This window comes from Mycobacterium sp. 663a-19 (assembly GCF_035616495.1).
In the GTDB taxonomy this organism is placed as follows: Bacteria; Actinomycetota; Actinomycetes; order Mycobacteriales; family Mycobacteriaceae; genus Mycobacterium.
This window is the reverse complement of the sequence record NZ_JAPJAV010000014.1, coordinates 57672-115342: the sequence shown is the minus strand read 5'-3', so window position 1 is coordinate 115342 and position 57671 is coordinate 57672. Positions and strand designations below refer to the sequence as shown.

49 protein-coding genes and 1 pseudogene (1 of these 50 only partly in view) are annotated in these 57671 nt (G+C 63.9%); 20 read left to right on the top strand and 30 right to left on the bottom strand.

Going from position 1 to position 57671, the window contains the following annotated elements:
• On the top strand, nucleotides 1-1472 hold the 3' portion of the coding sequence (locus tag OQ968_RS22005; protein WP_420715981.1) for an MFS transporter. Its footprint begins 43 nt before the window's first position; the window shows 1472 of its 1515 coding nt (coding positions 44-1515); the start codon falls outside the window, past its left edge; it ends in the stop codon at nucleotides 1470-1472.
• Between the two features lie 29 nt (nucleotides 1473-1501).
• Here OQ968_RS22005 and OQ968_RS22000 read toward each other — a convergent pair whose 3' ends face one another.
• Nucleotides 1502-2119, bottom strand: coding sequence for a class I SAM-dependent methyltransferase (locus OQ968_RS22000; RefSeq protein ID WP_324681438.1), 618 nt, complete (start codon nucleotides 2117-2119; stop codon nucleotides 1502-1504).
• Nucleotides 2120-2502: 383 nt separating this feature from the next.
• Between OQ968_RS22000 and OQ968_RS21995 the strand changes: the two genes are divergently transcribed.
• The 4 genes from OQ968_RS21995 to OQ968_RS21980 are packed head-to-tail and all read left to right on the top strand — an operon-like array spanning nucleotide 2503 to nucleotide 5851.
• On the top strand, nucleotides 2503-3537 hold the full coding sequence (locus OQ968_RS21995; protein ID WP_420715980.1) for a glycosyltransferase family 2 protein: 1035 nt from the start codon (nucleotides 2503-2505) through the stop codon (nucleotides 3535-3537).
• Nucleotides 3534-4016, top strand: a complete 483-nt coding sequence (locus tag OQ968_RS21990; RefSeq protein WP_324681436.1) for a hypothetical protein — start codon at nucleotides 3534-3536, stop codon at nucleotides 4014-4016. Before OQ968_RS21995 ends, OQ968_RS21990 begins: the two co-directional genes overlap by 4 nt.
• A gap of 52 nt (nucleotides 4017-4068) precedes the next feature.
• Complete coding sequence (locus tag OQ968_RS21985) at nucleotides 4069-4968, top strand: hypothetical protein (RefSeq protein ID WP_324681435.1); 900 nt, start codon at nucleotides 4069-4071, stop codon at nucleotides 4966-4968.
• A gap of 19 nt (nucleotides 4969-4987) precedes the next feature.
• Nucleotides 4988-5851, top strand: a complete 864-nt coding sequence (locus OQ968_RS21980; RefSeq protein ID WP_324681433.1) for a class I SAM-dependent methyltransferase — start codon at nucleotides 4988-4990, stop codon at nucleotides 5849-5851.
• Nucleotides 5852-5906: 55 nt separating this feature from the next.
• Here OQ968_RS21980 and rffA read toward each other — a convergent pair whose 3' ends face one another.
• The 5 genes from rffA to OQ968_RS21955 all read right to left on the bottom strand — a co-directional run bounded on the left by rffA (nucleotide 5907) and on the right by OQ968_RS21955 (nucleotide 11620).
• Entirely contained in the window at nucleotides 5907-7058 is a 1152-nt protein-coding gene (gene rffA / locus OQ968_RS21975) for a dTDP-4-amino-4,6-dideoxygalactose transaminase (RefSeq protein ID WP_324681431.1), read from the bottom strand.
• A 133-nt stretch (nucleotides 7059-7191) separates the two neighbouring features.
• The gene (locus OQ968_RS21970; RefSeq protein WP_324681430.1) at nucleotides 7192-7857 is read right to left on the bottom strand and encodes an acetyltransferase; all 666 of its coding nucleotides are present in this window, start codon (nucleotides 7855-7857) and stop codon (nucleotides 7192-7194) included.
• A complete protein-coding gene (locus OQ968_RS21965) occupies nucleotides 7854-8468 on the bottom strand; it encodes a class I SAM-dependent methyltransferase (RefSeq protein ID WP_420715982.1) in 615 nt (204 codons plus the stop codon). The genes OQ968_RS21970 and OQ968_RS21965 overlap by 4 nt, the downstream gene beginning before the upstream one ends.
• Nucleotides 8469-8784: 316 nt before the next feature.
• Nucleotides 8785-9480, bottom strand: coding sequence for a WbqC family protein (locus OQ968_RS21960; protein ID WP_324681426.1), 696 nt, complete (start codon nucleotides 9478-9480; stop codon nucleotides 8785-8787).
• A gap of 658 nt (nucleotides 9481-10138) precedes the next feature.
• Complete coding sequence (locus OQ968_RS21955; RefSeq protein WP_324681424.1) at nucleotides 10139-11620, bottom strand: hypothetical protein; 1482 nt, start codon at nucleotides 11618-11620, stop codon at nucleotides 10139-10141.
• Between the two features lie 364 nt (nucleotides 11621-11984).
• On the opposite strand from OQ968_RS21955, the gene OQ968_RS21950 reads away from it, so the two are divergent.
• Nucleotides 11985-12236: a hypothetical protein gene (locus OQ968_RS21950; protein ID WP_324681422.1), complete on the top strand. Its 252-nt coding sequence runs from the start codon at nucleotides 11985-11987 to the stop codon at nucleotides 12234-12236.
• A 112-nt stretch (nucleotides 12237-12348) separates the two neighbouring features.
• Here the strand turns inward: OQ968_RS21950 and OQ968_RS21945 are convergent, their stop codons facing one another.
• Nucleotides 12349-14292, bottom strand: a complete 1944-nt coding sequence (locus OQ968_RS21945) for an acyltransferase family protein (protein ID WP_324681421.1) — start codon at nucleotides 14290-14292, stop codon at nucleotides 12349-12351.
• Nucleotides 14293-14918: 626 nt separating this feature from the next.
• Here OQ968_RS21945 and OQ968_RS21940 point away from each other — a divergent pair.
• The 4 genes from OQ968_RS21940 to OQ968_RS21925 all read left to right on the top strand — a co-directional run bounded on the left by OQ968_RS21940 (nucleotide 14919) and on the right by OQ968_RS21925 (nucleotide 19113).
• The gene (locus OQ968_RS21940; protein ID WP_324681419.1) at nucleotides 14919-15920 is read left to right on the top strand and encodes a glycosyltransferase; all 1002 of its coding nucleotides are present in this window, start codon (nucleotides 14919-14921) and stop codon (nucleotides 15918-15920) included.
• A gap of 4 nt (nucleotides 15921-15924) precedes the next feature.
• Nucleotides 15925-16860, top strand: a complete 936-nt coding sequence (locus OQ968_RS21935) for an NAD-dependent epimerase/dehydratase family protein (protein ID WP_324681417.1) — start codon at nucleotides 15925-15927, stop codon at nucleotides 16858-16860.
• A 296-nt stretch (nucleotides 16861-17156) separates the two neighbouring features.
• Nucleotides 17157-18212 (top strand): SDR family oxidoreductase, encoded by a 1056-nt coding sequence (locus OQ968_RS21930; protein WP_324681416.1) that lies wholly within the window; start codon nucleotides 17157-17159, stop codon nucleotides 18210-18212.
• Nucleotides 18213-18279: 67 nt separating this feature from the next.
• Entirely contained in the window at nucleotides 18280-19113 is an 834-nt protein-coding gene (locus OQ968_RS21925; protein WP_324681414.1) for an NAD(P)-dependent oxidoreductase, read from the top strand.
• Between the two features lie 104 nt (nucleotides 19114-19217).
• Here the strand turns inward: OQ968_RS21925 and OQ968_RS21920 are convergent, their stop codons facing one another.
• The 5 genes from OQ968_RS21920 to OQ968_RS21900 form a co-directional block, all read right to left on the bottom strand.
• Nucleotides 19218-20441: a class I SAM-dependent methyltransferase gene (locus OQ968_RS21920; RefSeq protein ID WP_324681413.1), complete on the bottom strand. Its 1224-nt coding sequence runs from the start codon at nucleotides 20439-20441 to the stop codon at nucleotides 19218-19220.
• On the bottom strand, nucleotides 20438-20989 hold the full coding sequence (locus OQ968_RS21915) for a dTDP-4-dehydrorhamnose 3,5-epimerase family protein (protein ID WP_324681411.1): 552 nt from the start codon (nucleotides 20987-20989) through the stop codon (nucleotides 20438-20440). The genes OQ968_RS21920 and OQ968_RS21915 overlap by 4 nt, the downstream gene beginning before the upstream one ends.
• Nucleotides 20990-21071: 82 nt before the next feature.
• On the bottom strand, nucleotides 21072-21845 hold the full coding sequence (gene rfbF / locus OQ968_RS21910; protein WP_324681410.1) for a glucose-1-phosphate cytidylyltransferase: 774 nt from the start codon (nucleotides 21843-21845) through the stop codon (nucleotides 21072-21074).
• A 231-nt stretch (nucleotides 21846-22076) separates the two neighbouring features.
• The gene (locus OQ968_RS21905; RefSeq protein WP_324681409.1) at nucleotides 22077-22739 is read right to left on the bottom strand and encodes a class I SAM-dependent methyltransferase; all 663 of its coding nucleotides are present in this window, start codon (nucleotides 22737-22739) and stop codon (nucleotides 22077-22079) included.
• 132 nt (nucleotides 22740-22871) lie between these two features.
• A complete protein-coding gene (locus OQ968_RS21900; RefSeq protein WP_324681407.1) occupies nucleotides 22872-23747 on the bottom strand; it encodes a glycosyltransferase family 2 protein in 876 nt (291 codons plus the stop codon).
• Nucleotides 23748-24023: 276 nt separating this feature from the next.
• Between OQ968_RS21900 and OQ968_RS21895 the strand changes: the two genes are divergently transcribed.
• Complete coding sequence (locus tag OQ968_RS21895; protein ID WP_324681405.1) at nucleotides 24024-24932, top strand: class I SAM-dependent methyltransferase; 909 nt, start codon at nucleotides 24024-24026, stop codon at nucleotides 24930-24932.
• Between the two features lie 114 nt (nucleotides 24933-25046).
• Here the strand turns inward: OQ968_RS21895 and OQ968_RS21890 are convergent, their stop codons facing one another.
• Nucleotides 25047-26552, bottom strand: a complete 1506-nt coding sequence (locus OQ968_RS21890; protein ID WP_420715979.1) for a hypothetical protein — start codon at nucleotides 26550-26552, stop codon at nucleotides 25047-25049.
• A 72-nt stretch (nucleotides 26553-26624) separates the two neighbouring features.
• Nucleotides 26625-27875 carry a hypothetical protein gene (locus OQ968_RS21885; protein ID WP_324681404.1) on the bottom strand — a complete coding sequence of 417 codons (1251 nt, stop codon included), beginning with the start codon at nucleotides 27873-27875 and terminating at the stop codon, nucleotides 26625-26627.
• A 448-nt stretch (nucleotides 27876-28323) separates the two neighbouring features.
• Between OQ968_RS21885 and OQ968_RS21880 the strand changes: the two genes are divergently transcribed.
• On the top strand, nucleotides 28324-29757 hold the full coding sequence (locus OQ968_RS21880; protein ID WP_324681403.1) for a hypothetical protein: 1434 nt from the start codon (nucleotides 28324-28326) through the stop codon (nucleotides 29755-29757).
• Nucleotides 29758-29769: 12 nt separating this feature from the next.
• On the opposite strand, the gene OQ968_RS21875 is transcribed toward OQ968_RS21880, so the two are convergent.
• A complete protein-coding gene (locus tag OQ968_RS21875; RefSeq protein ID WP_324681402.1) occupies nucleotides 29770-30000 on the bottom strand; it encodes an MbtH family protein in 231 nt (76 codons plus the stop codon).
• A 671-nt stretch (nucleotides 30001-30671) separates the two neighbouring features.
• Between OQ968_RS21875 and OQ968_RS21870 the strand changes: the two genes are divergently transcribed.
• Genes OQ968_RS21870 through OQ968_RS21860 form a run of 3 tightly spaced genes read left to right on the top strand, consistent with a single transcriptional unit; the run spans nucleotide 30672 to nucleotide 36961 of the window.
• Nucleotides 30672-31109 (top strand): MmpS family protein, encoded by a 438-nt coding sequence (locus OQ968_RS21870; protein WP_324681472.1) that lies wholly within the window; start codon nucleotides 30672-30674, stop codon nucleotides 31107-31109.
• A complete protein-coding gene (locus OQ968_RS21865) occupies nucleotides 31106-34009 on the top strand; it encodes an RND family transporter (RefSeq protein ID WP_324681401.1) in 2904 nt (967 codons plus the stop codon). The genes OQ968_RS21870 and OQ968_RS21865 overlap by 4 nt, the downstream gene beginning before the upstream one ends.
• A gap of 27 nt (nucleotides 34010-34036) precedes the next feature.
• Nucleotides 34037-36961 carry an RND family transporter gene (locus tag OQ968_RS21860; RefSeq protein WP_324681470.1) on the top strand — a complete coding sequence of 975 codons (2925 nt, stop codon included), beginning with the start codon at nucleotides 34037-34039 and terminating at the stop codon, nucleotides 36959-36961.
• Nucleotides 36962-36988: 27 nt separating this feature from the next.
• On the opposite strand, the gene OQ968_RS21855 is transcribed toward OQ968_RS21860, so the two are convergent.
• The 4 genes from OQ968_RS21855 to mutA all read right to left on the bottom strand — a co-directional run bounded on the left by OQ968_RS21855 (nucleotide 36989) and on the right by mutA (nucleotide 43418).
• Nucleotides 36989-38269 carry a serine hydrolase domain-containing protein gene (locus OQ968_RS21855; protein ID WP_420715978.1) on the bottom strand — a complete coding sequence of 427 codons (1281 nt, stop codon included), beginning with the start codon at nucleotides 38267-38269 and terminating at the stop codon, nucleotides 36989-36991.
• Nucleotides 38270-38337: 68 nt separating this feature from the next.
• Nucleotides 38338-39333, bottom strand: a complete 996-nt coding sequence (gene meaB, locus OQ968_RS21850; RefSeq protein WP_324681399.1) for a methylmalonyl Co-A mutase-associated GTPase MeaB — start codon at nucleotides 39331-39333, stop codon at nucleotides 38338-38340.
• On the bottom strand, nucleotides 39334-41556 hold the full coding sequence (gene scpA, locus OQ968_RS21845) for a methylmalonyl-CoA mutase (protein ID WP_324681397.1): 2223 nt from the start codon (nucleotides 41554-41556) through the stop codon (nucleotides 39334-39336).
• Nucleotides 41557-41561: 5 nt separating this feature from the next.
• Nucleotides 41562-43418, bottom strand: coding sequence for a methylmalonyl-CoA mutase small subunit (mutA, locus tag OQ968_RS21840; protein WP_324681395.1), 1857 nt, complete (start codon nucleotides 43416-43418; stop codon nucleotides 41562-41564).
• A gap of 162 nt (nucleotides 43419-43580) precedes the next feature.
• Here mutA and OQ968_RS21835 point away from each other — a divergent pair, with 162 nt between their 5' ends.
• The 4 genes from OQ968_RS21835 (at nucleotide 43581) to OQ968_RS21820 (ending at nucleotide 46523) form a co-directional block, all read left to right on the top strand.
• Entirely contained in the window at nucleotides 43581-44354 is a 774-nt protein-coding gene (locus OQ968_RS21835; protein WP_324681393.1) for a TVP38/TMEM64 family protein, read from the top strand.
• 49 nt (nucleotides 44355-44403) lie between these two features.
• Entirely contained in the window at nucleotides 44404-45225 is an 822-nt protein-coding gene (locus tag OQ968_RS21830; RefSeq protein WP_324681391.1) for an endopeptidase, read from the top strand.
• A 145-nt stretch (nucleotides 45226-45370) separates the two neighbouring features.
• Nucleotides 45371-45976, top strand: coding sequence for a sensor domain-containing protein (locus OQ968_RS21825; RefSeq protein WP_324681389.1), 606 nt, complete (start codon nucleotides 45371-45373; stop codon nucleotides 45974-45976).
• Between the two features lie 61 nt (nucleotides 45977-46037).
• The gene (locus tag OQ968_RS21820) at nucleotides 46038-46523 is read left to right on the top strand and encodes a nitroreductase family deazaflavin-dependent oxidoreductase (protein ID WP_324681388.1); all 486 of its coding nucleotides are present in this window, start codon (nucleotides 46038-46040) and stop codon (nucleotides 46521-46523) included.
• On the opposite strand, the gene OQ968_RS21815 is transcribed toward OQ968_RS21820, so the two are convergent.
• From OQ968_RS21815 to OQ968_RS21805, 3 genes are read right to left on the bottom strand one after another with little or no spacing between them, the layout of a single operon-like run.
• A complete protein-coding gene (locus OQ968_RS21815) occupies nucleotides 46520-46876 on the bottom strand; it encodes a DoxX family protein (RefSeq protein WP_324681386.1) in 357 nt (118 codons plus the stop codon). The genes OQ968_RS21820 and OQ968_RS21815 overlap by 4 nt on opposite strands.
• A gap of 9 nt (nucleotides 46877-46885) precedes the next feature.
• Nucleotides 46886-48031 (bottom strand): SPFH domain-containing protein, encoded by a 1146-nt coding sequence (locus OQ968_RS21810; RefSeq protein WP_324681384.1) that lies wholly within the window; start codon nucleotides 48029-48031, stop codon nucleotides 46886-46888.
• 29 nt (nucleotides 48032-48060) lie between these two features.
• Entirely contained in the window at nucleotides 48061-48495 is a 435-nt protein-coding gene (locus OQ968_RS21805; protein ID WP_324681382.1) for an NfeD family protein, read from the bottom strand.
• Between the two features lie 57 nt (nucleotides 48496-48552).
• Here OQ968_RS21805 and OQ968_RS21800 point away from each other — a divergent pair, with 57 nt between their 5' ends.
• Nucleotides 48553-49428, top strand: coding sequence for a hypothetical protein (locus OQ968_RS21800; protein ID WP_324681381.1), 876 nt, complete (start codon nucleotides 48553-48555; stop codon nucleotides 49426-49428).
• A gap of 95 nt (nucleotides 49429-49523) precedes the next feature.
• Here the strand turns inward: OQ968_RS21800 and OQ968_RS21795 are convergent.
• The 8 genes and pseudogenes from OQ968_RS21795 to ripA form a co-directional block, all read right to left on the bottom strand.
• Nucleotides 49524-50568: pseudogene (locus tag OQ968_RS21795) on the bottom strand (ferrochelatase).
• Nucleotides 50569-50574: 6 nt separating this feature from the next.
• A complete protein-coding gene (gene inhA, locus OQ968_RS21790) occupies nucleotides 50575-51378 on the bottom strand; it encodes an NADH-dependent enoyl-ACP reductase InhA (RefSeq protein WP_324681379.1) in 804 nt (267 codons plus the stop codon).
• Nucleotides 51379-51395: 17 nt separating this feature from the next.
• On the bottom strand, nucleotides 51396-52151 hold the full coding sequence (fabG1, locus tag OQ968_RS21785; RefSeq protein ID WP_324681377.1) for a 3-oxoacyl-ACP reductase FabG1: 756 nt from the start codon (nucleotides 52149-52151) through the stop codon (nucleotides 51396-51398).
• A 113-nt stretch (nucleotides 52152-52264) separates the two neighbouring features.
• Entirely contained in the window at nucleotides 52265-53272 is a 1008-nt protein-coding gene (locus tag OQ968_RS21780) for a VWA domain-containing protein (RefSeq protein WP_324681375.1), read from the bottom strand.
• Nucleotides 53269-54222, bottom strand: a complete 954-nt coding sequence (locus tag OQ968_RS21775) for a DUF58 domain-containing protein (protein ID WP_324681373.1) — start codon at nucleotides 54220-54222, stop codon at nucleotides 53269-53271. The genes OQ968_RS21780 and OQ968_RS21775 overlap by 4 nt, the downstream gene beginning before the upstream one ends.
• A complete protein-coding gene (locus OQ968_RS21770) occupies nucleotides 54219-55349 on the bottom strand; it encodes a MoxR family ATPase (RefSeq protein ID WP_324681371.1) in 1131 nt (376 codons plus the stop codon). Before OQ968_RS21770 ends, OQ968_RS21775 begins: the two co-directional genes overlap by 4 nt.
• A gap of 109 nt (nucleotides 55350-55458) precedes the next feature.
• On the bottom strand, nucleotides 55459-56178 hold the full coding sequence (gene ripB / locus OQ968_RS21765) for an NlpC/P60 family peptidoglycan endopeptidase RipB (RefSeq protein WP_324681469.1): 720 nt from the start codon (nucleotides 56176-56178) through the stop codon (nucleotides 55459-55461).
• Between the two features lie 29 nt (nucleotides 56179-56207).
• Nucleotides 56208-57647, bottom strand: coding sequence for an NlpC/P60 family peptidoglycan endopeptidase RipA (gene ripA / locus OQ968_RS21760; RefSeq protein ID WP_324681369.1), 1440 nt, complete (start codon nucleotides 57645-57647; stop codon nucleotides 56208-56210).
• Nucleotides 57648-57671: the final 24 nt, after the last annotated feature.

Here is a 57671-nt window from a genome sequence, read left to right as displayed (position 1 = left end):
TCCCGATTTCGCCGACGTCCGCCCGGTTTATCGCCTCGGTTCTGGCAATTGGCGGCATGGGGCTGATGGGGGCGATGGACGGTTCCATCGGCGTCGTTGCGCTTCCCAAGATCCAAAACGAGCTGGGCTTTTCCAGTGCCACGCTGAGCTGGGTGGTCACCGGCTACATATTGACCTATGGCGGCTTGATGCTGCTTGGAGGCCGCCTGGGTGACGCCATCGGGCGCAAGCGCGCCTTCGTCATGGGGGTCGCGGTGTTCACCATCGCCTCGGCGATGTGCGGCATCGCCTGGGACGCGGGCAGCCTTGTTGTTGCCCGGCTGCTGCAGGGCGCGGCCGCCGCGGTCACCTTGCCGACCGGTTTCGCGCTGGTGGCGACCACGTTCCCGAAGGGACCGGTGCGCAACACCGCGGTGGCGGCGCTGGGCGTGATGGGCGCCATCAGCGCGGTGACCGGCCTCGCGGTGGGCGGGGCGCTCATCCAGGTGTCGTGGCGGCTGGTGTTCTTGGTGAACGTACCAATCGGGGTGCTGGTGTTCTGCCTGGCCGTCACCGCGCTGCGGGAAACCCAGAAGGAGCGGCTGAAGCTCGATGTCACCGGCGCTGCGCTGGCCACGTTGATGTGTACCGCCGCGGTTTTCGGGTTCTCGATGACACCGGAGAACGGCTGGGCGTCGGTCCCGACGATCGGGTCGATCGTGGTGGCCCTGGGCGCTTTCGTGGCGTTCGTCGTGGTGGAGCGCACGGCGGAGAACCCCATCGTGCCGTTCGATTTGTTCTTCGACCGCAACCGGCTGGCCACGTTCGCGGCCATCTTCCTGGCCGGCGGGGTGCTGTTCACCCTGACGGTGGTGGTCAGCCTATATGTGCAAACCGTCATGGGCTACAGCGGCCTGCGCGTGGGGGTCACCTTCGTCCCGTTCGCCATCGCGGCGGCCGTCGGGGCGGTCGTGTCGGCGCGGTTGGCGACGCGGTTCGCGCCGCGGGCGCTTGTGCTCGCCGGCGGCCTGCCGGTGCTGTGCGCGGTGCTGTACGGCACGACGCTGCACCGCGGCATGCCGTACTTCCCGAATCTGGTGGTGCCGCTCGTCATCGGCGCTGTTGGTATCGGCATGGTCAACGTCCCGCTGTCGCTGTCGGTGATCGCGAGCGTCGGTGTCGACCGGATCGGGCCGACAACCGCGATCGCCATGATGCTGCAGAGCTTGGGCGGGCCGATAATCCTTGGCTTCATTCAGGTAGTCATCATTTCGCGCACGCACGCCTTGGGCGGCACCTATGGGCCGGCGAAGTCCATGAACCCCGCTCAGTTGCATGCGCTGGACCAGGGTTACCACTTCGGGATGCTGTGGCTGGCCGGGGTGGCGGTCGCCTTCGGTGTGGCGGCGCTGTTCATCGGCTACACCGTGCAGCAGGTGGCGCAGGCGCAGGAACGCAAGAAGGCGTTCGACGCCGGGGAAATGGAGCCCTGACCCACGGCTGACGACCTGCTCAGTCCCTCTTATTGCGCCGTCATGAAGAAGAAGGTGTAGGGCGGAAACGCCCGCGCGACCACAGTGCCCTGTACGTGCGCGAACGCGCCCCGCGCCAATGCCTCATAACCGGCGGGCGAACGCACATGCCGGCCCCGGTCGAGGCTGATGAGCAATCGCGCGATCGGGTTCTGGCGCTCTACGAAAACATTGTCGAGCGTGATGACCCGCCCACCGGGTTTGAGAACCTGTCGCAGCAGAATGAACAATTCGCTCGCCTGGGCATCGTCCATGTGGTGGAGCACCGCCGAGACGATCGCGATATCGACGGGGGCAAGCTCGCGTGCTTGCTGCGGTCCGAAGAGGCCAACATTGAAGGTTCCGCTGTCACCGTAGGCCTTGCGCGCCTTCGCCACGTAGGCGGCGTTGGGCTCCCAGCCTATGTACTCCACGTCCGGCAGGTGCGCGAGTAGGTGCGCCGGTCCGCACCCTATGTCGAGGACGCGATCCCCCGGCTGAGGACGAACAAAATGCTGCACAAAGTGGCGCCGGCTACTGTCCGCCGGTCCCATTAGACGCTGCACGGTTTCATACAGCGTTGGACGGCTCAAAGCCGCATATAGGCCGCGTTTTCGTTCCGCCGTCAATGCCTACTCCTCGACACAGACCGCAAGGCAGCTTATGCGAACGGAAGGGCGCCGCCCGACCTCGGTGCGCCGGGCCTCCATGTCGAACATCGCCCAATGATATGCGCTGTTGAGCCGTGGCTCGACGACGTGAGCCACGATGGCAGGTCCGATTATGGGGTCGATCGAGTGATGAGGCGGCGTGTGCAATCAATCGAATGTCGCGCCCTAATCGTCCGAGTCGTACAAGAGTCAAGGTGCCCGGCAGATGTCTAGGCGCGACCAGGGCCGTCCCTACGTCCGTTGTTGGCGACTGGATCGAACGGGCCCAAAACCGATGCGGACGCCATGCAGCCCTCGTATGATCCGCGGAAGGATGCTCTGGACGGGGGATTGGATCTGCGATGCGCCTTTCGATCGTGACGACTCTGTACATGTCGGAGTCATACGTGCTCGATTTCTACCGGCGGGCCCGCGCGGCGGCGGACGAGATTACCCACGACGTCGAGATGATCTTTGTCGATGACGGCTCGCCGGACGGCTCGCTTGATCGGGCGGTCTCGTTGCTCAACGATGATCCCTGCGTGCGGGTAATCCAGCTGTCGCGGAATTTTGGCCATCACAAGGCGATGATGACCGGTCTGGCGCACGTGACGGGGGACCTTGTCTTTTTGATCGACTCAGACCTGGAAGAAGACCCCGCTCTGCTGCAGCCGTTCTATGAAAAGCTGGTCGCGACGGGCGCCGACGTTATATATGGCCGCCAGGCGCGTCGGCCCGGCGGTTGGTGGAAGAATGTGGGGCCGAAAATGCACTACCGCGCGTCTGCACTGCTGTGCAACCCGCCGATGCACGAAAATGTCCTCACGGTCCGGTTGATGAAAGCTGACTATGTGCGGAGCCTGGTTCAGCACCAGGAGCGTGAACTTTCCATCGCCGGTCTGTGGCAAATTACAGGTTTTCACCAGATCCCCGTATTCGTGAACAAGGGGTCGAAGGGGACGACCACATACACCTTCAGGCATAAAGTCACAAACCTAGTCAACGCGGTCACTTCGTTTAGCAACAAACCGCTGGTTTTCATTTTCTATCTGGGCGCAGCTATTTTTGCGATCTCAAGCTTAGCCGCGGTATACCTGATCATCGATCGCATTTTCTTTCGCACCTTGCTGGGCGGCTGGGCGTCGGTGATCGTGTCCATCTGGATGTTGGGGGGCCTGACGATTTTCTGCTTGGGGCTGATCGGAATTTATATATCAAAAATCTTCATCGAAACCAAGCAGCGGCCGTACACCATTATCCGAAAAGTCTACGGTCCGAATTTTACGTCCCAGGAGTCGTTGCGCATCGAAGGCACTGCCCATGTCACCCACTCGGCGAGCAGGACACGCTTCAATGAAGACCTAGGTCGTCTGCCGATAGGAGACCGGAGCATATGACGACCGCTACCAAGACTGAAGCCAATTCTTGGCTCGTCGAGGTGCAATACGTTTTTCATTTCCTCGGGTATCCAATCGAAGAAGATGTCCTCGACGCCGCGCTTCTCGAAGCGACCCGCGATTGCATGTATCGGGTCCAAGAGTGGACTCTAAGCCTGCACGCGTTGTCACCGATGCATATACTGAGTTTAACGTATCCCGTCAGCAACCTTCTGCTCGGAGTGTCGAACGCACTAGTACGCCGCGCGGAGGCGGACAAGAAGACACTTTCGTTGCAGGAGAGGACTGAACAGTCCGGCAATCGCGATGTCGAGTGGAAGACTCAGTTTCCTGGCTGGACTGGGATATTTCTCAACAAGACCGCACTGCGTCCAGCACATTGGCTACAGAAACGAACGCGGTCTCTCAGTTCAGACGATGCTCATGTGATCTACGCCGAGTACCGTCCACCCAGCCAGCATCGTTTACAGAGCGATTAGCCGACGCCGTGTTCGCGGGCTCAAGCGATCTCAGCGAGAGAAAGATGACGTGATGGCTTGGCGAAAGCTTGGCAGAATTTTTCTTCCGTCGGGCGAACTTGAGTGGGCGAGAACCCACGCTGCGCTGCCGGTTCCTGAATGGATCGAGGACGATATTTTCCGGATCTATTTCAGCGGCCGGGACGATCAGAATCGTTCGAGCATTGGCTGCGTGGTCGTGGATCTCTCCGTGGGCGGAAAGGTTCTGGAAATTTCCGGGGACCCGATATTGAGCCCTGGTGCCCGCGGTATGTTTGATGACTGCGGGGTATCGATCGGGTCGATTGTGCACGTGGGCAATACCCGATTTCTGTACTATACCGGCTGGAATCTCGCTGTCACCGTTCCCTGGAAAAATACCATAGGCCTAGCGATTAGCGAAGCAGGTGCACCTTTCGAGCGATGGTCCTCATTCCCAATCGTTGCACTAGATGAGCGGGATCCATTCTCGCTTTCTTATCCTTGGGTGATCCACGATGAGGGCAAATACCGCATGTGGTATGGCTCAAATCTCGGCTGGGAACAGAACTTGGACGAAATTCCCCATGTGATCAGGTACGCGGAGTCCAGCGACGGTATCCATTGGCAAAAACAGGATCGCGTGGCCATCGACACCAGCAGATGCGACAAGGCTGCCGCCTGTAGGCCCTGCGTCGTCCGCGATCCCGAACTGTACAAAATGTGGTTTTGCGCTCGTGGCAGCAAATATCGCATTTATCGCGCCACCTCGCAGGATGGCTTGACGTGGAGACAACTCGGCATGGACGTTGGTATCGACGTTTCGCCCGACAGTTGGGACTCGGATATGATCGAGTATCCATGCGTATTCGACCACGCCGGGCAGCGCTTCATGCTTTATTCGGGCAACGGCTATGGTCGCACAGGGTTCGGGTTGGCAGTCCTAGACAACTGATCGGGAGCATCGCATCACCATGAAAAAATGTCTGGCGTGTGCGCACACATTCGAGTCCGCATCCTGGCATTGCCCGACCTGCTCGTGGCAACCGGATCGGCTTGACGGGCAACTTTCGTTCTCTCCCGAACTGGCCGAAAACAATCCGGGGTTCTCGCCCAATTATTTTGCGGACCTTGCCACGTTCGAAGATGGTCACTTCTGGTTTGAGTCGCGAAACAGATTGTTGATGTGGGCTTTGAACCAGTACTTTCCCGCGGTGCGCTCCGTACTCGAAATTGGCTGTGGCACGGGATTTGTCTTGAAGGCGATGGCGGAAAGATTTACGCAAATGCAGTTCGCGGGCAGTGAAGTCTTCCCCGAAGGATTGGCCTTCGCCGCCCAGCGGGTTCCTTCCGCTGAATTGTTCCAAATGGACGCCAGAAAGATTCCATTTGAAAGTGAGTTCGACCTGATAGGGGCGTTCGACGTAATTGAACATATCAAACAAGACGATGAAGTCTTGCTGGAGATGTATGGTGCGATCAGACCGGGCGGCGGTATCATTCTGACGGTCCCACAGCATCAGTGGCTGTGGAGCGACACAGACGTCTATGCACACCACGAACGACGATACTCGCGCCGCGAGCTCAAATCCAAGGTGGAGAGCGCGGGTTTTCGAGTGGAGCATATGACATCCTTCGTAAGCGTCTTGCTCCCGGTCTTGATAATCTCCCGCCTCAGGTTCAAGCGCGACCAAAGCTTTCAATCCGAAATGGAATCTCATATTCACCCCGTCATCAATCAGGCGTTTATGGCTGCACTAACTGTCGAAAGATTCTTGCTTAAGCGGCGACTCTCGCTTCCTGCCGGGGGATCGCTCCTACTCGTGGCGAAAAAATAGTTGGGGATTCGAGCGTAAAGCGGCACAGAAGTCGTGAAGGACCTGCTTTTCTAGCTCATACCCGCCCAGACGTAAGGATGCGTGCCAACGCGTCGACGACGTGATTTTGATCCGTCTCGGGAAGTCCGACCCACATCGGCAACCGGATCAGCCGGGAAGACAAGTCGTTTGTGACGATCAGATCGCCATTGGCGCGGCCGTAGCGGCGGCCCGCCGGCGAATCGTGAAGGGGAACGTAATGAAAAACAGCGTTTATGCCTTCATGCGCCAGAGCCGCAAGTACTGTCGCGCGATCAACATCAGCTGGCAGCAGCACATAATACATGTGGGCGTTGTGAGCGCAGCCCTCAGGGATGATCGGACGACGTAGGAGCCCGCGGCGTTCCAATGGTGCCAAACTTTCGTGATAGTTATTCCACAAGTCCAATCTGAAATTCGTGATTCGCTCGGCGTCCTCAAACTGAGCCCACAGAAAGGCTGCGGTCAGTTCATTCGGCAGATAAGAAGACCCTTTGTCTTGCCATGTATATTTGTCGACCTCGTTGCGGATGAAGCGGCTGCGGTCAGTCCCTTTATCCCTGAGGATCTCTGCCCTTGACACGAACTTTTCTGAATTTACGAGTAAGGCCCCCCCTTCGCCCGATATCAGGTTCTTGGTCTCGTGGAATGAGAGGGCCCCTAGGTCGCCAATGCTGCCAAGTGCCCGTCCACGATAGGACCCCATCGCGCCCTGCGCTGCGTCTTCGATGACAGCTAGGCCGTGACGACTGGCGATTGCCATGATCGCGTCCATCTCGCAGCCCACACCGGCATAGTGAACGACGGCGATCGCTTTGGTCCGCGAGGTAATGGCGTCTTCGATCCGGGTTTCATCAATGTTGAGTGTGTCGGGCCTAATATCGACGAAGACTGGCACTCCCCCTCGCAGGACAAAGGCGTTGGCCGTGGAGACAAAAGTGAACGACGGCAGAATGACTTCGTCCCCGCCCTCAATATCAAGAAGCAGCGCCATCATCTCCAGCGCGGCGGTACATGAGGGGGTGAGGAGCGCCTTGCGGCAACCGATTTGCCGTTCTAGCCAAGTGTGGCAGCGCTTTGTGAAGGATCCATCGCCGGCGAGGTGGCCGCAAGAGTGGGCTTCGGCGATGTACTTGAGTTCCCATCCGCTCATATAGGGCCAATTGAATGGGATCTTATAATCCGTCACTCGCGCACACCCTCAATTACTATATGAGTAGAAATGATTAGCGAACTATAAGGCCGCGTAGCTGATCGACCAGGAATTCTCCTAGTGGTTAGAAGGATCACATTCCCGATCCTTGCATATCTCAGGCGTTCTTTCATATCTTCCGTAACCCGCTGCTGGGCGTTGGAGAACGCTCCGTCTTGGATCCTATATACAGCCCCTCAGGCTCAGCGTCACCGAGCAGTAGGGCGCCCGCTCCGACCACACAGCGCGAACCGATAGTGATATGGTCACGCAACGTGGCGTTGACGCCGATGAAACACTGCTCCTCAATCGTCACACCACCGGATACGACGATATGAGATGCTAGGAAACAGTGATCGCGAATCGTCGAGTGGTGGCCGATATGGTTCCCGCTCCACAATGTGACGTTGTTTTGGATTGTTACGAACGGTTGAATGGTGTTGTCTTCAAGCAGGAAGACGTTCTCTCCGATCCGCCCGTCGTTCAAGACGGTCGCGTGGGAGCTGACATAGCTGGCGAGTCCATAACCGAGAGCCTTTGCGGCGAGATATTTATCCTTACGCACGCCGTTTAGTTTTGCATAAGCCAGCGCGACGAACATAGCGTGAGATTCCGGCGGGAAGTGCTGTGTGACCTCCTCAAATACCACTAATGGTAGGCCGCAAACCTCAGACTCGTTTGCATAGTCACGGTCTACGGTGAAGGCGACGACCTCGTATTCCGAATCCGTCATGAAATAGTAATGGGCGAGCTGAGCGATATCGCCGCTCCCAAAAATTACCAGTGGTTTTTTCATGACGCCTTCCTCACCAGAATTGTGAATTCATACAGTCCATAGTCGTGGAGGAGCGCAACGCTCTTCGAATACCGGCGCTTGCAGAGATCAAACAGAGCACAGGGATCGGCGTAGTAAAGCTCGTCGCGCATCTTCGCCGTATCAGAATAAGATGTCAAACAGTTGAAGGCGAAGCCACGGCGACTCGCAGCTTGCAGCATGTCGAGCGTTGCCTCGATATGGCTCTGCCATTCGGCGTCCGGACATTCCAGACGAACATTGAATATCCCACTCGCGACGCTATAATCCGCCTCCCGATTTAGGCGCGGCGCGCAAATGAAGTCAACATCCGCCCGACCTTCGAAGCGTCGTGCGCCGGCGCGTACCATTTCGGCGGAGACGTCGACGCCGGTGTAGTCCACGTCAAAGCCGCGCGCATCGAGGTAATCGAGCAGAGCCCCATAGCCACAGCCTAAATCGTTTATCGAGAAGCGGCCGTCAACATCGACAATGCCAAGCAGTTGGTCGAAGCGCAACGTCTGCCCGGCTTCGCCGTTCCAATCGACGCCGCGGGCCGTGGTGCCGTGTTCTTCGAGTTTCGATGTGTAGTAACGAGCCACCTCACCGAGCACCGTCATTTGTCTTCTCTCCCCACGCGCTTGCCTCACGACTATATAGAGCCCCTGCTTGGTCTCGGGATGTTACCGTCTACAGATACACGGTGACCACATCGATGGCCCGAAGTTGCGACAATCTCGACGCTCGTGACGCGGGGATTGTCTTGCATTAACACGACTGCCCGGTCGAGGCTCTGACCCCCCGAGCCGAGGTTTACCAAAGAGGTCTCATAGTCGTTCCCAGGAAAGGTCCCTTCCGCTGTACTCGGGTAGGTGCAGGATTCGCAAATATAGGGCACCGAGCTACGAAAAGCAGAAGTGACGGACAACTTCACGCGTGACAATACCTCAAATAGTCAGGCGCGTCGGTTCCGACGTTAAACAACAGGTCCAGAATCGACACAGCCGGCTCGAACGCTCCCCACAATTGCGTATAATCGCGGTATCCGTCATAGTCGAACCAAGTGAGCTGAATTCCAAGCGCATCGAATACGTGCTCATCGACATAAGATCGGGCTGAGGGGCCAGAAACATATTCTGTCGCCCCTGCCTGCCGACAGAGATGGGCCAACCTCTCGGTCTTTCCGTCGGCTAATTCGTAGTCCCATGAATTTGTCATGTGCGTACGAATGTTGAGATAGCCACAAATAGCCTCCAATAAGCGTCGATTGAGAAGCGATAGATAGGTGTGCGATTCTTCGAGATAAATCGGTGCGAGCCAGTCAGCGACCTCAGCAAAATGAGGAGCCGCACTGTAGTTGAATTCTAGTGAACGCCAGTGCGCCTTCGCCCAATTGGTGCCGCCGATTTGGGTTTCACGAATCTTTTGATAGTAACGCCCTTTTACCAGCACGGGAACGGTCAACCACTGCAGACCCTGGCTAGTTTTGATCCGATTTCTGTTCCTCCAGTCACGCTTAGTATATTGCATGTCATCATAGATGATGAACTCATCAACGGACGCGATCAGGTCAAAATATCCTCGCCACGGAATATAATTTGATTGGACGATGGCGATTTTTTTCAAGGAAGCATCTCCCGATTGGAACAGGAAATAGTATTTATCCGCGGCATCGCCGCCAGAGCCAGTTCAATCGATTGCACGAAACATCGAACATGGTCGTTTGTACGGCGAGGATACGTTGCGGCCCACAAGAGGTGATTCATGATGACGTCAACGTTCGTCAGATCTCCCGGTACCCGATAATTGTGCTCGATCATATATCGCTCATACAGCACCCGCTAGGAGTTGTACCTTCTCCAACCGCGCGGTCTACCGGTCGAACCGATCACGGGGACCCCAACGGGCTCAGGGACGTTGATGCTTGATCGTGCAGCCAACGCAGTAGGGCTGGTGTGTTCCACGCAGAGGACTTCATCGGCCTCCCCATGGGAGGGCTACTGCGCAGGTCGAGTATGTCCAGGTGGAGGCAGTGCTCTCCCCCTCCCTGCAACGTAGACCTCCGCCGCGGGGACACGAGCCAAAGCTTGCGACCGGGGTAGGCAGGTATGACCATTGCGGGGTCCTGCGGCCGAGCGGATCTATGCGTGGAGCTATTGGGTTCATGCGCGAGGATGAGAGTTGCTGACGCTGATGTCCATCGAAGTTCGATGCGCCACATCGATTATGTGCGTGATGCGGGGTTTGAGCCCAAAGTTTTGCTACCTCATGAAGTTTCGGCATCTTACGCCAGTCCTTGCGGTGACGGGTCTGTCATCAGTTCGCATGTACGTGGGGAGGTGCTGACGGCGGGATCTGGGGCGCCTTCACGAACCCGCCCTCCGTCACTGTCAGGCGAGGGACCGGCTCTCCGCGTGTAGGAGACGATGATCACTGCGCACGCGATCAGCCACAAGAACGGCGCCAGAGGCACCGTGGTGACGGCGAGGAGCGTGGTGCCGCTGGCCCCCTTGAGGCCCAACTGCTGTCCTAAGCTTGGTGCCTGATACAGAATCGGAACGGCAATCTGGGCGATGCTGAGCGCGGTGGCCAAGCTTACCCAGATGCCGACCGCGCGACGGCGACCGTCATGGATTGCAAGCCTGTCGAATATCCCCGCGCCCGGCGGCCCGTCGGGGTCTCGGACAACCAGCGCCGCGACCGGCAAAACAAACACCAGATAGTAGTAGTTGGTGACGGAAGGGAAGAGTGTGGCGGCGGCCAGCAGGACAATGCCTGCCATCACAGGCGGGATGCGCCGTCCCAGAGCCAGCACGCAGGCAACGACGAGGGCCAGAACACCATACCCGATCAGCGATCGCGGACCTGCCAGGAAGCTGCTCGACATTTTCCCGCCCGTTTGGGCCGCGTTGAGGCTATCCGGGATCAGCAGCAGCGCTCTGCCGAAGGACACGTTCCGCAGGTCGGTAAGCCCGGTGAACGAAGTAGTGAAATGGAAGAGGTTGTGGATCGATTGCGGGATTGTTGCCGGAAAGTCCCGCGGCCACAGTAGATAAGAGGCGAGATTGGAGATCGCCATGCCACCGAGGGCGAGGCAGCCCCAGCGCCATTGTCGGACCACGAACAACGCCACTGCGAGGACGGCGAATTGTGGTTTGACCAGCGCGGCCAGAATCACCATGAAGGTCACAAGGCCCCACTGCTGTCGGCACAATGCCACCAAGAAAACCAGCGCGATCGGTACCACGAACCCCACCGAGTTGGCCCGATCGATCACCGCCCACACCGGGATGGCTGCGGCGCCCAACGCGACAAAGACCACCACGCGCTCCAGACCACGTACCCCCCGGGACGCCCAGACCGCGGGAGCAAGCACGGCAATCGTCAGTGCGAGCAGATCACAAACCAGCCCCAGTCGCGGCGCGCCCAGCCACTTCGCGGGAAGCCCGAACAACAGATGCGGCAGCATTCCAGCCGGCGGGCCCCCGGCCTGGAACGGATCGTGACCTGGGCCCGGGAACATCGTGTATTTGAACGGGTTAGGCCGCATCCCGGCGTCCACGACGACTCCGTAGTCACCGAAGCAGTGCCGACCAACCTTCATGCCCCAATCGAGCCAACAATCCTCGGGGGGCAGCAGTAGAGAGGAAAGGATGTCAACCGAGTAGCACTGGGTGAGGAAGTAGCCCGTCGTAGCCGAAACGGCCGAGACGAGCAGGATGGTGCCGAGCATGACGGTACGTTCGGATTTGCCGGTGAAAATCAAGAGCCGCTCCTGGATCCCGGGATCGCGCCGTGCAGCACCCCAAGGGGTTGATTCATCGGCATTCTCCTCAGTTCTGCGCCAAACGATAGCGGGAGTTGCGATCGGCTGGCGCGGTTTTGGTGGGCGGATCTCACCATGTTCTTCTCGGCTGTCGACCACTCCGCGGGGGATTTTTTCGCGACAGGAGCCGAGAGGCATTCGCTGGGCGCGTCCCCCAGTGGGGCTTTCGCGATCCTATGCTGCACGCCGCCACCATCCCGACTCGGTCGCCAATCACCAAGAGCTGAAGCTCGCACGCCGACGTGTATCCGAGACGCACGATCGCAGCGCACGCGATGACTTACAAGATCGACGCCTCGTCCGCGTGGTGAAGGCGATCACATTGGCCCACGATTGCACAAAATCCGTGGGTCAGTGGAACTTCGGGCCGGGCCCCGACAGCGTCCTCGAGGTCGGCAAAGTTGCCACATCTGAGCATACCGATGTGATGGCTTCCACATTGAGCTACGCATCGGCCGACCGCTACGAGGAATCGATCGACAGGACCGACCTGGGCATGAAGATTAGGATGATCAGAGCGGTGAGTGCCGGCGGTGGTGACATGCAGGGATTGTGACGGTCTGAGGAAGGCATTTTTGCAGTGGCTATTGGGGAGTCAGTCTGTGTCGGCCACGAGTTCGAGGGCGAGCTTTTAACCGGTAATACTTCGCAGAGGGGCAAGACGAGAACTATTCAGGATTGGTTACTGCGGCTCGGAAATGAGGAAAGTCCGTGAGGATCCGATTGGCGAGAAACCTGCTGCCGATGTTGTTCAGATGATTTGAGTCGCGGTACAAGAGGACGCCATCCTTGTTCATGCTGCATACCTTGTTGTCGCAGAAGTACTCTGCCGTGTTGAGGAGCTGAACTCCCGGCACCTTCTCAACGGCCGCTCGAAGCTCTGAGTCGTACTTCGCACGTTGCGCGTCAAACAGTTGTCGATTATCGCTGCACTCTGGAAAGGGCAAGATCGGAGCCTTACGATACTTGCAGCCCAAAGCATCGAAGGGAAATTGGGGAATATCGTCAGTCACAAAAACGGTTTTGTCCGTCGACGTGAAGACTTTAAGAGTGTCAACCAGCCATTCTCCTGGTAAGTCGTGCAAGGCCCACGCTACGCTGACGATCACTGTCTTGGTCGCTGGATTTGACGCGAGGGTACGTGCTCCCGCTCCGTAATAGGCGACATTCTTGGTGGGTAACGCGTCGGCCAACCCGAGGAAGAGGGTCTCCGCGTGGCTGTCACCAACGAGTGCGACATCTATGTTTGAACCAGGCTGGGACTGGAAACAACGAGGGATGTCTCCCCATTTGGGTGCATTATCGCGAATGGCTTGATCCGAACAAGGGTAATAAGTGTTGTGCACATAAAGGAAGAAGTCGGCCCAATCGGTATCGCCCTGATGAGCGACTGCCCCCGATTTATATCGCGGTATCCAATAGTTGTACGTAGCGAAGAGGACAGTCGTTGCCAGGAAGATCGGTAGACAAACCACAGCACCGACCAGAGCAAAAGTTCGCCTACGCGTCAGCGGTGGAAGCCGTCGCAAAGGTTGTTCTACCCAGCGGTAGGAGGCCGCGGCGGGTAGGACGGACAGTACTACCGCCAGGACGGCCACGAAAGTGGCCTCCGGCCATAGGAGGACGGCGAACACCTTCAGGGGCCAGTGCCACAGATAGATCGAGTAGGACCAGTCGCCCATCTTGACGATCGCCGGAAGCGTAAGGATACGGTTAACCCCGGTGCTGTGATTGGTGCCTCCTGCGATAACCAGAACGGTTCCGCCTACCGGAAGCAGCGTCCACAGACCGGGGAAGACCGTGGTGTGGTCGATCAGCAAGGCCGACGCGGCGATCAGCCCCAGGCCGAGCCATGCGAGAACCTGAGCGAATCTATGGGGGCGAAGGTTGCGACTCGCCATGGCAAGGGCAAGCAGCGCGCCCACGGCGAACTCCCACGCCCGGGCAAACGGTCCGTAGAACCCCACCAGGTACGTCGCCGGAGATGCGCCGAGCGGCCCGAACACGCCAGCTCCGGCCACGGCGAGCCAGAGCGATGTCAGCGAAGCGGCGCCGACGAGGATTGGTACCCATGGGATCCGTCGCGCACGCCGAGAGAGGGCCCAGCCGTGCAGAAGAATCGCAGGGAATATCAGATAAAACTGCTCTTCAACCGACAGCGTCCAAGTGTGCAGGAGAGGATTCGATTCCGCCGGTGGGTCAAAGTAGCCGCCGGTGAGAAGTGGGATTACAAAGTTGGCGATCAGCAGCATCGCGCCAGCTCCGGTTGGCGCTGCTATCTGCTGCGCGCCGAGCGGAGACAACAGGCAGAAGGACAGGACCATCGTCACCGCAACCATCAGTGCCAGAGCTGGGGTCAGCCGCTTGAATCGCCTGAGGTAGAACTGGCCAAGCCTGAAGCGTCCGGTTGACGAGCGCTCACGATGAATCATGCCGGTGATGACGAAACCGGAGATCACGAAGAAGACGTCAACACCGACAAACCCGCCCGGCACCGGCAATCCGGCATGAAATGCCACAACCATGAGGACCGCGACAGCCCGAAGCCCTTGGATGTCTAATCGGCGGCTGTCGCGCACAGCCCGTTCGACTGACTGAGCCTCAGCTTTCACGCCAAGCACAGGACCTTCCTCACCCGAACCCGCGCCGTCAGAACCTGGCTCAATCTGCCGGACTTGCCCCGCCTCCACCACCAACAACTCACCCCGACCCCACCAACTGATCGGGAATGTCCGTCGATGACTGGACATGCTTGCTTTGACCGGGGTCGATTCGGTTGAGAACTTACCTGGGGATTGTGATTCCGGGTCCAAAATTGACTACTTCGGCCGCGGGAATGGCACCCACAGTCACGACGTGTACCTACCGATGTGGGTCCGCCCGCTGGATGGAGGTCGACGAGGCCCTGAGCGGAACTCAGCGCCGAGCGATCTGCTCCCCGCATCAGGCCGCTACAACAATTCCCGGCTCAACGCCTCGGCGTGGATCGGGATACGGCTCCACGAGACTCGGGATATGCTCGGGGCGGTTCAACCTGAATGGAGACAACACAATCCTGTCGTCAGTGCTCAAAATTTCGCGGGCGTGGAAGCGCCCTGACTCAACCCTGAGGCTATGCACAGACAGTGGCCGGCGATGTGGAACCAGGTGTGGTCAACGAAATTACAATTGATGTCACTTACACCGTCATCCGTCGGTACAGTAACTTCACTGAGCGCACAGGTTCGGGAGGCAACCCGTGACTGGTGACCGTCAATCGACCCGCGTGGCCTCGGTTAGCGTCGTGATCCCGGTCTACAGCGGGGCTGTGACATTGCCCGCCGTGTTGAAAGAGCTCGAGCAATTCCGTTCGACCCAGGAAACACCGGACGGCCGTAACTTCCGCGTCGACGAGGTGTTCCTTGTGTGGGACCGCGGCATTGGCGACAGCGACGAAGTCGTGCGTGAGTTGGCGGCACGCGAAGAGTGGGTCCGCCCAGTCTGGCTGTCCCGCAACTTCGGACAGCATCCCGCGACGCTTGCGGGGATGACGTCGTCGGGCGGGGACTGGATCGTCACGATGGACGAGGATGGCCAGCACGATCCGGCATATATCGGCGGGCTGCTCGACACGGCCTACCGGGATCGCACACAACTCGTCTACGCCTCACCGACGAACCGGCCACCGCACGGTGCTTTACGCAATGCGGCGTCTCGGCTGACGAAGTGGTTGTTCGTGCACGTCCTCATGTCATCTCACGGACCCAAAGCCTTCAACAGTTATCGCCTGATCCTCGGCGAGGTCGGACGAAGCGTGGCGGCCTACACCGGCGCAGGGGTGTACCTCGATGTCGCCCTTTCTTGGGTGGTCGCCAACCCCTCGACCTGTCCAGTGTTGATGCGCCAAGAAGGACGGCGCGCGAGCGCCTACGATTTCCGCCGCCTGGTCTCGCATTTCTGGCGGCTCGTCATCTCTTCGGGCACCCGGCCACTGCGTTTCGTCTCCATGATGGGCATTCTGTTCGCACTTCTGGGTCTCGGCGTGGCGATCTACAGCGTGATTCAGAAAGCGGTTGGTGACATCGTCGTGCAAGGGTGGACATCGGTATTCGTTGCGGTGCTTGTCGTCGGCGGTGCTGTGCTGTTCGCGCTGGGCATCATCGCCGAGTACATCGCCTTTTCAGCCAGTATGGCGATGGGCAAGCCGGTATACGTCATCGTGCGCGATCCCGGCGACGTATTCGACTCCCAGGCGGACTGACCGGGTGCTGACCTGGATCGTAGGCCGCGGCGGTCTGCTCGGCAGTGCTGTCTCGCGGGCGATGGGCCAGAAGTTCATGGAACTGCCGGTGCCATGGGGGAATCACGATGCGGCGGCCGGGGTACTCGAATCCGACCTCAACCGATTCATCCAAGAGGCCCGAAACGACGATTGGTCGGTCGTTTGGGCCGCCGGTAGCGCCGTCGTCGGTTCCACCGCCGAAGCACTCGCCGCGGAGACGCGCATCTTGTCTCATCTCGTTACGAGGATGCGAGATTCGCGGCCGGCCGGTCGGGGCGCATTCTTTTTCTCGTCCTCCGCGGGCGGCATCTATGCGGGGTCTGCTCACCCGCCGTTCAGTGAGTCAACGACGCCACGGCCAGTGAGTCGGTACGGGGAGACGAAACTCGCTCAGGAGGAGATCCTGCAGACGACGCTGGGGGGCTGCGTCCCGCTCGTCATCGGTCGGTTCTCGAACCTCGCCGGGCCTGGTCAGAACCTTGTGAAACAGCAGGGTCTCGTCAGTCAGCTATGCCGGGCCGCAGTCACGCGGCAATCGTTGAACGTTTTCGTGCCGATGGAGACACTCCGCGACTACTTGTACGTCGATGACGCCGCCGCGATGGTGCGCACACTGGTCGAGAATGCGTTGTACAGGCAGCCGTCGACGCCGTTGCTGCGAAACATCGCGTCTCAACGTCCCGTGTCCGTATGCACCGTCGTGCGGACAGTGCAACAGATTGCCCACCGCGCGGTCCGCATTGCGCTCGGAACCAGCCCGTCCTCGCAGTACCAGGTGCGGGACCTGCGGCTGTGCACACACTTTTCGTACGATTTTCAGGACGTGGCGATCACGCCGTTTCCCGTGACGGTCAAGCGCGTGTACGACGACGTACTACGGCGCGTGTGCCTTGCCAGTGTTGGTAGCCCTGCTTGCTGAACCTTATTCTTCTGTTGCCACCCGACGGATACCGTTGGGCGGGTGACATTTTCGCGTTGCTTTCGGTCACGCGTCCAAGGAGATTCGATGCGGTTGACTCGAGCCGGATTCCTACCCAGAACGCTAGTCGGGAATGTCTCAGGTTACCGGCACTCCGCTTCCGATTGCGGCCTCGGTCCAATCGTGATTCGCGAATTCGCGGCACTACGGTGGCGTTCGCTCTCCCCATCGCGGCGTCCCCAACCGACACTTGTTGTTAGAGTGCAGCCAGTGATTTGGATTCTGAGGGTTAAAGGGTGCAGGTGAAGCGAATCCTCGTCATTGGCGGATCGGGGTACGTCGGTCCCGAGGTGATCCGCAGACTCAAGTACTCATCACCGGACGTATCTGTTCACGGCATTGATGCTGGATGGTTCGCCGATCAGTGCGATGGGGCGGGACCTCTTCCTGAGCTGCTGTACGACAGCTTCAGCTTCACGGATGTTCGCGACCTAACCGCAGAGGACGTTGAGGGTTACGAATCCGTCGTATACCTCGCGGCGATTTCGAATGATCCGATGGGAGATCGTTTCGCGAGCTTGACGCGTCAGGTCAACCACCGCGAGGCCGTCAGAGTAGCTTCCCTAGCCCGCGCGCAGGGAGCGAAGGGGTTCGTGCTTGCTTCGAGTGCCAGTGTCTACGGTCGTGGAGACGGCGACCGTACGGAGGTAAGCTACCTCGATCCACAAACGGAGTATGCCCGTTCCAAGGTCGCAGCCGAAAGTGACCTTCAAGCTCTGACGACGCAAAACTTCCGAGTAACGAGCCTGCGCTTTGCCACGGCTTGTGGATGGAGTCCTCGTGTACGACTTGACTTGGTGCTCAATGACTTTGTCGCTTCAGCGATGACCGTGGGTCGCATCGTCGTCCTTTCGGATGGCTCGCCGTGGCGGCCCTTGATACACGTCAAAGATATGGCGCTCGCAGTCGAATGGGCCGTAAGTCAAGAACGGCAATCATTTCCGCCCTATCTCGTGGTGAACGTGGGGCGCGCCGACTGGAACTTCCGCATGAAGGATCTGGCTGACGCGGTTGCTTCGATCCTGGGTGGCGTTTCCGTCTCAGTGAATTCGAACGCTGCGCCGGATACTCGTAGTTATCGAGTGGACTTTTCCACGTGGCAACAGGTCGCCCCGAACCATCAGCCCCGTGTGTGTATCGAAGAGGCGATCCAAGAGTTAGCAGCGAATCTTGCCCGAGTATCAGGGCTTAGCCCCGAATTCAGAACGTCAAGCAGAATCCGACTGAGACGGCTTCAGCAGCTGATGACTGCTGGGTTTCTGGACGACGAGCTGCGTTGGAGAAAGCGGTGAACATCGACACAAGTGTCATCCTCTCCCCGCGGAACCAGCTCTCAACTCTGGCGGGGCTTAAGCTCCTATGACCGTTACATTGACCGGAGCGACGGGATTCGTCGGAAGGCAGATCCTGCGTAACCTTCTCGAACGCGGCTGCTCGGTGAAGGTGCTCGTTCGCGATCCGTCCCGTCTAGACAGTATCCAGGCAAGTGGAGCACTAGAGGTCGTGCAGACGCCCGACTTGTTCGCAGAGACAAGCGGCCGTTTGGAAGAGTTACTCGAAGGGTCCGAAACCCTAGTGCATGCGGCTTGGTATGCGGAGCCGGGCGAATACCTCACGTCGCCACTGAACCTTGCGTGTCTCACCGGCACATTCAATCTGGCCTCCGCCTTCACGGCAGTCGGCGGCAAGCGACTCGTTGGTGTCGGAACCTGCGCTGAGTACGACTCTTCCGCAGGCCTGATGACGACCGATACCCCATTGGCGCCGAATACCCTGTATGCCGCCTGCAAGGCTTCGGCCTTTCAGGTGCTCCGCTGTTTTCTTGGTGGGGAGGATGTGAGCTTTGCCTGGTGTCGGATTTTCTACCTGTACGGGGAAGGTGAAGATGAGCGGCGGCTGGTGCCATACATCCGCGGGCAACTGGGGGCTGGGCAAGAAGTGCTCCTCACTCGCGGGGATCAGGTGCGTGATTTCCTCGATGTGGAAGACGCCGCTCGGATGATCGCCGATGTCGCGCTGGGGCGACACCAGGGCGCGGTGAACATCTGCTCAGGTGAAGCCATGACCGTTCGGCAACTCGCCGAACGCATTGCCGACGAGTACGGTCGGCGTGACCTGTTGCGTTTTGGGGCAAGGCCCGAGAACATCTTTGACCCACCGCGCATCCTCGGCGTACGGAACGACATTAGGTGAGTTCTGTCGAGCTCCTCCGGGCGAGATTCGGTTGGTTGAGGAGGGTGCTAGCTAGCGGCCGCGTCGGCAACCGGCCAACGGCTTGCTGTACAGAATCCGGGGCTTCACAGGAAACTCAATTCGGGAACCACCGTCACGAAACATGTGCCGCTGTGGACAAGATCAGCCAGCTGAGTCCGCACCTCACGGGCGATGTTCCAGGGCAAGATGATCACATAGTTGGGGGGGGCCTGCCGCAGTGCCTCAGGCGAATAGATTGGAATGTGACTTCCTGGCATGAATTTCCCTTGCTTGGACTCCGCGGCATCACACACGTACGGCAGCAAGTCCGGCCTGACACCCGCATAGTTCAACAAGGTGTTACCTTTCGCAGCAGCTCCGTAGGCCGCCACGCGCCGGCCGGCGCGCTTCTGCTCGATGAGGAAGGCCAGGAGATCGTCCTTGACCCGGTCGGCACGCTGCTGGAAGGCGGTGTAGGTCCCAAGCCTGGTCAGCCCATACTGCTCCTCACGAGTTAACAGCGAATCGACGCGGTCGGTAGTGGTGATCGCCGCGTCGGCACGGCAGCCATAGACTCGCAGGCTGCCCCCGTGGGTGGACAACTCTTCCACGTCCCACACGCGTAAGCCGGCCTCGGCAAAGATGCGGGCGACCACCGTAAGCGACAGGTACGAGAAGTGCTCGTGATAGATAGTGTCGAACTGGGTCTGTTCGATCAGCGACATCAAGTAGGCAAATTCCAGCGTGACGGTGCCTTCGGGCTTCAGCACGGCGGCTAATCCGCGAGTGAAGTCGTTGATGTCGGGCACGTGGGCATAAACATTGTTGCCCAAAATCAGGTCTGCGCACCGTCCGTTACCAGCCAGTCGGCGCCCCAACGCTTCGCCAAAGAATTCTCGCCTGACCGGGAGTCCCAGCGCCTCGGCGGCTGCGGCGGTGCTCGCGGTCGGCTCGATGCCCAGACAGGGGATGCCCGCCGCCATGAAGTTTTTCAGTAGGTAGCCATCGTTGCAGGCCACCTCGATGACAAAATTCTCCGGCCCGAGTTGCAGCCGCTCGGTAATCATGCGCACATAGCCGGTGGCGTGTTCGAGCCAACTGGTCGAGGTACTGGAGAAGTAGGCGTAGTCGGAGCTGAACAGTTCCTCGGCGCGGGCGTAATCCTCGGTCTGTACCAACCAACACCGGTGACACACCTTCGCACGCAGCGGGTAATGCACCTCCGGCTCACGCAGATTCTCGGCATGGAGGTAGGCGTTGGAAGGGGGCGCAAAGCCCAGGTCGACAAAACTGTGCTGCAAGGGGGCGCTGCAGTGCCGGCATTTCATAACTCGACTCCGGCGAAATCCAAACCCAGCAGCGGATGGGAAAGATCACGAGGTGAAATGTCCTGTGGCGGCAATGGCCATGTGATGGCCAGCCGCGGGTCGTCATACCGCAGCCCGCCCTCGGAAGGCGGATGGTAGAACGCCGTGTGGAGGTATAACAATTCGCTGTCCGGCTCCAAGGCCTGGAAGCCGTGAGCGAAGCCCTCGGGGATCACCAACATCTGCGCGTCGTCTTGCGCCAATTCCTGGGCGTGCCAGCGCAAGAACGTGGAGGATTTCGGCCGCACGTCCACTGCCACGTCCCAGACCCGGCCGCGAAGGCAACGGACCATCTTCATTTCCGCATATGGCGGGCGTTGGAAATGCAAGCCACGCACGGCCCCGGCGTGGCTGGTTCTGGAGTGGTTGATCTGTGCGATCTGGCGGTGGCCCAGCAAAGGCTGGAGTTCGTCGGCACAGAACAGTCGCACGAACACGCCTCGAGCATCACGGTGGGGCGCCGACTGAACGATCTTCAGATCGGGCAGTGGGGTGTCGAGAATGTTCATGCCGTCGTCCAGCCCAGGTCTGAGTCGACCGCATCGGTGCTATAGGCAGCCCGGCAGCCGCGATAGGCAGCCCCGAATACGTTCAACGCCAGCATTTCCACGGTGCTTCGCCACTACTCCACAGCTCTTCGAGCAGGTTCTTGTCTCGAAGCGTGTCCATGGGTTGCCAGAAGCCGGAATGCTCGAAGGCCATTATTTCGCCGTCGGCAGCCAGACGAGCCAAAGGCGGACCTTCCCAGGAAGTCTGGTCGTCCTCGATGTAATCGAGTACCGCGGGCGATAGGACAAAAAAGCCGCCGTTGATTAGGCCGCCATCTCCACGCGGCTTCTCGACAAAGCGGGTGACCCGGTCGCCTGCGCACTCGATGGCACCGTAGCGGCCAGGGGGAAGCACCGCCGTGACAGTGGCGTGACGGCCGTGCTGACGGTGAAATTCGATGCTTGCGCCGATGTTCACGTCGCTGAGCCCATCGCCATAGGTGAAACAGAAAGCCTCATCGCCCCGGATGTAAGCCGACACGCGCTTGAGGCGCCCGCCTGTCTGGGTGGCTTCACCAGTATCCACCAACGTTACCCGCCAAGGTTCTGCGTGGCGCTCATGCACTTCCATCTTGTTGGCGGACATATCGAAAGTCACGTCCGACATGTGCAGGAAATAGTTGGCAAAATACTCTTTAATGACGTAGCCCTTGTAGCCGCAGCAAACGACAAAATCATGAATGCCATGATAGGAGTAGAGCTTCATGATATGCCACAGTATTGGCCGTCCGCCGACCTCCACCATCGGTTTGGGGCGGACCGCGGTTTCCTCGCTGAGTCGAGTACCAAGACCGCCGGCCAATAATACGGCCTTCATCGGGCTCGCTTATGTTTCGAATGGTACGAACTCGGCCAATTCCTCAGCCGACCTACTGGTCCACGGGTGTGACTCAAGTTATCTTCAACTATGACAGTAAAATACCCAGACACTTCGGCGGGGATGTCGTTGGCAAACTGTTTCATGGGGTACCGAATTAGAAAGAAAGATTGCAATGGTTAGATACTTCCCGCATTTACACTCCAATTCGCCTCCGAGCACACGGTGTACTCACTCTGCCCGAATACCGGGACCGTGATCAGGACGGGCGGCGTTGTGGGCCACGATTACCTCGCGGTCGGACACCCCACTCGAGCTCGGATAGTGGCGGACCGCCCCTTGGCCGAATACTCCGCAGGCCATCTCGACGTATTGCTCTGGTGGCCGGATGAAATCTCCTTCGTCGAGCCGGACGATCAGGCGCCCGATCCAGTTCCATCGGCTCCGCGTCGGAACGGGCTCGGTTATCACCAGGACGCCCCTTCCGGGCATTAGGACGCGCCGGCTCTCCTGTAGGAAGCTTTGCGCCGTAGCGTCGTCGAGGTGGTGGATCACCCCGTTGATCAGCACCGCATCGAAGGAGCCGTCCGCGAACGGCAAGGATCGCCCGTCCGCAACCTCGAAACGGTAGCGGCTCTTCGTGGCACGGGCGCGTGCGACATAGTCGGCATTCAGATCCACCCCGACGTAAGTCTCGGGGCGGAAAGAGCCCGCCATCGCGCCAGTCCCGCAGCCTAGGTCGAGAACGGACGCCGCCTCAACGATCCCCTCCCTCCGCAGGACGTTCTTCTCACCCCGGTACCCCGCTTCGAGGATCCAGCGGAGGAGATCGAACGTGCGGGGCTCAGCTGCAAGCGCGTGGACCCCGCGACGAACCACACGAGTGACGGTCACGAGTATGAGACTCTAGCATCGCCCGGCACAGCATCCGCGGGAGTTCGTGCTTTCAAGGTGGGCGCGCTTCCATGCCAGGTCCGCTCTTTGGACGTTGTGCCGGCACTGCGACGACAACTCAGCGATGCAACATCAGCATCCGTCCGGCGGCGCCGCCGTCGCGGCGGGGCTCGGGTCCAACCGCCTGCCAAGCCACCGGTACACCGCCTTCCGTCCGAGGGCGTTCACGCGCGCTCGCGCACTGCCGAAGAAGAGATGGCGCCGGCCAAGCAGTCCTGGCCGCGCGGCGGCCAATTCACGCTGCAAACCGATGACATGGTGATAATCGGGGTGAGTCCGCACTAGCTCCTCACTCCACTGCGACCGGCGCAGCCGGAACGCCGCAAGCGGGCGCGGCTCCGCAACGAGATTGCCACGAAGCAGCACTGCGCAGTAAGTCGCCAGATCAAGGACGAAGGGAGAGCGACCATCCCAACCGCCGGCGTCGACTAGGGCGGTGCGCCTGAACATCACGCACGCTGGCGCGCCGAAAATATTCGTGCCGGCGAGCACGGTGCGGCGGATAGCCCGGCTGCCGGCGACCTCGTCGCGCAATCCTGCGAGCCCGCGGTTCCGAAATACTGTCTTCCCCGCGGCGTCGACAACGTCCATGGTGCATGCGGCCAGCACTGCCGACGAATGCGCTGTCAACGCCGCCACCTGTACCGCCAGGCAATCCGGGTACAGAAGATCATCGGCGCAGACCAGCTTCAGAAGATCGCCGGTCGCGAGATCGGTTACGGACTGGAAGTTTTCGATCGCTGCAACGTTGGACGCGTGTCGGCTCAAGCGGACACGGGGATCGACTGCGTAACGCTGCAGGGCCTCCCAGGTGCCATCGGTAGATGCGTTGTCCGAAACCACCAGTTCAAAATCGTTGAATGTCTGCGCCAAAATCGACTGCATGGTCGCATCGATGAACGCCACGCAGTTGTACACCGGCACGACGACCGATACCACTGGCGTCACAACGCTGCCTCCTGCTGCTCGGCTAGGCGGAGTTCGGCGGGATTACGGTGGAACGGAAAGGCCCGATGAGCGAACCGGCTGTGCGACATGACTAGCTGCGACAGCCGGATGAACTCCGGCAGCATACCCTCCTCGTCGCGACAGACGCGACAACCGAGAGCACCGGGTGAGGGATCGATGTCATGGGCAGGAACCTAGTTCGTGATTTATCGTGGCGCTAGGCTTCTTTCGTATCGCGCCCCTTCCGAGGTAGTGGACCAAACCGGAGACCGAGTCATGATTGCTTTCAACGCCGTCACTGTGGCGGCGGCGATGAAAGTCCGGATGGGCCGGCCTGTGCTACTCAACCTGCGCCCGCCGCGCGACCGCCGCGCCGACGAGGCCGGCCGCTGTGTGGCCTGCGGTGCTGATACCACGTTCGTCTTCAATTCCTGGACCATCCCCGACGACCAGCACGACTTCTGGGCCGATCCCGCCGTGTCGCGCGCCAACACCCGTCGCGAGAGCATGTTCTGCCGATCCTGCTGCAGCAGCCTAAGAGTCAGGCGGATCGCCGAAGTCCTGCTCGCTCTGTACGGCTCCCCTAGGTGCGGGTCGTTGGCTGAACTGATCGAGGATCCCGCGTTCCGTGCCCTCGACGTCGCCGAGGTAAACACGATCGGGTCGCTCGGATCGCTGCACACTCTGTTGCGGCGGCTCCCGCGGCTTGCGTTCTCCGATTACCGCGGGCCGCAGCACTTGGGCGAGGTCATCGACGGCGTGCGGAACGAAGACATCTGTAACCTCACTTACCCCGATGCTGCCTTCGATCTCGTCTTGTCGTCTGACACCCTGGAACACGTTCACGACTTCCGAACCGCGCTGGCCGAGACGCGACGGGTGCTGCGGCCTGGAGGTCGCCATGTCTTCACGGTGCCAGTCGTCTGGACGCGCGCGACGACGGAAACACGGGCCCGGATAGGCGACGACGGCGAGATCGTCCACCTGATGCCACCCCTCTACCACGGCCGAGGCAGCGGGGCTTACCGGTTCATCCCGGTGGGGGCCGATTTGCTGGCGTTTACCGAGTTCGGCCGCGACATCGTCGATTACGTGCGCGACGCGGGCTTCGAGCCCGAGGTTTACGCAGGTTCGGACGACGGCACTGGGGCCGAGACCGTATTCGCTGGGCGCGTCCCGGCGTGACGCTCTCACGATCCGATGCTGCTCGATGCCCGGCGGTCCTGTCGCCTGGTACTCGGGCAACTCTCTACTAGGCGATTGCGGTTCGTGACGCTCGTCCCGATCTCCCCGGGAACGTCAATTTGGCCCCGGCTGGCCGGGCATTCCTTGCGGTGAGGACTCCGCCATCGGCTCGGATGAATGTGAGCCGCTCGCCTCTGTGTCCCGAGCGCCGTCCCGCGTGACCTCTTCACCGTCGTCTGAGGGAGCCGGTCTACGCGCGTAGGAGACGATGATCACCGCGCACGCGACCAGCCACAAGAACGGCGTCAGAGGCACCGTGGTGACGGCGAACAGCGTGGTACCGCTGGCCCCCTTGGGCCCCCGCTGTCCCAAGGTTGGTACTTGGTACAGCATCGGCATGGCGACCTGGGCGATGCTGAGCGCGGTGGCCAAACTTACCCAGATGCCAACCCGACGACGGGGGTCGCCGCGGCGGGCAAGTCCGTCGAATATCCCGGCACCTTGCGGCCCGTCGGGGTCTCGGACAACCAGCGCAGCGATTGGCAAGACGAATACCAGGTAGTAGGAAGCAACCACTGAGATGCAGAGTGTGGCGTTGGCCAGCAGCACAATGCCCACCATGACAGGAGGGATGCGTCGCCCCAGAGCCAGCACGCAGACGATGACGAGAGCCAGGACGGCATATCCAATCAGCGGTCGCGGGCCGGCCAGGAAGCCCTCCGGTATCTTGCCGCCCGTCTGGGCCCCCTTGACGGCATCCGGGACCAGCAGGAGCGTTCTGCTAAAGGAAATGTTCCGCAGGTCGGTAAGCCAGGCGAACGAGTTGCCATAGTGGACGAGGGACTGCATCGATTGTGTGATTGTCTGCGGAAAGTCCCGCGGCCACAGCAGATAGGCGGCGAGGTTGGAGATCACGGCGCCGCCGATGGCGAGGCCGCCCCACCGCCATTGGCGGGCCGCCAACAGCGCCACCGCCAGGACGGCGAACTGGGGTTTCAACAGCGCGGCCAGCACCACCATGATCGTCACCAGGCCCCACCGTTGGCGGCACAACGCCACCAAGAAAACCAGCGCGATCGGCACCACGAATCCCACTGAGTTGCCCCGATCGATCACCGCCCACACTGGGATGGCCGCGGCGCCCAGTGCTACGAAGACCACCGCCCGCTCCACGCCACGTGTCCCCCGGGACGCCCAGAACGCGGGAGAAAGGGCCGCTATCGTCAGCGCCAACTCATAGCCGACCAGCCCCAGACGCGGTGCACCCAGCCACTTCGCCGGAAGCTCGAAAACCAGATGCGGCAGTATTCCAGCCGCCGGGTACACGAGCTGCCACGGCTCGTAATCGGGGGGAATTGATCCGAACGGTTCCCAGGGGTTGGGCCGCATTGCGGCGCCCGCGACCATTGTGTGGTCACTGAAGCAGTGTCGCCCGATCTTCATACCCAAATCGAGCCAGCAGTCCTGGGGGATCCACAAGAAAGAGGAAAGCACGTCGACCGAGAAGTACTGGGTCAGGAAGAAGGCCGTCGCAGCCGAAACCGCCGACATGACCAGAATGGTGCCCAGCAGGATCGTGCGCGCGGATTGGCCGCGCAGCACCCCACGGGGTCGATTCATCAGCATCCTCCTCGGTTTCGCGCGAATAGGTAACAGGAGCATGGTGGTCGTCGACGACGGGTACAACCCCGATCAGCCGAGTGGCCGCGCCAACGCGGCCAAATGGATAGCGATTCCGACCAACGGACCGCACAATAACGCGATCACCGTGCGAATCTCCAACGGTAGCGGCAGCAGCAACAACAACGTCGATGCGGCCGTCGCGCCGACCCAGCCCAGCGAATACGCCTGATGCAGCGCAGCCGCGACCACCGCGGTGCCGGTGAGTGTCAACATGGCGATGCTCACCGCCGCCGCCGTCAGCCAGGCCAGTAACGCCGCGCTGGCGTGGTAGTCGGGACCGAATCCAGCCCGCAGCAACCAGGGCCCGCCAAGTGCGGCGGCCGGCACGCCGATCGCGCCGATCCCCCCGATAATCGCCGCCGGCACGATGAGCGCCCGAAGCCGTTTGGTGCGTTCGTCCACAAAATGAGCGATCAGGTTGCCTTGTATTCCGTACAGCGGCAGCAGCAGCGGCGCGCGGGTCAAGATGACCGCCAGGATGATGACGCCTCCCGCCGCGCCGAGCTCGTTCGACGTCGCCTTGAGCAGCACCGGAAACCCCATCACCAAAATCGCGCTGGCACCGGCGGCGGTGATGGAATGCGTCGCGCCGCGCAGGAATCTCGCGGTGCCGCTTGGCGTCACCAGCCGGGCCGCGGCTCGCGCCGTGGGCGAGGCGATCAGCATGAGCAGCCACGCCGTGGCGCCCCCGACGGTGGCCCACAAGTACCCGGCCAGGCCCCATCCGATCACGAACGTAGCGACCGCGACCGCCACCCGGATGATCGCGTCGCTCACCATCAGCGCCCCGTAGTGAGTCCAGCGATTGCTACCGGCCAGCATGCCCTGCAGGGCGGAGTGCAGGCAAAATCCGGCCAGTCCGACGCTGAGCAGGCCCACCGACAACCAGCGTTCCGCGGCGAATACCTGCCTGCTCCACAGGGGCGAACTACCCGCGATCGCCACGGCCGCGACAACGCCGGTCATCCCGGCCACCCGCAGCGGATGGGTGCCGTGGCCCGCGGTGACGTCGGCGTACGGTATCGAGCGGACTTCGCGGGTGGTTTCTTGCAGCAGGCCGGTCGTGGCGCCGGTGCCCATGCCGAAGGCCCCCCAGAACACCGCGAATACCGAAAAGCCGGCCGGAGCCAGGTCGCCGGCCGCCAGATAGATCACCCCGTAGCCGCAGACGGCGGTCAGCGCGGTCGCAGTTCCGACCCGGGCGAAGCTGCCCCGTGCGATCGGCCCGGTGGAGGCTGCCGCACCACCGACGTCAGTCATTGCCACCGCGCTTCGGTCGCGCCGGGTCGCGCCTTCCGCACCGGCCGCCGTGCCGACCGGGCGCGCGCACAACTCACGGACACGCGCATGACGTCGCCGGCCACGGCGGCGCCGTTTCGATGATAGCTGGCCCAAACACCAAGCGCCGCAACATAACTGATGCAGCCGGGCCACTCATGGTCAAGATCATCACACACCCTGCTTTGGTCGATGTCGACGATCCCGAACGTCGGTTTCGTCGAGACAGTGTAAGCATGGACCAGCCGATGGGACCGGGTTTTGCCCGCGGGTGTCAGTGCGTGGCCGGTGAAATCAATAGTCCCGCTTGGTTCGAGACATCGATGCGACTGGTCCATGCGAACAAACGGATCGGTTAGTCTCGTGTGATGATTTGGTTCGGCCTGCGCGGCATCGTTCGCCGTCGATCCGCGTCGGCGAGGGCTGAGCGGTGCCGGAGCTAACACGCCGGGCACGGCGCCGGGCATCGAAAGGTCGTGGGCGGCCGGACAATCGGCTCGCGATCTTGGATCATGCCTTGTTCGCGCAGCATCGGGCCATCGGCCGACAGGTGGTCGTTCAGGTCGTCTGGATCTATGGGCATGCCATCGACCTCGATGGGCTGCGGGCCTTCAACCACAATCTGCGGTACGGGCTGTTGGGACGGCGCATCGAGCGTTCACGGGTGCCGTTCGCCCGGTTCCGCTGGGTCTCCGACTGCGGGCCGGCGGATATCGAGATCGCCGGATCCGCGCGTCCGCGCGCCGAACTCAGCGACTGGGCCGACGAGCAGGCACAGCAGCCCACCGATCCCGAACGCGGCCCCGGTTGGCACATCGGCGTCCTTCCGCTTACGGACGGCTCGACCGCGATCAGCCTGGTGGTTTCCCATTACCTGGTGGACGGCTTCGGGCTCACGCTTGCGATCGCCGACGCGGTCCTACGCCCGTACACGAACGACCTCGGCTACCCGCCCCCGCGTTCACGCACTCAACTTCGCGCGATGATCCAGGACGCCCGCGAAACGGCGCAAGACGTGCCCGAGGCCGCCCGAGCGCTGGTGGCGGCGGCAAAGCTGGCCCGTCGCCAGCGCCGCGAAAACGCCGAAAAACCCGCATCGCGACCCGTCGCGCCCAGCGGAAGCGACGGCGACGGCGACGAGGTGGTCGTCGTACCGGTCATCACCGTCCACATCGACGTGGATGCGTGGGACGCCTGCGCCAAGGCGCTGGGCGGAACGAGCGAAACGCTGCTCGCCGGTCTGGCCGCGAAGCTCGGGGAGCGCCTGGGGCGCCGGCGCGACAGTGACGGCGCCGTCACCTTGCAGCTACCCATGAGCGACCGCACCGAGGACGATTCGCGCGCGATCGCGGTGACGTACGCAAGCCTCAGTGTCGACCCGACCGAGGTGACGACGGATCTGCGCGAGCTCCGCGCTGCCATCAAGCAGGCGCTGACGACCATGCGCGAGACACCGGACGACGATGAGCGGCAGCTCTTGTGGCTGGCCCCGTTCACGCCCAAGCGGGCGATGAAACGACTGGCCGATAATGCGCTCGACGACCCGGATCGCCCGGTGTTCTGTTCGAATCTCCGCGACCTCGGCGCGCTGGTGTACGTTCTCGCCCGTAACGACGACGACTACGCCACCATCACCGCCAACCTGCATCCCCTGCATCTGATTCGAGTGATCGGGCAAAACGTCACCCGAGGGTGGCTCGAACGAGCGGGCGGCCAACTGACTCTCCAGTCGTGGCGCATAGGCGACACGGTCGGCATCACCGTCGAGGCATACCAACCGGGCACGGAGAACACCAAGGCCGCGTTGCGCGAGCTGGTTGCCCGCACCCTGGCCGAGTTCAAGCTGACCGGCGAGATCGACTGACGCGGCGCGCGGTTACGTATCGGAAGCTTTGTCGGCTGCCAGCCTGTCGCGCAAACTCTTCGGCCGTATGTCGGGCCAGTTCTGTTCGATGTACTCAAGGCACGCAGTGCGGTCCGCTTCGCCGTAAACCACCCGCCAGCCGGCTGGAACATCTGCGAATGTCGGCCACAGGCTGTGTTGCTCCTCGTCGTTGACCAAGACGAAGAAACTGCCATTCTCGTCGTCGAACGGATTGACGCTCACCGATTCTCCATACCCTCCCAGTCGAGATGAGTGAAGCTTCGTCCAAACGGTAGTGCGGACCGGCGGGGCCCGTCCAGGCTTCCGCCAAACTCCTGGCGCCGCCCCCTCGATCCCGGCGGAGCGCGACCGGCGGCCCCGCCGCCATCTTCGTTAGCTGTCAGTCCCCTCCTTCGGCTTTCAACGGTCCTCCTTGCCGGCTTCACGCTTTGCTGACGGGGACGGAAGACGGGTGCCGTGCGGCCACGGCGCCGGTATGCAATACGATCCGGTATCACGTTGGCAACGAGCCGCTACGGACGCCGCCCACATGATTTACTCATCGAGGGCGGCTCGTGTTCCCCGAGGCGCGGCACGGTTGAGGTGACCGCCGCACGAACAGGCTGCGGCGCCCACCACAATCGTTGTAACGTCGACGCGGGTTACCACCGACTGATATGTGGGTGCATGTTCCGGCGGCTAACGTGATGCAGGGTATCGAAACTGGTGGGAAGGTGATTTCGGTGGTCGAACGCGGTGTGCGAGAATTCGCGCAGGCCCGGTCGGACGCCGCCGACACCGGTCCCCTCGACGTCAGCCCGGAACCTGGCCGTCGAACGGATTTTCTGCGGCGTGTTCGCCAGCCTCCACCCGAACCGCGAGCACGCGCCCGAAACACTCATCTAAATGGGGGGTTGGCGATTTTCAGAGTCCTCAAGCGGCTGTGGGTTCCGCTGGTCATCCTCGCCGTAGTTGTTGCCGGAGGCTTCACGGTGTCGCGGCTGCATGGCATCTTCGGCTCTGAGAAACAACTTTCGTATTCGGACACCCGGGGCCAAAACCCCAAGCCCTACAACGCCAAGCATCTCAGGTACGAGGTTTTCGGACCGCCAGGAACCGTGGCGCAGATCGCCTATTTCGACGTCAACGGTGAACCGCAGCGCATCAAGGCGGCGCCCTTGCCGTGGTCGTTGGAGTTCCAGCTCACCGCGGCGTCCGCGGTCGGAAACGTCATCGCGCAAGGCGATAGCGACAGCATTGGCTGCCGCATCTTGGTGGACGGTGTGGTCAAAACCGAGAAGGTATCGAACGAAGTGAGCGCATTCACCTTCTGCCTGCTGAAGGCCGCATGAGCGAACAAGACCTCGACACCGTGCACACCCCGCCGTCGTTCGCGGCGCGGATGATTCACCGGTTTTCGATCCCGATCATTTTGGCGTGGGTGGCCTTCATCGTAATCCTGGGTATCGCCGTCCCCTCGTTGGAGCAGGTCGAGCGAACGCATTCGATAGCGCTGAACCTCAACGATGCGCCGGCGATGAAGGCGTCGATGCGCATGGGGCAGGACTTCAAGGAAGCCGATTCCGGCACCGGTTCGACGACGAGCAGCACGGTGATGATCGTCTTGGAGGGGCAGCAACCCCTCGGCGACGAGGCCCACAAGTACTACGACCGTTTGATTCACCAGTTGCGGAACGATCCGAAACACGTGGGATACATCCAGGACTTCTGGAGCGATCCACTCCTGACCGGCGCCGCGCAAAGCGGCGATGGTAAGGCCGCATATGTGCAAATAAGCACGTACGGTGCCCCTGGCTCGGCCCTGTCGAACGAATCGGTCGAAGCCGTCCGATACATCACGGCGCACACGCCCGCGCCGCCCGGCGTCCGGGCGTATGTCACCGGCCCCGGGGCGTTCGTTTCGGATATGGGCAGCAGTGGCGACCGCACGGTCGTGATGATCACGCTGGTCAGCCTCGCGGTCATTTTCACCATGTTGCTTCTCGTCTACCGTTCGATCGTCACCGTAATTCTGTTGCTGCTGATGGTCGGAATCGAATTGCAGGTGGCCCGAGGACTTGTCGCGTTCCTCGGCGATCAAGGGCTAATCGGTCTCAGCACCTTCGCCGTCAATCTGCTGGTAGCCCTTGTGATCGCGGCCGGAACCGACTACGGAATATTCTTCGTCGGGCGGTATCAAGAGGCACGCCAGGGCGGCGAGAGCCGGGAAGTGGCCTACTACACCACATATCACGGCGTGGCCAAGATTGTCTTGGCCTCCGGTGTGACTATCGCGGGAGCTCTTTTCTGCCTCAAGTTCGCCCGGCTGCCCCAGTTCCAATCCCTGGCCGTTCCGTCCGCGGTAGGCGTGCTCGTTGCGGTGGCGGTTGCCCTCACCCTCGTTCCGGCCGTCCTCCACGTGGGGAGCCGTTTCGGGCTGTTCGATCCCAAACGGAGGATCCGACTGCATGGATGGCGGCGCATAGGCACGGCGATCGTCCGTTGGCCGGCTCCCATTTTGATCGTGACATTAGCAGTCACCCTTATCGGGCTGCTGACGCTGCCGGGATACAAACCCAGCTACAACGACATGAATTACATCCCCAAAAATATCCCCGCTTCGGTGGGTCTCGAGGCGGCAAAACGGCATTTTGCCGTTGCACGAATGTTGTCGCCCGAAGTCCTGTTGATCGAGGCCGATCATGATCTGCGCAATCCGGCAGACGCATTGGTGTTGAACAAACTAGAAAAAAGCATTCTCGCGGTTCCCGGTATTGCCAGGGTGCAGGGCTTGACTCACCCCGAGGGTACCCCGCTCAAGCACACATCGATACCGTTTATGCTCAGCATGCAGCAAGCCGCGTCGCAACAGATCATGCCATTCCAGCGGGCCCGCATGGATGACCTCCTCAGGCAGGCCAACGAGTTGGCGCAAACGATCAACATCATGGAGCACATGTATGACCTGATGCAGCAGCTCGTCGCTGTGACTCATCATACGGTCACCGAGACCCACGACATACAGCAGATCACCAGCGAGCTGCGAGACCACCTTGCGGATTTCGAGGACTTCTTCAGGCCGATCCGGAGTTATTTCTACTGGGAAAAACACTGCTATGATATTCCCCTCTGCTTTTCCTTGAGATCCATATTCGATTCACTCGACGGCGTCGACGAGCTCAACGACAAACTGAAGGACATGATCGTCGACCTCGATCACATAGACGCGCTCATGCCGCAAATCCTCGTGCAGTTCCCCCCGATGATCGCGATCATGAAGAGCATGCACACCTCACTCTTGACCATGCATAGCACCATGGCCGGGACGATGACCGCGATGGACGAGAGCAGCGCAAATTCGACAGCCATGGGGAAGGCTTTCGACGAGTCCAGGAACGACGATTCTTTCTTCATTGGTCCGGACGCGTTCAACGATGCCGACTTCAAGCGAGTCATGAAGCTTTTCCTGTCACCCGACGGAAAGGCTGCCCGTTTGCTCATCACCCAAAAGGCGGATCCGGCGTCGCCCGAGGGCGTCGGACGGGTCGATGCGATAAAGAATGCGGCCGCGGAAGCGCTCAAGGGAACTCCCCTGGAAGGCGCCAAGGTCTACCTCGCCGGCACCGCCGCGTTAACGAAAGACCTCGTGGACGGCTCGAAGTACGATCTCATGATCGCCGGGGTGGCCGCGGTGTGCCTCATTTTCATCATCATGCTGATCATGACGCGAAGTTTTGTCGCCGCCCTGGTCATCGTAGGCACGGTATTGCTCTCGCTGGGCGCATCCTTCGGGCTGTCCGTGCTGGTCTGGCAGAATCTGCTCGGCATCCAAATTCACTGGCTCGTGCTGGTGATGGCTGTGCTGGTCCTGCTTGCGGTGGGGTCTGACTACAACTTGTTGCTGGTCGCCCGGATGCAAGAAGAAGTAGGCGCCGGCATAAAGACGGGCATCATTCGGGCGATGGGCGGCACCGGCAAGGTCGTGACGAACGCCGGCCTGGTGTTCGCGTTCACCATGGGATCCATGATCGTCAGCGACCTGATCATCATCGGTCAGATCGGCACCACGATCGGCCTGGGCCTGCTGTTCGACACTCTGATCGTGCGAGCGTTCATGACGCCATCCGTCGCCGCGTTGCTGGGACGCTGGTTCTGGTGGCCGAAGAATGTGCGCTCCCGCCCTGCCAGCCTGCTACTTCGACCGACAGGACCCCGTCCACTGGTACGCGCGCTGCTCAAACAGCCGCGGTAAGTGGCGGACTATCAACTTGAGCGCCGCATGAGCACCGAACACCAACCTCGGGCCCCATTCATCGCACGGACGATCCGCAAGCTTGCGGTTTTGATCATCCTGGCGTGGGCCGCCCTGACGTTGCTTGTGACGTTCGCAGTCCCGTCGCTCGAGCGCGTCGGGCGAGAGCATTCAGTACCGTTGGCTCCTCAGGACGCACCATCGGTGCAGGCCATGAAGCGCATCGGCCGGGACTTCAAGGAATCCGATTCGGACAGCTTGGCGATGATCGTCCTCGAGGGACAGCGGCCACTCGGCGACGATGCTCACGCTTACTACACCGACCTGGTTCACAAGCTCACCGCCGATCGGCGCCATGTCGAGCATGTGCAGGATCTCTGGGGAGATCGACTTACGCAGGCGGGTGCCCAAAGCCCCGATGCCAAGGCCGCATATGTCATCGTGAACCTCGCCGGCAACCAAGGTACGGCCCTGGGGGAGAGCTCCGTGGCCGCGGTTCGGAACGTCATCGATCGGTCGTCGCCGCCGCCCGGCGTCCGGGCCTACGTCACGGGCCCGGCGGCGCTCATTTCGGACATGCAGGAGAGCGGTAACAGATCCATTCTGAAGATGACCGTAATCGGTGCCGTGATTATTTTTGCGGTATTGCTTTTTGTCTACCGCTCGGTCATAACCGTGATCCCGTTGGTGCTCACAGTTGGCCTCGAAGTATTTGCGGCCCGGGGATTTATCGCGTTTCTCGGCAATAACAACATCGTCGCCCTGTCCACGTTCGCCATCAACCTGTTGGTGGCCCTCGCGATGGCGGCCGGGACGGATTACGCGATCTTCTTCTTCGGCCGATATCAAGAGGCCCGCCAGGCCGGCGAGGAGAGAGATACCGCCTACTACACCACCTACCGCGGGGTGGCTCCCGTCGTCCTGGGTTCCGGTCTGACGATCGCCGGGGCAATGTTGTGCCTGAGCTTCACCCGGATGCCCATATTCCAGACCATCGGTGTCCCGTGCGCGTTGGGAATGCTGCTTTCGGTCGCGATCGCACTGACCTTGGTTCCGGCGGTTCTTGCCGTCGGAAGTGGGTTCGGCCTCTTCGACCCCACGCGCACGATCGGGTTCGGTCGATGGCGCCGCGTCGGCACGGCGATTGTTCGCTGGCCCGCACCCATTCTCGCCGGGACGGTAGCCATCGCGCTGATCGGTCTGGTGACCCTGCCGGGCTACAAAACGAGTTACAACGACCGGTTGTATATACCCAAAGACGTTCCGGCCAATGCCGGGTACGCCGCCGCGGACCGCCACTTTTCCCAGTCCCGGATGATGCCCGAAATGCTGATGATCGAATCGAACCACGACCTGCGCAACCCGACGGATTTCATCACGCTGAATAAATTAGCCAAGGCGATATTCCGTGTTCCGGGTATTTCTCGCGTGCAGGGCATAACCCGGCCCGAGGGAACACCGATCGAGCATACCTCGATACCATTTCTTCTCAGCCTGCAGAACGCGGGCATGCTACAAAACATGCAGTACATAAAGCTTCGAACTGATGACATGCTCAAACAGGCTGACCTGATGAGCCAGCAAATCGCGATAATGAAGCACATATACGCATTGCAGAAAGAAATCACAGAGACTACTCACCGCACAATCGTCACCACGAAAGAAACGGCCGACGCCGTATATGAGCTAAGAAACCACCTCGCGGATTTCGAAGACTTCTACAGGCCAGTCCGAAGTTACTTCTACTGGGAAAAGCACTGTTACGACATCCCGCTATGCTGGGCCTTGCGATCCATTTTTGACACGCTCGACGGCGTCGACACGATAACCGAAAAATTGGCTGAGGTCGTGCAGGACCTTGACAAGATGGACGTTTTGTTGCCGCAGTTGTTGGAGTCGTTCCCGACAATGATCGCGATAGCGGAGCACGCACGGACAATGCTCCTGACCATGCATAGCACCATGGCCGGGACCATGCACGCGGTGGACGAATCGACCGAGAACGCCACCGTCATGGGAGAAGCGTTCGACGCGGCCAAAAACGACGATTCCTTCTTCCTGCCCCCAGAGGTCTTCGAGAACCCGGACTTCAAGGAGGCGATGAACTCCTTCATCTCTCCCGACGGGAAAGCGGCTCGATTCATCATTTCGCATGTGGGCGATCCCGCGACGCCCGAGGGCGTGGCGCGTATCGGTCCCATAAAGAATGCGGCACAGGAGGCGCTCAAGAACACGCCCCTCGAGGGCTCCCCGATCTATGTCGCCGGCACCGCGTCGACATACAAGGATTTCCACGACGGGGCAAAATACGACCTGTACATCGCGGTAATCGGTGCGCTCTGCCTGATTTTCATCATCATGCTCGTGCTCACGCGAAGTTTTGTGGCCTCCTTGGTGATTGTGGGTACGGTGGCAGTTTCGTTGGGCGCATCGTTCGGGCTTTCGGTGCTGATCTGGCAGTACATACTCGGCATCAAATTGCACTGGATGGTGCTGCCGATGTCCGTGATCGTCCTGTTGGCGGTCGGGTCCGACTACAACCTGCTGCTGGTGTCCCGGATGAAAGAGGAGCTGGCCGGCGGCATCAAGACCGGGATCATCCGCGCGATGGGCGGCACCGGCAAGGTCGTGACGAACGCGGGCCTGGTGTTCGCGTTCACGATGGCCTCCATGGTGTTCAGCGACCTGCGAATCATCGGTCAGGTCGGAAGCACGATCGGCCTGGGCCTGCTGTTCGACACCTTGATCGTGCGTGCGTTCATGACGCCGTCCATTGCCGCGCTGCTCGGACGTTGGTTCTGGTGGCCGCAGCTGGTTCGTCCACGCCCGGCCAGTCGAATGCTTCGGTCCCTACCACCGCGCCCGGTGGTGCGGGCGCTGCTCGGGGAGAGGTTCGGCGGCGACGACACCGACACCAGCCCGATCCCGAGGCCTTCGATCCCGAGGTCGTAATCCCCAGGGTGGTAGGGGAACCGCAAATCAGCCCGCGACGGCCCCCGGCTCGCTGAACGGCGCGCCGAACTCGGTCACCGGCTGGAAACCGTGTTTGCGAGCCTTTGCGGCAGCCTGACGGATCAGCGCATAGATGCCCACGAACGCCGCATGATCGGTCATCACAAACGGTGTCAGCAGCCGGTTGTGCACCAACGAGAACGCCACCCCACTAGCGGGGTCGGTCCAGCCGAGCGACCCGCCCAACCCGACATGGCCGAAGCCCGGCATCACATTGCCAATGGGCAGGCTGTGGTAGCCGAGGTGGAAAGCCAACGGCACGAACAGGTTTCGGTCCAGCCGCAGGCTCTTTCGACCCGTGAGGCCGGCAACCAGCTCACGGGACAGGAAGCGTATGCCGTCGACCTCGCCGCCGTTGGCGATGGCGCCGTACATTCGTGCCAGCGCGCGGGCCGTGACCACCCCGTTGGCCGCCGGGAGCTCTCCGTCGAGCATGGCATTCTCACCCTTGACCGTGGCCATCATGCCCGGGAAGTACATGGACCGGAAACCGCCGGACAGCTCCATCGCGACCTTGCGCGTCACGTAGTTGACGACCGGAATGCTCACGATGTTCTGCGGCGCGATGATCTCGGCGACCCGCGTCGGCGCCCCCGCCGGCGGCCGCCCCAGGTACATGCCGTCGGTGCCCAAGGGCTCGGCGAGCTCCTCGCGGATCAGCGCCCGCATGCCCTTCCCGGTGACGGCCCGGCCCAGCCCGGACATCAGCCAGCCGAAGGTCAGCGCATGGTATGCCGATTTACCCAGCAGCCGCCCGGGCGCCGCCGCGGCCAGCCGCTCCTCCATGACGAGGTGGTCCAGCAGCTCTTCCTTGGTGGCCCCGCGCAGGCCCGACAGGCCGGCCTGGTGTCGCATCACCTGGCGCACGGTGAGATGGGCCTTGCCGTTTGCTGCAAACTCCGGCCAGTACTCGGCGACCGGCGCCTCGTAGTCGATCAATCCTCGGTCAGCAAGCCGGTGGATGACCGTGGCGGCCATTCCCTTGGTCGCCGAGAACACCATCGGGGCGGTGTCGGCCGACCATGGCCGGTGGCCTCCCCGGTCGGACCAGCCCGTCCACACGTCGACCACGGGCTGGCCATCGAGATACACCGCCAGGGCCCCGCCGCCGAACCGGCGCGCGGGAAACATGCTGGCGAAGCTGCGAACGACGCAACCGAATTGTGAGTCCGCCGCGCCGGACACACGATGACCTGCGTCAGGGTCATCGTGGACAGGGACCGCGCGGCGATCGACTCGGGACCCCATTGTCACAAGTCAAATTTACTTGGATTTCACATGCCCCATGGGCAAACAGTAATTAAGTTATCTTTCCGTTAGCCGGACGCGGCCTTCAGTATTTGCTGAGCCGCCAGCGCGGGGGTCAACTCCCCCTCCTTCACCTGGCGCTCCACCTCGGCGCGGATCTTGCGCACCGCGGGGTTGGACAGCAGCCGGTCCAGCACGGCGTCGCGCACCATCTGCCAGGTCCAGTCGACCTGCTGGGCCCGGCGCCGGGCCTCCAACTCTCCGGCGTCCGCGAGCACCTGACGATGGCGCTCGATCGTGTCCCACAGCTCCGTCTGCCCCGTCCCCTCCGCCGCGCTCATGGTGAGAACCGGTGGCCGCCAAAGCGTTTCACGCGGGTAAATCATTCTGATGGTGGCCGAGAGCTCCCGCGCCGCTATCCGGGCGTCGCCGACGTGCTCGCCGTCGGCCTTGTTCACCACGACGATGTCGGCCAGCTCCAGCACGCCCTTCTTGATGCCCTGCAGTTGATCGCCGGCGCGCGCCAGGGTCAACAACACGAACGTGTCGACCATGTTCGCCACCGCCACCTCGGACTGCCCGACTCCGACCGTTTCGATCAAAATCTTGTCGAAGCCGGCGGCTTCCAGCAGCACGATGGTCTCCCGGGTGGCCTTTGCCACCCCGCCCAGCGTGCCCGACGTCGGCGATGGCCGGACGTAGGCGTCGGGGTGCTGTGCCAGCCGGGCCATCCGCGTCTTGTCGCCGAGGATCGACCCGCCGGTGCGGGTGGACGAGGGGTCCACCGCCAACACGGCGACCCGGTGGCCCTGTTCGATCAGATGCATGCCGTACGACTCGATGGTCGTCGACTTCCCCACCCCGGGGACCCCCGTGATGCCCACGCGGTGCGCGTCACCGGTGTCCGGCTGCAGAGCCAGCAGCAGCTGCTGCGCCTGCTGGCGGTGATCGGCGCGGGTGGATTCCAGCAGCGTGATGGCCCGCGGCAGCGCCGCGCGATCGCCGCTGCGGATGGCAGCGGCTACCTCGTCGACGGTGTCGTTGTTGACGGGATCGGGTGCCATCTAGCTCAGGTCATACCCCAGCCGCTCGGCGAGCTTGTTGAGCAGGCCGATGGCGGCGTCGGCGATCACCGTGCCGGGCGGGAAGATGGCGGCGGCACCGGCAGCGTACAGCTCGTCGAAGTCGTCCGGCGGAATGACGCCGCCCACCACGATCATGATGTCGGGCCGGCCCACCTCGGCCAAGGCATCGCGAAGCGCCGGCACCAGCGTCAGGTGCCCGGCGGCCAGCGAGGACACCCCGATGACGTGCACGTCGTTGTCGGCGGCCTCGCGGGCCACCTCCTCGGGGGTGGAGAACAGCGATCCGACGTCGACGTCGAACCCGATGTCGGCGAACGCCGTCGCGATCACCTTTTGCCCGCGGTCGTGGCCGTCCTGGCCCATCTTGGCCACCAGAATTCGGGGCCGGCGCCCGTCGGCCTCGGCGAACTTCTCGACGAGCGCGCTCGCCTTGGAAAGCGGGGTGATGCTGTCACCTCCTCCGGCTCCGCCGGCCTCGTCCCGGTAGACGCCGGCGATGGTACGGATCTCGGCCTGGTGCCGCCCGTAGACCTTTTCCAGCGCGTCGGAGATCTCGCCCACGGTGGCCTTGGCCCGGGCCGCGTCGATGGCCAGCGCCAGCAGGTTATTGCCCAGCCCGTCGTCGCCGGCGCGACCGTGAGCCGCGGCGGCCCGGGACAGCTCCGCCAGGGCGGCGTCGACCGCCGACTGATCCCGGCTCGCCCGCAGCTCCTTCAGTTTGGCCAGCTGCTCGGCGCGGACCCGGCTGTTCTCGACCTTGAGCACCTCGATCTGCTGGTCCTCGTCGACCTGGTACTTGTTGACCCCGATCACCGGCTGGAGGCCCGAGTCGATGCGGGCCTGGGTGCGCGCGGCGGCCTCCTCGATGCGCAGCTTGGGGATGCCGTCGCTGATGGCCTGCGCCATGCCGCCGTGCTCGGCGATCTCGGCAATGTGGGCGCGGGCCCGCTGCGCGAGTTGATGGGTCAGCCACTCCACGTAATAGGAGCCGCCCCACGGGTCGATGGGCCTGGTGGTGCCCGACTCCTGCGCCAAGACCAGCTGGGTGTTGCGCGCGATCCGGGCCGAGAAGTCGGTGGGCAGCGCCAGCGCCTCGTCGAGCGCGTTGGTGTGCAGCGACTGAGTGTGGCCCTGCGTGGCGGCCATCGCCTCGATGCAGGTGCGGGCGACGTTGTTGAACGCGTCCTGCGCGGTCAGCGACCAGCCTGAGGTCTGCGAATGTGTGCGCAGCGACAGCGATTTGGGGTTCTTGGCGCCGAACCCGGCGACCAGCTCGCTCCACAGCAGCCGGCCGGCCCGCAGCTTGGCGACCTCCATGAAGAAGTTCATCCCGATGCCCCAGAAGAAGGACAGCCGGGGCGCGAACTTGTCGATGCCGAGCCCAGCGTCCAGGCCCGCCTTGATGTAGTCGACGCCGTCGGCCAGGGTGTAGGCCAACTCCAAATCCGCTGTGGCCCCGGCCTCTTGGATGTGGTAGCCGGAGATCGAGATGGAGTTGAACTTCGGCATCTTGGCGCTGGTGTAGGCGAAGATGTCGGAGATGATGCGCATCGACGGCTTGGGCGGGTAGATGTAGGTGTTGCGGACCATGAACTCTTTGAGGATGTCGTTCTGGATGGTGCCGGCCAGCTTCTCCGGAGGCACCCCCTGCTCCTCGGCGGCCACCACGTACAGCGCCAGGATCGGCAGCACGGCGCCGTTCATCGTCATCGACACGCTCACCGCCGACAGGTCGATGCCGTCGAAGAGCTGGCGCATGTCGAGGATGGAATCGATTGCCACACCGGCCATTCCGACGTCGCCCTGGACGCGGGGATGGTCGGAGTCGTAGCCGCGGTGGGTGGCCAGGTCGAAGGCCACCGACAGGCCCTTCTGGCCGGCGGCGAGGTTGCGACGGTAAAACGCGTTGGAATCCGCCGCGGTGGAGAACCCGGCGTATTGGCGGATTGTCCAGGGCTGGTTGACATACATCGTCGGGTACGGGCCGCGCACAAACGGCGGCTCGCCCGGGAAGCTGTTCAGCGGGTAGCCCTCGGCGGCCGCCGCGGCACGGTCCGCGGCGATGTACACCGGTTTGACGTCAATGCCCTCGGGCGTATGCCACGCGGTACCTGCCGGAGCCTCGCTGGGCCGCCGCGGGGCACGGTCACCGTGTAGCGGGATGTCGGAGAAGCTGCCGATCGCAGCGGTGCTCGTGGTCATTGCGGCTAGGCTCCCAATCGGGTGAGCAGATTCGAAAGGGCTTCGACCGCATCGATTTTCGCGGTCAGGTACTCGTCCGGCCGGTGCTCGGCATCTTGCTCGGGCCCGGCCAGGTAAACGCGCTCCACGCCGGCGCTTCGGGCGGCCTGGACAACGCCGGCCGCCTCCTGCTGGTAGCGCTTGTCAGTGCCGCAGATGACGGCCACAGGCGACCCCGCCTCGGCGACCGCTGCCGCGACGCCGGTGGCGTCGACCGGTCCGGGATTGACGGCCTCGATGCCGCCCGATGCCAGCAGGTTCGCCGCGAAGGTCGCCCGGGTGTTGTGCTCGGCCAGTGGACCCAGCGACAACAACAGCGCCCGCGGCCGCGACCCGGTGCGCGCCAGGTAGACGTCCGAGCGGTCGCGCAGCGCCTCGAACGCGGCGGCGTAACGCTGCAAGTTCCCGGCGGCGCGCGGCGGGACCGACGAATCCCCTTGTGGCAGGGCCGGTTCGGAGAGATTCGGGAATTCGTTGACCCCGGTGATCGCGGTGCGACGATGCGCGACGTCAGCGGCGCGTCGCGCGGCGACCTCGGCGATCTGCTCGGCGACGTAGCCGCGGGCGTCCACGAATCCGCCGCGGCTCTCGATGGCCTGGAACCGCTCCCACGCCTGCTGGGCCAGCCGCTCGGTGAGGTCTTCGACGTACCACGAACCGCCGGCCGGGTCCAGCACCCGTCCGACGTGTGACTCCTCCAGCAGCAGCAGCTGGGTGTTGCGGGCGATGCGGCGCGCAAAGCCGGCCGCCGTGCCGGGAAAGCCGCCGGGGATCGCCACATCGAACGGGAACGTCAGCACGGTGTCGGCGCCACCGACGCCCGCACCGAAGGCCGCCAGCGTGCAGCGCAGCATGTTCACCCATGGGTCGCGCTGGGTCATCATCGGCAGCGACGTCTCGGCGTGCACCACGGCGGCGCCGCGGTCCGGGTGGCCGACGACCTCGGCGACCCGTGCCCACAGCTGCCGCACGGCTCGCATCTTGGCGAGCGTCATGAACTGGTCGTCGTCGGCGGCCAGCCGGAAGCTGATCTGCCCGAGCGCCTCGTCGGCCGGCATGCCGGACTCGGTGAGCACCCGCAGGTAGGCCACGCCGGCCGCGATCACGCCGGCCAGCTCCCACGTCGCGTTTGCGCCCAGATTGTGGAACGCGGGCCCGTCGACGGTGATCGCTCGCACCCCGTGATCGCGGGCCGCTCGCGCGGCGACCGCGACGACCTCCTCGATCGCGGGCGCCGGACGGTCGCTCAGCGCCGCGGTCAGCGGGTCGGCGCCCAGGTCGACCGAGACGGTGGCCCGATCCTCGGGTTCCACCGCGGCGACCAGCGCCAGCATGACCTCACAGGCAGCCGGGTAGTCGGCACCCGCATCGAGGATCACCGGCGCCAGGTTCAGGTGCACGCCCGCGAGGAGGCCCTCGAGCCGATCCACCGGCACGCCCGACTCCCCCACCCGGACCAACAGCGCGCTGACGCCGTCGTTGAGCGCGGCGAGCGCCGCCGCGTTCGCGTCGTCGATGGGGGTCCCGGCGGCGGGGATGACCTCGGCAACCTTCCAGCCGGACTGCACGTCGCGCAACCCGTCGCCGCCGCGCACGTAGGGCCACTCGCCCGGCAGCGGCGGCTCCGGCAGCTCGTCGAACACGGTGTAGAGGGGCCGGATGGCGAACCCGTCATAGGTCGGGGCGTCCAGCAGGTGCTCGGGCTCGTCGCCCAGCTCGGCGGGGTCACGCCGGGTGCTCTTGGACAGCACACCGGCGACGGCGCTGCGCCAGCGCCCGCGAACCTGTTCCAGGTCGGCGAGCTCGGGTACGTCAATGGACACCGACTGCTCCTGTTTTCGCAGAAGAAAAGCCACTTAATAAGCAGGCTAATTGATCGCGCCCCTCGCAAAAAACGGCGGCGTGGGCCGTCCGGGCACGGCCCGCTGCGAAACGCCAGCCGCGGGAAATGAGTTATTCACCTGGGCCCCGTAACCTTAGGACGCGTGACGGCTCCCGCCACCAGCAAAATCACCGATACGCTGCGCGATCTCGGCGGTGCGATCGGCGCGGCGGCGCGCCTGCTGTCCCGGCCGCGGGTGGTGGCCATAGTGGTCGGTATCACAGCGCTGGTGGCGGCGGCGACGTGGGTTCCGCTGCCCGCGCCGGTGCAGATGCGCGACTGGGCGGAATCGGTGGGCCCGTGGTTCCCGCTGGCGTTTCTGCTGGCGCACATCGTGGCGACGATCGTGCCGGTCCCCCGCACGCCCTTCACCCTGGCCGCCGGGCTCCTGTTCGGGCCGGCGCTGGGCGTGCCGATCGCGGTGCTCGCCAGCACCTGTAGTGCGGTGATCGCGCTCTATCTGGTGCGCGCGGCCGGGTGGCGGCTGAACCGCCTGGTGCGCCACCGCGCGATCGACACGGTGGACGAGCGCCTGCGGCAGCGGGGCTGGCTCGCCGTCGTGTCGCTGCGGCTGATCCCGGCCGTCCCGTTTTCGGCGATCAACTACGCCGCCGGCGCGTCGGCCGTTCGGGCGTTGCCCTACACGCTGGCCACGCTGTGCGGCCTGCTGCCCGGCACCGCCGCGGTGGTGATCCTCGGCGACGCGCTCGCCGGTCACCCCAGCTCGCTGCTGTACCTGTTTTCGGTATGCACCGGCGCCCTCGGGCTGACCGGGCTGATCGTCGAGATCCGCCACCATCGCCGGCACCACCGCCGGCACCACCGCCGCAGCCCGCAGGGCACGGCGCGCGGTGAGGAGCCCGCCACCGTCGGCTGACCGGCCCGCGCTATTGAACGCGCCGCCCGTTGCCTGAAAGATCTGGTAAATGGTGAGGGTTAGCGCCCGGCGCCAGAGAACGCGTACCTCGGTGCTGACGCTCGCAACCTTGGTCAGCGCCGTCGCACTGGTGGCGGCGATCGGCCTGCGGCCCAACGATGTCGATTCGGCAGAGCCCACACCGTCGCCGGTCCTGTCACCCATCGCCCTGCCCGCGGCGAGTGCGATCGGCCCCGGCGCGGGCATCTACGTCGAGTACGCCGACGGCTTCGGCGGAATGGGTTGCACCGCAGGGTTTTTGGTGCACACCAGCGCCGGTCGGCCCGGCGTTCTCACCGCGGGTCACTGCAACCGGCCCGGCCAACGCAGCAGGGTGACGATGAACCTCGCCGGCATCCTGCCGTACACACCGTTCGGCGCGTTCGGCCAGACGGTCAGCGAGGGGGTTCGCAGCGAACAACACGACATCGGCCTGATCGTGCTCGACGGCGACGCCGTCCCCCAGAGTTCGGCCATCGCCGCCTCGTTGCCGGTCTCCGGCGTCGCGAGCGAACTGCAAATCGGCCAGCAGCTGTGCAAGTTCGGCATGAGCACCAGCGAGGCCATCTGCGGACAGGTCCTCGATGTCACGGACAGCAAGGTCGTATTTTCGGCGCCCGGCCAATGCGGCGATTCAGGCGGCCCGGTCTATGTGATGCAGCGCGACGGCACCGCCGCCGCAGTGGGCATCGACATCCGCGGCTTCAATCCCGGCAAGCCCGACGCCAAGTGTTCGGCGCCGGCCAGATTCTCCATCGCCGAGCTGGTCCAACCCTGGCTCGACAAGTGGAGCCTCACCGCGGTGACGACCCCACCGGCCGGTGCCCACTGAGCTCGAGCGGTTGTGCTGCCGTTGACGAATACCGGAATCTCGCGGACGCCCTACGCCCACGCCCGGCGCGCCTCGGTGAGTCCGTTTGCGAACTAAGCGATAGCGTGCGGACCGAGTGGTCGAATGCACAGATGGAGTGGTGGGAATGTTCGAAGCGGTGAATTGCTGGTTTTCGGGGCCGCCGCCGGGCAAAGCCAGCAGCACGGCCACAGCAGGCATCACCACTGATTCGTTGGTCGTGAGCCTCGACGACGTGCGTCGCATCTCGGGCGTCGATGCGCTTCAGGCGGGCCCGAGGTCCGAGGTGCGGCAACCACGCCACTCGAATTCAGATGCCCCGGGTCCGTGCCGGGCAGTCTTCGACCAGGAGGCCACACTCGACGACGGTTGGACACAGTTTCGTTCCGTGACTTTCAACGGTGACACCTACGGCGGCGTCGGCGACGTCAAGATTCGCGGTGTCGCCAACGTCATTCAGGCCGTCGGCATCTACCGGGATGACGGTGCGGCGCGCGCCGCCTTCGATCGCCTTGTCTCGACCCTGACGGCGTGTTCAGGGCTGCACGCTGCAAATTATGATTTCACCCTGGACCAGACTGATCCATCCACGGTGGCGTTCAATTCCGACCAATGGAAGCTGATCTATCGCGTCAAGTCCTCGGCCCTGATCAATGTCGGGGCGCTGGGGCTTCCCCAATCGGAGCAGACCGCGCGAACCATTGACCAGACGATTACCGACCGCATCAAATAGCGCGCTCATACCCAAACCCGCCGCGCGTACGCGGTGGGTGCCCGGATGAAACGATGGCGACATGCCAACGCCACATTTCTCGTCGTTCCTTGCCCGGGCCGGCGAACGACTGCTGCGGTTCCGCCCCCTGGTGCGCGCACCGATCTGGATCTACAAGGCCCGCGCAGGCGCGCTGTTCGGCTCGCGCATCCTGATGCTCGAACATCTCGGCCGCAAGTCCGGCGCGCGACGCTACGCGGTGCTGGAGGTGGTCGACCACCCCGCGCCCGGCAGCTACGTCGTCGCTTCCGGCTTCGGCCGAAAAGCCCAGTGGTTCCGCAATATCGAGGCCAACCCGCGGGTGCGGGTGTACGCGGGGAGCCGCCGGCCGGCGCCGGCCGTCGCGCGCATCCTCGACCAAGCCGAGGCCGATCGCGTGCTGGCCGCCTACCGCGCCCGGAACCCGCGGACCTGGGAGCAGTTCAAGCAGGTGCTCGAGGGAACGCTCGGCACGACGATCACCGACACCCAGACGCCGCTGCCGATGGTCGAATTGCGCCTGACCTAACCCCGATCCGGGCCCTTCGCCGTCATCACCGCGAACGTTGCCAACAACGTCGCGGCCGGGAGCGTATTGACGAGCTTGTCCCGCACCCGGACGTGCGCGGCCACGGCCAAGGCGAAATACAACGTCAGCATCGCCGTCGTGAGCCGGGCCAGGACGGGGAATCGGGTGACCGACAGCAGGCCGACTGCGGCGGCCGTCTTGACCACCGGCAGCACGGGCCGAACGCCCTCGGGGACGCCCAGATCATCCAGCGTCTTCCTGATGGGAGCCACCTGGACGCCGCACGCCACCGCGTCGACGGCATGGAACGCGCCAAGCGCCGCATAGGTTTTCGGTGATGTCAAAGCAACCATCGCGCAATCCTATTGAGTCAGCTCCGGCGGCACCGTCCCCGGCTGGCCGTCCACCGGCTGGCGGGCTATCGCCTCGGCCTTGGCGACGGCCTGAGCGATCGCCGGATCGGTGTCCGTCGAGAACCAGTCGGCGACGTCGGCGTCGTCGTCGGCGGCATGCTTGGGTGTGTCGTCGACCGGGGACGGCTCGAACCGGAACACGCCGTCCTCGCCCGGCTTGCCCAGCATCCGGGTGAAGCCCTGCAGCGCCGCGCTGAAGTCGCTGGGCACCACCCACACCTTGTTGGCGTCACCGCGCGCCATCTCCGGCAGCGTCTGCAGGTATTGGTAGGCCAGCATCTCCGGGGTGGGCCGGCCGGCCTTGATCGCGGCGAACGTCTTCTCGATGGCCTTGGCCTGCCCCTGCGCCTGCAGATAGGCCGCGGCGCGCTCGCCCTGGGCGCGCAGCATCCGGGACTGCCGGTCGGCCTCGGCGGCCAGGATCGCGGCCTGCTTGGCGCCCTCGGCCGCCAAAATCTGCGACTGCTTGGCGCCCTCGGCTTCCTTGATCGACGACTCGCGCATGCCCTCGGCGGTCAGGATCATCGCACGCTTTTCCCGGTCGGCCTTCATCTGCTTTTCCATCGAGGCCTGAATCGACGGCGGCGGGTCGATGCTGCGCAGCTCCACCCGGGCCACCCGCAGGCCCCAGCGGCCGGTCGCCTCGTCGAGCACACCGCGCAGCTGGGCGTTGATCTGGTCGCGGGACGTCAGCGTCTGCTCCAGCGTCATGCCGCCGACGACGTTGCGCAGCGTGGTGGTGGTGAGCTGTTCGACGCCGACGATGTAGTTGCTGATCTCGTAGACGGCGGCCTGCGGGACGGTGACCTGGAAGTAGACGACTGTGTCGATGTTCAGCGTCAGGTTGTCTTCGGTGATCACCGGCTGCGGCGGAAACGACACGACCCGCTCGCGCAGGTCGACCCGCGCGCGAATGCGGTCGATGAACGGCACCAGCAACGTCAGCTGTCCGCTGACGGTGCGGCTGTATCGGCCCAGGCGTTCGATCACCGCGGCCTCGGCCTGCGGGATCAGCGCAACGGACTTCGCCACCACGATGATCCCGAAGATCACCACGACGGCCAGAAACACCAGACCTGCTACATAACCCGGCATCGGGGTTCCTCCTATTTTTCCGCCACCGATTACACGCCCTTGAAGACCACGGCGGTGGCGCCGTTGATCTGCATGACGGTCACCCGCTCGCCGGGTTCGTACACGTCGTTGTCGTTGAGGGGGCGCGCCGTCCACACCTGGCCGTCCAGCTTCACCTGGCCTTCGTCGCGGGCGACGCGGTCGAGGACCAGCGCGCTCTTGCCCTCCAGCGCCTGGACGCCGGTCGGCAGCCCCTTCGCCGGCGCAAGCCGGCGCCGCAGCACGGGCCGCACCAGGATCAGCAGCAGGACCGAGACGACCACGAACACCACCGCGTCGGCCCACACCGGCCAGTCCAGCAGCCAGGTGCTGCCCGCGGCGGCCAGCGCGCCCCCGGAAAGCATCAACAGGGACATGTCGCCCGTCAGCGCCTCCGCGCCGGCAAGCACCAGCGCGAATATGAGCCAGATCACCGCGGCGGGCATGCGGTCAGAATACGCGTAATCCGCCTTTGCCGGACCGAACAACTACACTCCGAGATCATGTGGTGTCCCAGTGTCTCGCTGTCCCTGTGGGCCAACGCCTGGCTCGCGGGCAAGGCCGCGCCCGACGACGTTTTGGACGCGTTATCCCTTTGGGCACCAAAGCAATCGGTTACCGCGTATGATGCCGTGGCCGCGGGCCACACCGGGCTGCCCTGGCCCGATGTCCACGACGCCGGAACCGTCTCGTTGTTGCAGACGCTGCGCGCCGCGGCCGGCCGGCGCCGGTTGCGCGGGACGATCAACGTGGTCTTGCCGGTGCCGGGCGACGTACGCGGGCTGGCCGCGGGCACCCAGTTCGAGCACGACGCCCTGGCCGCGGGCGAAGCGGTGATCATCACCAGCCCCGGCGATTCCGCCGCCGTCGGCCTGGTCCCCGAGTTCTACGACGACGATCCCGACGAGGCCGCCGACCCTCTCGACCCGGAACCGGCTTTCCCCGGCCGGTGCGCGCTGTCCTGGACGGTGTACTCGCTGCCCGGCGCGCCCGCGTTCGACCACCACGAGCTGGGCGACGCCGAGTATGCGTTGCGGTCGGCCGTGCGCTCGGCCGCCGACGCGCTGGGCGCCATCGGCCTGGGATCCGTCGCGGCCGACGTCGACGATCCGCGTGGCCTCGTCGAGCAGTTGCTGGAATCCACCCGGCGACACCGGATTCCCGACCATGCGCCGACGCGCGCGCTGCGGGTGCTCGAGAACGCCGCGCACGTCGACGCGATCATCGCCGTCAGCGCCGGGCTGAGCCGGCTGCCCGACTCGGTTCCGCACGTGGTCGGCACCCCGACCAGCGACGCGCTGCGGCCGCTCACCGCGGTGGTGCGTTCGGCGCGGATGGCCGCGGTCGACGCGATCCTGCAGTCGGCCTGGCCCGACTAGGTTTGAGCGTCTTCGTCATCCTCGTCACGCTCGTCACGCTCATCACGCCGAAAGTGAAGCCATTGCGAAAAACCCGCGGCGGATTCGCAACAGTTTCACGCTCGCGAAGGGCTGGGCCGACTAGGTTTCGGCCGCGGCGCAGTGCGGCGGGCGGCACGGCTCCCCGTTGACGCTGGCGAGGCAGCCGGGCACCGGATCGGGGCCGGTCACCCGGGCGGGCGCGCGATCGAACCGCAGTTCGTCGATCAAGCCCGCCGCCAGCCGGGCGAAGCGCCGATCCGCGTTGGGCGTGGCGGCCCGGGCGAACGCCATCCCCGCCGCCTCGGCCTGTGACCGCAACTCGTGGTCGAGGTCCCACACCACCTCGATGTGGTCGGCGACGAAGCCGACCGGGCAGACGATGACCCCCTCGGTGCCCGCCTTCGCGAGCCCGGTCAGGTGATCGGCGACATCGGGTTCCAGCCACGGAACCTGTGGCGGCCCCGAGCGCGACTGCCACGTCAGGTCGTAGTCGGCGATGCCCGCCGCAGCCGCAACCAGCCTTGCGGCGTAGGCGACTTGGCGGCTGTAGAGCCGCGGGCCGCAGCGCTGATCGGCGGCCACCGGGACCGAATGCGCGGTGAACACCAGCCGCGCGTCGCCGCGCAGCCCGGCGGGCAGGGTGGCGGCCGCCGCCGCGATGGCTTCGGCGAACATCTCGACGAACAGCGGATGGTCGAAGTAGGGCCGCAGTTTCACCAGCTCGGGCGCGTCCGGCCCGGTCACCCGCCGCGCCCGGGCGATGTCCTCGACGTACTGCGTGCAGCTGGAGTAGCCGCTCCACGCCGAGGTGACGAACACCGCCGCGCGACGAATGCCGTTGTCCCGCATCGTCGCAACGGACTCTTCGACGTAGGGCTCCCAGTTGCGGTTGCCGAAATAGACCGGCAGGTCCAGCTCGGCCTTCAGCTCGGCGATCAGCGCGCGGTTGATGCCGTTGATCGGCGACACCCCGCCGAAGTGCAGGTAGTGCCCGGCGACGTCGTCGAGGCGCTCGGGCGGGACGTTGCGGCCGCGGGTGACGTTCTCCAGGAACGGCCGAACCTGCTCCGGCCCGTCCGGCCCGCCGAAGGACAGCAGCAGGACCGCGTCGAATTCCATTGCTATCTAAAGCAATTGGGTGCTGGCGCCGCCGTCGGCGTAGATGACGGTCCCGGTCGTGGCCGGCAGCCATTCGGAAAGCAGCGCGCACACCGTCTTGGCGACCGGCGTGGGGTCCTTCATGTTCCAGCCGACTGGGGCGCGCTGGTCCCAGCCCTCCTCGAGCAGCTGGATCTGCGCCCCGGCCTCGTCACCGAGCGCGCCCCCGACGATCGCGCTCATTGCCAGGGTCCGGATCGGGCCCGCCGCAACGAGATTCGAGCGGACACCGTATGGGCCGGCCTCGCGCGCGACGAACCGGTTGACCGACTCCAGCGCGCTCTTGGCGACGGTCATCCAGTTGTAGGCCGGCATCGCGCGGCTCGGGTCGAAGTCCATGCCGACGATGGAACCGCCGGGATTCATGATGGGCAGCAACGCCTTAGCCATCGAGGCGTACGAGTACGCGGAGATGTGGATGCCCTTGGCGACGTCCTCCCACGGCGCGTCGAAGAACGGGTTGATGCCCATGCCGGACTGCGGCATGAAGCCGATCGAATGCACCACGCCGTCGAGCCTGTCGCCGATCGCGTCGGTCACCCGCTCGGCGAGGGTTCCCAGGTGCTCCTGGTTCTGCACGTCGAGCTCGATCAGCGGGGCCTTCTCCGGCAGCCGGTCGGCGATGCGCTGAATCAGGCGCAACCGGTCGAAGCCGGTCAGCACCAGCTGGGCGCCCTGTTCCTGGGCCACCCGCGCGATGTGGAACGCGATCGACGCGTCGGTGATGATCCCGCTGACCAGAATCCGTTTGCCGTCAAGCAGTCCTGCCATGTCCGTCCTATCGTTCCTCAGTGGCCCATGCCCATGCCGCCGTCGACCGGGATGACCGCCCCGGAGATGTAACTCGCATCCTCCGACGCCAGGAAGCTGACCACCCCGGCGACCTCGGCGGCGGTGCCGACCCGCTTCGCCGGGATGAATTGCAGTGCCCCCTCCTGGATCCGCTCGTCCAGCGCGCGGGTCATGTCGGTGTCGATGTAGCCCGGGGCCACCACGTTCGCGGTCACGTTGGCCTTCGACATCTCCCGGGCGATCGAGCGGGCCATGCCGATCACACCGGCCTTGGAGGCCGCGTAGTTGGCCTGGTTCCCGATGCCCCAGGTGCCGGAGACCGAGCCGATGAAGATCATTCGGCCGAACTTGTTGCGCTGCATGCTGCGCGATGCCCGCTGGGCCACCCGGAACGCCCCGGTGAGGTTGGCGTCGATGACCTTCTGGAACTTCTCCTCGGTCATCCGCATGAGGAACGCGTCGGCGGCGACGCCGGCGTTGGACACCAGCACCTCGACCGGACCCTGATGCTGCTCGACCTCCTTGAAGGCGCGGTCGACGGCGTCGTTGTCGGTGACGTCGCACTCGACGCCGAACAGGCCGTCGGGCGCACCCGATCCGCGGTGCGTGACGGCCACCTTGTGGCCGTCGGCGGCCAGCCGCTTCGCGATCGCCAGACCGATGCCCCGGTTTCCGCCCGTCACCAGGACCGAGCGGGATACGAATGCGGGTTTGCCGTAGTCGGCGGCGGGGTCGGTGGCCGTGTCAGTCACCCGGCCAACCTATCGTCTCGCCGTGGCGGGGCCGAAATCGGCTGCCGAGCGTGAAGCTGTTGCGAAAAACCGCGACGGATTTCGCAACAGTTTCACGCTCGGCGCAAAGAAAGTCAGGTGGGCAGCCGGCGGTTGATCAGCAGCGCCGCCAACCCCGCCAGCGCCAGCACCAACGCGCCCAGCCGCAGCCAGCCCACGCTGGCGTCGCCGCGGATCGTCTCGTAGCCGATCTGCTGCTGCAGCGACGCGTAGACGGCCTTGAGCTCTTCCAGGCTGGCGGCGTTGTACCAGTTCCCCCCGGAGAGCTGGGCGACCTTCTTCATGGTGGAGTCGTCGACCGGCACCGGCTGGCGCTGGTCGTTGATCTCGACGAAGCCGTAGGGCGTGCCGAACGAGATCGTCGAGATCGGCACGCCCTGGTCCTTGGCGGTGCGCGCGGCGGTGAAGGCGCCCTTCGGGTTGTCCGGGTTGGTCGGCATCGTCTCCTTGCCGTCGGAGAACAACACGATGCGCGCCGGCGGCGGGGTGTCGCCGCCGCCGATCACCGCCCCGACCGTCGCGATGGCCTGCAGCGCGGTGAAGATCCCCTCGCCGGTGGCGGTCCGGTCGGCGAACTGCAGCTTGTCCAGCGCGTTCTTGGTCGCCTCCCGGTTGGTCGTCGGCGACACCAGCACCGTCGCGGTTCCCGCGTAGGCGATCAACCCGAGGTTGATGCCCGGCGTCAGCTCGTCGGCGAATTGCTTGGCGGCCTCCTGCGCGGCGGCCATCCGGTTGGGCTGCACGTCGGTGGCCCGCATCGACTGCGACACGTCGATCACCAGCATCACCACCGCGCGGTTGCGCGGGATCCGGACATCGTTCGTCGGCCCCGCCATCGCGATGGTGAACAGCACCAGCGACGCCACCAGCAGAATCGCCGGCAGATGCCGCCATTTGGCGGGCCGCTTCGGCGCGACGCTTTCCAGCAGCTCCATGTTGGCGAACCGCAGCATCCGGCGCTGCCGCGCCAACTGCATGACGACATACAGCACGGCCAAGCCGACGACGACGAGAAGGAAAAGAAAGAACCACGAGTGGGCGAAGCCGGACAGCGACATCGGCCCCAGCAGTGGCAGCGTCACTGGCGGCCCGCCATCGCCCCGCGCCGGCGGGACTCGACGAAGCGGACGATGTCACCGATCCAGTCCCGGTCGGTGCGCAGCGTCAATACCGGTGCCCCGCAACCGCGAATCGTGCGGGCCACCTCCTCGCGATGGGCGGCGGCCGCCTTGGCGAAGTCGTCGCGCAGCTGGGCATCGATGGTGAATTCGCGGGTGACCCCGGTCTCGGCGTCCTGCAGCACGACGTCGCCGACGTCGGGCAGCTCGACGTCGCGGGGATCGAGCACCTCGATGGCCAGCACCTCGTGGCGCGCCGCGATCGCCCGCAGCGGACGCATCCAGTTGATCGGGCCCAGGAAATCGCTGATGATCACGGCCATTCCCCGACGGCGTTCCGGCCGGCGCAGCGCATCGATCGCGGTCGCCAGGTCCCCGCGGACCCCAACCGGCGCCTTGGGCGTCGTCGCGATCGTCCGCAGCAGGGTCTGCTCGTGCTGGCGCCCAGAGCGCGCCGGCACTCGGGTGATGGTCGCGCCGGTGGCGACGATCGCGCCGAGCCGGTTGCCCCCGCCGCTGTTGAGGAACGTGATGGCCGCCGCGGCCGCGACCGCCAGGTCGCGCTTCTCGCACACCGTGGTTCCGAAGTCCAGGCTGGCCGACATGTCGACCACCAGCCAGGTCTCCAGTTCGCGGTCGGCGATCATCTGGCGGACGTGCGGGTGCGTGGTGCGCGCGGTGACCGCCCAGTCCATCCGCCGGACGTCGTCGCCCGGCTGATACAGGCGCGACTCCCCCGGCTCCGAGCCGGGACCCGGGATCAGCCCGAGATGGTCGCCGTGCAGGACACCGTCCAGCTTCCGCCGGACGGTCAGCTCGAGGGTGCGCAGCGCCGCCGACAGCTTCGGGTCGTCGATCTGCCCGCGCTGGAACGACGGTGGATGCGGCACCGCCCGCTTGTCGGGATCGGTCACCGACCGCTAGCCGCCACGGTCTGCATCACCGGGGGCACCGAATGGCCTTGCTGGGGAACGGCATTCACTTGCGGCAGCGCGACGGTCTGCAGGACCCGGTTGATCACGATCTCCGGCGAGATCTCGTCGGCGAGCGCATCGTAGGTCAGCACCAGCCGGTGCCGCAGCACGTCGGGAATGACCTCGACGACATCCTGCGGGATCACGTAGTCGCGGCCGCGCACCAGCGCCAGGGAGCGTGCGCCGGCGATGATGCCCAGCGACGCGCGCGGGGACGCGCCGAACGAGACCCAGGTCTTGACGTCGTTCATCCCGAGCTGCTCCGGGTAACGGGTCGCCATGACGACGCGCACCACGTAGTCGACCAGCGCGTGGTGAACGAAGACGTTGGCGGCGATGTCCTGCAGCCGCACCAGGTCGCCGGTGTTGAGGATCTGCTTGGGCTGCGGCGGTGTCACCCCCATCCGGTAGATGATCTCCCGCTCCTCCTCCGGCGACGGGTAGCCGACGTTGATCTTGAACAGGAAGCGGTCCCGCTGCGCCTCGGGCAACGGGTAGACGCCCTCGTGCTCGATCGGGTTCTGCGTGGCCATCACCAGGAACGGGTTGGGCAGCGGGAAGGTCTTGCCGCCGATCGACACGTGGCGCTCCTGCATGACCTCCAGCAGCGCGGACTGCACCTTCGCCGGTGCGCGGTTGATCTCGTCGGCGAGCAGGAAGTTCACCACCACCGGGCCGAGCTCGGTGTCAAACTCCTCCTTGCCCTGCCGGTAGATGCGGGTGCCGATGATGTCGGTGGGCACCAGGTCGGGGGTGAACTGGATGCGCGCGAACGTCCCGCCGACCACCCGCGCGAAGGTCTCCACGGCCAGCGTCTTGGCCACGCCGGGAACACCCTCGAGCAGCACGTGCCCCTTGGACAGCAGGCCCACCAGCATCCGCTCCACCAGCTGGTCCTGGCCGACGATGATCCGCTTGACCTCGAAGATGGCGCGTTCGAGGGTGTGCACCTCGGCGGCCAGCCCATTGCCGCCGCCCGGGGGCGCTTCGTGGGCCGGCGGGGCGGAATGCCCGCCAGGGCCCGAATATCCACTGGCGCCCGGGGGCGGCCCGCCTGCTGATGTCATCAAGAACCCTCCACGCTCATTCGGACACGACTGCCGGGCAGCGACGTGCCCTCGTCCAACTATTCCAGGCCCGCCGGTTCCCGTCGACGTCGCGGTTCGCACACCCGGCTCAGTACTCGATGATCCTAGTCAGGAACGGCGTCATCCCGGGCTTGCGGACCGGGCTGACCGTGACCTTGCCGGCACTGCCGGACGCCTCCAGCATCTGACCGTTGCCCAGGTACATGGTGACGTGTTGGCCGCCGCCCGGGCCGTAAAAGATGAGGTCGCCGCGCCTGGCCTCGTTGGGAGGAATGTGGCGGCCGGCGTTGTACTGGTCACCGGAGAACCGCGGGATCAGCACGCCGACGCCGGCGAAGCCGTAGCGCATCAGGCCCGAGCAGTCGAACCCGGTGATGTTGGCGCCGTCGCCGACGCCCTTGCTGGGACCGTCCAGCGAGCCGCCGCCCCACGAGTACGGCACGCCCATCTGCGATCCCATCCGCTTGATCACGTACTCGATCGCCTGCCGGCCGTAGACCCGCGGGATCTTCCCGCCGGGGTTGGTCGGGGTCGCGGCGGCGGGCGGGTCGCCGCCGAGGTTGATCCCCAGCCCGCTGAGGAACTGCTTGCCCAGATCCAGCGTGGTCTGGGTGGCCTGCGCGGTGGCTTGCAGCGACTGATTGGCGACGGCCAGCGGGTCCCCCGGCGCGCCGGCGCTGATGGTGGCGGGCAGGGTGGGGTCCCACTGGCCCGGGTCGGCGGTGGCGGGAGCGGCGACGGACAACGTCAACGCGACCACCACCGTGGCGGCCCAGGCCAGGGACAGCCGAAAACCCTTGCGCCGCATGGCTCCTCGTTCGGTGCTCACCGTGGTGGTCACCACTCGATGTAGCGGACGACGTAGGGGGTCATGCCGCTGGTGCGCACGGGCGCGACGCGCACCTTGAGGCCGACGTCGGGGGCCTCGAGCATCTGGCCGTCGCCGAGATAGATCGTCACGTGCTGGCTGCCGCCCGGGCCGTAGAAGATGACGTCGCCGCGGCGCATCTGCGACGACGGGATCTTGCGGCCCAGGTTGTACTGCGCACCCGAGTAGTGCGGCAGCTTGATGCCGACCCCGGCGAACGAATACAGGACCAGGCCCGAGCAGTCGAAACCGACCGTGCCTGCGCCGGAGTCGATGCCCTTACTGGGCCCGGCGGCGTTGCCGCCACCCCAGGAGTAGGGCACCCCGATCTGGGACATGCCGCGGCGAATCACGTACTCGGTGGCCTGCCGCCCGTACACGCGGGGGATCCGGCTGGTGCCGTTCGGGGTGGCGTTGGTGATGCCGGTGTCGTCGGGCTTGAGGATGCCCAGCTGCTGCAGGAAACTGCGTCCCATGCCGGCGGTGACCTGCGTCGAGGTCGCCGAGATGCCCAGCACCTGGTTGATCACCGCGATCGGGTCGCCGGGAACGTTGGCGCTGGGGATCATCGGCAGCGACGGGTCCCAGAGGCCATCCCACTGGCGGCCGCCGGCGGGCGGCGCGCCGCCCGGTGATCCGGGATCCCACCGGTCGCCCGACGGCGGCACCGCGGGCCCTTTGCCGGCCGACCATTGGCGTGCGGCCTCGAGCCGGGCCGTCTCGAGTTTGGCCTGGGCCTCCTCGCGCTCGGCGGCCAGGCGCGCGGCCTCCGCACGCTGTTCGTCGAACTTGCGCCTCGAGTCGACGAGCGCGGCCACCGCGGCGTCCTGGCTGGCCTTCGCGTCGGCGGCGGCCTTGTCCGCCTTCTGCTTGGCCAGCCGCGCCGCCGATTCCTTGTTCACCTGCTCGGTCCGGGCCCGCTGCAGGTTGTCCATCACCGCCCGGGAACTGGCGGTCAGGGTCCGGGCGGCGGTTTCGGTGGCGATCATCTCGTCGGGGCTGGTCGCGGTCAGGTAGGCGCCGGACGGGCCGTTCATGTACGTCGCCGCCGCGAAGGTGTTGAACCGGCGCTGGGCCGCGGCGATGGCGGCGTTGGCGTCCTTGACCCCCTGCTGGCTGGCCTCCAGGTCGCGGGCGGCAGCGGCCTCGTTGTCGCGGGCGATCTCCACGTCGACCAGCGCCTTGTTGACGCTTTCCTGCGCGGTCTGGATTTCGGCGCTCAGGTCCTGCATGCGCTGGTTGGCCTTGGCGACGTTCGCGATCAGCGCGGCCAGCCTGTCGGCGTTGGGGTCGCCGTGCGCCAGGCCCGGCGTGCACACCAGCAGGGCCGCGCTCAGGACCGACGGGATGACCGGCCGGAGCAGCCTGGCGATCGGTCGCGCGGAGGAGCCACGGGGGGTACGTGTCATTCGACTCGGGTCTCCTATGGCTCA

What these genes read in the sequence shown, in the direction of transcription:
- OQ968_RS21890 (WP_420715979.1), bottom strand. Translation starts at nt 26,552, where the DNA reads ATGAATCGACCCCGTGGGGTGCTGCGCGGCCAATCCGCGCGCACGATC.
- OQ968_RS21895 (WP_324681405.1), top strand. Translation starts at nt 24,024, where the DNA reads ATGATTGCTTTCAACGCCGTCACTGTGGCGGCGGCGATGAAAGTCCGG.
- meaB (WP_324681399.1), bottom strand. Translation starts at nt 39,333, where the DNA reads ATGGCACCCGATCCCGTCAACAACGACACCGTCGACGAGGTAGCCGCT.
- OQ968_RS21980 (WP_324681433.1), top strand. Translation starts at nt 4,988, where the DNA reads ATGAAAAAATGTCTGGCGTGTGCGCACACATTCGAGTCCGCATCCTGG.
- OQ968_RS21995 (WP_420715980.1), top strand. Translation starts at nt 2,503, where the DNA reads ATGCGCCTTTCGATCGTGACGACTCTGTACATGTCGGAGTCATACGTG.
- OQ968_RS21825 (WP_324681389.1), top strand. Translation starts at nt 45,371, where the DNA reads ATGTTCGAAGCGGTGAATTGCTGGTTTTCGGGGCCGCCGCCGGGCAAA.
- OQ968_RS21990 (WP_324681436.1), top strand. Translation starts at nt 3,534, where the DNA reads ATGACGACCGCTACCAAGACTGAAGCCAATTCTTGGCTCGTCGAGGTG.
- OQ968_RS21855 (WP_420715978.1), bottom strand. Translation starts at nt 38,269, where the DNA reads ATGGGGTCCCGAGTCGATCGCCGCGCGGTCCCTGTCCACGATGACCCT.
- OQ968_RS21915 (WP_324681411.1), bottom strand. Translation starts at nt 20,989, where the DNA reads ATGAACATTCTCGACACCCCACTGCCCGATCTGAAGATCGTTCAGTCG.
- OQ968_RS21805 (WP_324681382.1), bottom strand. Translation starts at nt 48,495, where the DNA reads ATGCCCGCCGCGGTGATCTGGCTCATATTCGCGCTGGTGCTTGCCGGC.
- OQ968_RS21865 (WP_324681401.1), top strand. Translation starts at nt 31,106, where the DNA reads ATGAGCGAACAAGACCTCGACACCGTGCACACCCCGCCGTCGTTCGCG.
- scpA (WP_324681397.1), bottom strand. Translation starts at nt 41,556, where the DNA reads ATGACCACGAGCACCGCTGCGATCGGCAGCTTCTCCGACATCCCGCTA.
- ripA (WP_324681369.1), bottom strand. Translation starts at nt 57,647, where the DNA reads ATGACACGTACCCCCCGTGGCTCCTCCGCGCGACCGATCGCCAGGCTG.
- OQ968_RS21985 (WP_324681435.1), top strand. Translation starts at nt 4,069, where the DNA reads ATGGCTTGGCGAAAGCTTGGCAGAATTTTTCTTCCGTCGGGCGAACTT.
- rfbF (WP_324681410.1), bottom strand. Translation starts at nt 21,845, where the DNA reads ATGAAGGCCGTATTATTGGCCGGCGGTCTTGGTACTCGACTCAGCGAG.
- ripB (WP_324681469.1), bottom strand. Translation starts at nt 56,178, where the DNA reads ATGCGGCGCAAGGGTTTTCGGCTGTCCCTGGCCTGGGCCGCCACGGTG.
- OQ968_RS21815 (WP_324681386.1), bottom strand. Translation starts at nt 46,876, where the DNA reads ATGGTTGCTTTGACATCACCGAAAACCTATGCGGCGCTTGGCGCGTTC.
- OQ968_RS21800 (WP_324681381.1), top strand. Translation starts at nt 48,553, where the DNA reads ATGTGGTGTCCCAGTGTCTCGCTGTCCCTGTGGGCCAACGCCTGGCTC.
- OQ968_RS21810 (WP_324681384.1), bottom strand. Translation starts at nt 48,031, where the DNA reads ATGCCGGGTTATGTAGCAGGTCTGGTGTTTCTGGCCGTCGTGGTGATC.
- OQ968_RS21770 (WP_324681371.1), bottom strand. Translation starts at nt 55,349, where the DNA reads ATGACATCAGCAGGCGGGCCGCCCCCGGGCGCCAGTGGATATTCGGGC.
- OQ968_RS21860 (WP_324681470.1), top strand. Translation starts at nt 34,037, where the DNA reads ATGAGCACCGAACACCAACCTCGGGCCCCATTCATCGCACGGACGATC.
- OQ968_RS21820 (WP_324681388.1), top strand. Translation starts at nt 46,038, where the DNA reads ATGCCAACGCCACATTTCTCGTCGTTCCTTGCCCGGGCCGGCGAACGA.
- OQ968_RS21920 (WP_324681413.1), bottom strand. Translation starts at nt 20,441, where the DNA reads ATGAAATGCCGGCACTGCAGCGCCCCCTTGCAGCACAGTTTTGTCGAC.
- OQ968_RS21925 (WP_324681414.1), top strand. Translation starts at nt 18,280, where the DNA reads ATGACCGTTACATTGACCGGAGCGACGGGATTCGTCGGAAGGCAGATC.
- inhA (WP_324681379.1), bottom strand. Translation starts at nt 51,378, where the DNA reads ATGGCAGGACTGCTTGACGGCAAACGGATTCTGGTCAGCGGGATCATC.
- OQ968_RS21970 (WP_324681430.1), bottom strand. Translation starts at nt 7,857, where the DNA reads ATGAAAAAACCACTGGTAATTTTTGGGAGCGGCGATATCGCTCAGCTC.
- OQ968_RS21830 (WP_324681391.1), top strand. Translation starts at nt 44,404, where the DNA reads ATGGTGAGGGTTAGCGCCCGGCGCCAGAGAACGCGTACCTCGGTGCTG.
- OQ968_RS21885 (WP_324681404.1), bottom strand. Translation starts at nt 27,875, where the DNA reads ATGACTGACGTCGGTGGTGCGGCAGCCTCCACCGGGCCGATCGCACGG.